Origin of the sequence: Thermosulfurimonas dismutans, from assembly GCF_001652585.1 — a bacterium.
GTDB classification, from domain to species: domain Bacteria; phylum Desulfobacterota; class Thermodesulfobacteria; order Thermodesulfobacteriales; family Thermodesulfobacteriaceae; genus Thermosulfurimonas; species Thermosulfurimonas dismutans.
On sequence record NZ_LWLG01000018.1, the window covers coordinates 1 to 43,477 of the forward strand.

The 43,477-nt window shown below is 51.4% G+C and carries 43 protein-coding genes and 1 tRNA gene; 25 read left to right on the plus strand and 19 right to left on the minus strand.

Annotated elements, in window-relative coordinates; translation table 11 throughout:
- Window positions 1–15: 15 nt before the first annotated feature.
- The 10 genes from rpmG to rpoC all read left to right on the plus strand — a co-directional run bounded on the left by rpmG (window position 16) and on the right by rpoC (window position 11,691).
- Window positions 16–189, plus strand: a complete 174-nt coding sequence (gene rpmG / locus TDIS_RS10905) for a 50S ribosomal protein L33 (protein WP_084271057.1) — start codon at window positions 16–18, stop codon at window positions 187–189.
- A 3-nt stretch (window positions 190–192) separates the two neighbouring features.
- Window positions 193–269: transfer RNA gene (locus TDIS_RS09380), tRNA-Trp, on the plus strand.
- A gap of 28 nt (window positions 270–297) precedes the next feature.
- On the plus strand, window positions 298–564 hold the full coding sequence (secE, locus tag TDIS_RS09385) for a preprotein translocase subunit SecE (protein WP_084271058.1): 267 nt from the start codon (window positions 298–300) through the stop codon (window positions 562–564).
- A 1-nt stretch (window position 565) separates the two neighbouring features.
- Complete coding sequence (gene nusG, locus TDIS_RS09390; RefSeq protein WP_068671633.1) at window positions 566–1,090, plus strand: transcription termination/antitermination protein NusG; 525 nt, start codon at window positions 566–568, stop codon at window positions 1,088–1,090.
- Window positions 1,091–1,107: 17 nt separating this feature from the next.
- Complete coding sequence (gene rplK / locus TDIS_RS09395; protein ID WP_068671634.1) at window positions 1,108–1,533, plus strand: 50S ribosomal protein L11; 426 nt, start codon at window positions 1,108–1,110, stop codon at window positions 1,531–1,533.
- 11 nt (window positions 1,534–1,544) lie between these two features.
- Window positions 1,545–2,264: a 50S ribosomal protein L1 gene (rplA, locus tag TDIS_RS09400; protein WP_068671635.1), complete on the plus strand. Its 720-nt coding sequence runs from the start codon at window positions 1,545–1,547 to the stop codon at window positions 2,262–2,264.
- A 160-nt stretch (window positions 2,265–2,424) separates the two neighbouring features.
- Window positions 2,425–2,958, plus strand: coding sequence for a 50S ribosomal protein L10 (gene rplJ / locus TDIS_RS09405; RefSeq protein ID WP_068671636.1), 534 nt, complete (start codon window positions 2,425–2,427; stop codon window positions 2,956–2,958).
- 23 nt (window positions 2,959–2,981) lie between these two features.
- A complete protein-coding gene (gene rplL / locus TDIS_RS09410) occupies window positions 2,982–3,371 on the plus strand; it encodes a 50S ribosomal protein L7/L12 (protein ID WP_068671637.1) in 390 nt (129 codons plus the stop codon).
- A 106-nt stretch (window positions 3,372–3,477) separates the two neighbouring features.
- Entirely contained in the window at window positions 3,478–7,560 is a 4,083-nt protein-coding gene (gene rpoB, locus TDIS_RS09415) for a DNA-directed RNA polymerase subunit beta (protein WP_068671671.1), read from the plus strand.
- Between the two features lie 24 nt (window positions 7,561–7,584).
- A complete protein-coding gene (gene rpoC / locus TDIS_RS09420) occupies window positions 7,585–11,691 on the plus strand; it encodes a DNA-directed RNA polymerase subunit beta' (protein WP_068671638.1) in 4,107 nt (1,368 codons plus the stop codon).
- Between the two features lie 67 nt (window positions 11,692–11,758).
- Here the strand turns inward: rpoC and TDIS_RS09425 are convergent, their stop codons facing one another.
- The 4 genes from TDIS_RS09425 to amrS all read right to left on the minus strand — a co-directional run bounded on the left by TDIS_RS09425 (window position 11,759) and on the right by amrS (window position 16,000).
- The gene (locus TDIS_RS09425; protein WP_068671639.1) at window positions 11,759–12,694 is read right to left on the minus strand and encodes a tRNA dihydrouridine synthase; all 936 of its coding nucleotides are present in this window, start codon (window positions 12,692–12,694) and stop codon (window positions 11,759–11,761) included.
- On the minus strand, window positions 12,694–13,908 hold the full coding sequence (gene tyrS, locus TDIS_RS09430) for a tyrosine--tRNA ligase (RefSeq protein WP_068671640.1): 1,215 nt from the start codon (window positions 13,906–13,908) through the stop codon (window positions 12,694–12,696). Before tyrS ends, TDIS_RS09425 begins: the two co-directional genes overlap by 1 nt.
- A gap of 72 nt (window positions 13,909–13,980) precedes the next feature.
- Entirely contained in the window at window positions 13,981–15,000 is a 1,020-nt protein-coding gene (gene hypE, locus TDIS_RS09435; protein ID WP_068671641.1) for a hydrogenase expression/formation protein HypE, read from the minus strand.
- Complete coding sequence (amrS, locus tag TDIS_RS09440; RefSeq protein WP_068671642.1) at window positions 14,984–16,000, minus strand: AmmeMemoRadiSam system radical SAM enzyme; 1,017 nt, start codon at window positions 15,998–16,000, stop codon at window positions 14,984–14,986. Before amrS ends, hypE begins: the two co-directional genes overlap by 17 nt.
- Before the next feature lie 109 nt (window positions 16,001–16,109).
- On the opposite strand from amrS, the gene TDIS_RS09445 reads away from it, so the two are divergent.
- Window positions 16,110–16,475, plus strand: coding sequence for a histidine triad nucleotide-binding protein (locus TDIS_RS09445; protein ID WP_084271059.1), 366 nt, complete (start codon window positions 16,110–16,112; stop codon window positions 16,473–16,475).
- On the opposite strand, the gene TDIS_RS09450 is transcribed toward TDIS_RS09445, so the two are convergent.
- Genes TDIS_RS09450 through TDIS_RS09465 form a run of 4 tightly spaced genes read right to left on the minus strand, consistent with a single transcriptional unit; the run spans window position 16,387 to window position 19,447 of the window.
- The gene (locus TDIS_RS09450) at window positions 16,387–17,343 is read right to left on the minus strand and encodes a cation diffusion facilitator family transporter (protein ID WP_068671644.1); all 957 of its coding nucleotides are present in this window, start codon (window positions 17,341–17,343) and stop codon (window positions 16,387–16,389) included. The two genes, TDIS_RS09445 and TDIS_RS09450, sit on opposite strands and share 89 nt — an antisense overlap.
- Window positions 17,340–18,086, minus strand: a complete 747-nt coding sequence (locus TDIS_RS09455; protein ID WP_068671645.1) for a UPF0280 family protein — start codon at window positions 18,084–18,086, stop codon at window positions 17,340–17,342. Before TDIS_RS09455 ends, TDIS_RS09450 begins: the two co-directional genes overlap by 4 nt.
- Window positions 18,067–18,624: a FumA C-terminus/TtdB family hydratase beta subunit gene (locus tag TDIS_RS09460; protein WP_244147510.1), complete on the minus strand. Its 558-nt coding sequence runs from the start codon at window positions 18,622–18,624 to the stop codon at window positions 18,067–18,069. Before TDIS_RS09460 ends, TDIS_RS09455 begins: the two co-directional genes overlap by 20 nt.
- A 19-nt stretch (window positions 18,625–18,643) precedes the next feature.
- A complete protein-coding gene (locus tag TDIS_RS09465; protein WP_068671647.1) occupies window positions 18,644–19,447 on the minus strand; it encodes an AIM24 family protein in 804 nt (267 codons plus the stop codon).
- A 102-nt stretch (window positions 19,448–19,549) separates the two neighbouring features.
- On the opposite strand from TDIS_RS09465, the gene TDIS_RS09470 reads away from it, so the two are divergent.
- The 9 genes from TDIS_RS09470 to TDIS_RS09510 all read left to right on the plus strand — a co-directional run bounded on the left by TDIS_RS09470 (window position 19,550) and on the right by TDIS_RS09510 (window position 28,769).
- A complete protein-coding gene (locus tag TDIS_RS09470; RefSeq protein WP_068671648.1) occupies window positions 19,550–21,127 on the plus strand; it encodes a methyl-accepting chemotaxis protein in 1,578 nt (525 codons plus the stop codon).
- Window positions 21,128–21,153: 26 nt separating this feature from the next.
- Window positions 21,154–22,542, plus strand: coding sequence for a threonine synthase (gene thrC / locus TDIS_RS09475; protein WP_068671672.1), 1,389 nt, complete (start codon window positions 21,154–21,156; stop codon window positions 22,540–22,542).
- A gap of 59 nt (window positions 22,543–22,601) precedes the next feature.
- The gene (locus TDIS_RS09480; protein WP_068671649.1) at window positions 22,602–23,048 is read left to right on the plus strand and encodes an RrF2 family transcriptional regulator; all 447 of its coding nucleotides are present in this window, start codon (window positions 22,602–22,604) and stop codon (window positions 23,046–23,048) included.
- A gap of 97 nt (window positions 23,049–23,145) precedes the next feature.
- Window positions 23,146–24,447: a cytochrome ubiquinol oxidase subunit I gene (locus TDIS_RS09485; RefSeq protein ID WP_068671650.1), complete on the plus strand. Its 1,302-nt coding sequence runs from the start codon at window positions 23,146–23,148 to the stop codon at window positions 24,445–24,447.
- Between the two features lie 31 nt (window positions 24,448–24,478).
- Window positions 24,479–25,519 carry a cytochrome d ubiquinol oxidase subunit II gene (gene cydB / locus TDIS_RS09490; RefSeq protein ID WP_068671651.1) on the plus strand — a complete coding sequence of 347 codons (1,041 nt, stop codon included), beginning with the start codon at window positions 24,479–24,481 and terminating at the stop codon, window positions 25,517–25,519.
- A gap of 213 nt (window positions 25,520–25,732) precedes the next feature.
- Window positions 25,733–27,046 (plus strand): transcription termination factor Rho, encoded by a 1,314-nt coding sequence (rho, locus tag TDIS_RS09495; RefSeq protein ID WP_084271060.1) that lies wholly within the window; start codon window positions 25,733–25,735, stop codon window positions 27,044–27,046.
- A 47-nt stretch (window positions 27,047–27,093) separates the two neighbouring features.
- A complete protein-coding gene (gene rpmE / locus TDIS_RS09500; protein WP_068671652.1) occupies window positions 27,094–27,321 on the plus strand; it encodes a 50S ribosomal protein L31 in 228 nt (75 codons plus the stop codon).
- Window positions 27,322–27,324: 3 nt separating this feature from the next.
- Entirely contained in the window at window positions 27,325–28,431 is a 1,107-nt protein-coding gene (prfA, locus tag TDIS_RS09505) for a peptide chain release factor 1 (protein WP_068671653.1), read from the plus strand.
- Complete coding sequence (locus TDIS_RS09510) at window positions 28,428–28,769, plus strand: Mth938-like domain-containing protein (RefSeq protein ID WP_068671654.1); 342 nt, start codon at window positions 28,428–28,430, stop codon at window positions 28,767–28,769. The genes prfA and TDIS_RS09510 overlap by 4 nt, the downstream gene beginning before the upstream one ends.
- Here TDIS_RS09510 and TDIS_RS09515 read toward each other — a convergent pair.
- Both TDIS_RS09515 and TDIS_RS09520 read right to left on the minus strand, forming a co-directional pair.
- Window positions 28,759–28,986, minus strand: coding sequence for an HU family DNA-binding protein (locus TDIS_RS09515; protein ID WP_068671655.1), 228 nt, complete (start codon window positions 28,984–28,986; stop codon window positions 28,759–28,761). The two genes, TDIS_RS09510 and TDIS_RS09515, sit on opposite strands and share 11 nt — an antisense overlap.
- On the minus strand, window positions 28,973–29,350 hold the full coding sequence (locus tag TDIS_RS09520; protein ID WP_084271062.1) for a response regulator: 378 nt from the start codon (window positions 29,348–29,350) through the stop codon (window positions 28,973–28,975). The genes TDIS_RS09515 and TDIS_RS09520 overlap by 14 nt, the downstream gene beginning before the upstream one ends.
- A 50-nt stretch (window positions 29,351–29,400) precedes the next feature.
- Between TDIS_RS09520 and TDIS_RS09525 the strand changes: the two genes are divergently transcribed.
- The 4 genes from TDIS_RS09525 to TDIS_RS09540 all read left to right on the plus strand — a co-directional run bounded on the left by TDIS_RS09525 (window position 29,401) and on the right by TDIS_RS09540 (window position 32,350).
- Complete coding sequence (locus tag TDIS_RS09525) at window positions 29,401–29,604, plus strand: Trm112 family protein (RefSeq protein WP_068671657.1); 204 nt, start codon at window positions 29,401–29,403, stop codon at window positions 29,602–29,604.
- The gene (locus tag TDIS_RS09530) at window positions 29,588–30,109 is read left to right on the plus strand and encodes a DUF4416 family protein (RefSeq protein WP_068671658.1); all 522 of its coding nucleotides are present in this window, start codon (window positions 29,588–29,590) and stop codon (window positions 30,107–30,109) included. The genes TDIS_RS09525 and TDIS_RS09530 overlap by 17 nt, the downstream gene beginning before the upstream one ends.
- Window positions 30,103–31,062, plus strand: coding sequence for a GTP 3',8-cyclase MoaA (moaA, locus tag TDIS_RS09535; RefSeq protein ID WP_068671659.1), 960 nt, complete (start codon window positions 30,103–30,105; stop codon window positions 31,060–31,062). Before TDIS_RS09530 ends, moaA begins: the two co-directional genes overlap by 7 nt.
- Window positions 31,063–31,126: 64 nt before the next feature.
- On the plus strand, window positions 31,127–32,350 hold the full coding sequence (locus tag TDIS_RS09540) for an aminotransferase class I/II-fold pyridoxal phosphate-dependent enzyme (RefSeq protein ID WP_068671660.1): 1,224 nt from the start codon (window positions 31,127–31,129) through the stop codon (window positions 32,348–32,350).
- On the opposite strand, the gene TDIS_RS09545 is transcribed toward TDIS_RS09540, so the two are convergent.
- Genes TDIS_RS09545 through mqnC form a run of 4 tightly spaced genes read right to left on the minus strand, consistent with a single transcriptional unit; the run spans window position 32,337 to window position 36,114 of the window.
- Window positions 32,337–33,038, minus strand: coding sequence for a ubiquinone/menaquinone biosynthesis methyltransferase (locus TDIS_RS09545; RefSeq protein ID WP_068671661.1), 702 nt, complete (start codon window positions 33,036–33,038; stop codon window positions 32,337–32,339). The two genes, TDIS_RS09540 and TDIS_RS09545, sit on opposite strands and share 14 nt — an antisense overlap.
- Window positions 33,035–33,841: a menaquinone biosynthetic enzyme MqnA/MqnD family protein gene (locus TDIS_RS09550; protein WP_068671662.1), complete on the minus strand. Its 807-nt coding sequence runs from the start codon at window positions 33,839–33,841 to the stop codon at window positions 33,035–33,037. Before TDIS_RS09550 ends, TDIS_RS09545 begins: the two co-directional genes overlap by 4 nt.
- A complete protein-coding gene (locus TDIS_RS09555) occupies window positions 33,828–35,045 on the minus strand; it encodes an amidohydrolase family protein (protein WP_068671663.1) in 1,218 nt (405 codons plus the stop codon). The genes TDIS_RS09550 and TDIS_RS09555 overlap by 14 nt, the downstream gene beginning before the upstream one ends.
- A 1-nt stretch (window position 35,046) precedes the next feature.
- The gene (mqnC, locus tag TDIS_RS09560) at window positions 35,047–36,114 is read right to left on the minus strand and encodes a cyclic dehypoxanthinyl futalosine synthase (protein WP_068671664.1); all 1,068 of its coding nucleotides are present in this window, start codon (window positions 36,112–36,114) and stop codon (window positions 35,047–35,049) included.
- Window positions 36,115–36,163: 49 nt separating this feature from the next.
- On the opposite strand from mqnC, the gene TDIS_RS09565 reads away from it, so the two are divergent.
- Window positions 36,164–37,462: an endonuclease Q family protein gene (locus TDIS_RS09565; protein ID WP_068671665.1), complete on the plus strand. Its 1,299-nt coding sequence runs from the start codon at window positions 36,164–36,166 to the stop codon at window positions 37,460–37,462.
- Here the strand turns inward: TDIS_RS09565 and TDIS_RS09570 are convergent.
- The 5 genes from TDIS_RS09570 to recG form a co-directional block, all read right to left on the minus strand.
- Complete coding sequence (locus TDIS_RS09570; protein ID WP_068671666.1) at window positions 37,440–38,660, minus strand: mechanosensitive ion channel family protein; 1,221 nt, start codon at window positions 38,658–38,660, stop codon at window positions 37,440–37,442. The two genes, TDIS_RS09565 and TDIS_RS09570, sit on opposite strands and share 23 nt — an antisense overlap.
- Window positions 38,657–39,520, minus strand: coding sequence for an HDOD domain-containing protein (locus TDIS_RS09575; RefSeq protein WP_068671667.1), 864 nt, complete (start codon window positions 39,518–39,520; stop codon window positions 38,657–38,659). Before TDIS_RS09575 ends, TDIS_RS09570 begins: the two co-directional genes overlap by 4 nt.
- On the minus strand, window positions 39,517–39,987 hold the full coding sequence (locus TDIS_RS09580; RefSeq protein WP_068671668.1) for a chemotaxis protein CheD: 471 nt from the start codon (window positions 39,985–39,987) through the stop codon (window positions 39,517–39,519). The genes TDIS_RS09575 and TDIS_RS09580 overlap by 4 nt, the downstream gene beginning before the upstream one ends.
- Window positions 39,988–40,002: 15 nt before the next feature.
- Window positions 40,003–41,292 (minus strand): homoserine dehydrogenase, encoded by a 1,290-nt coding sequence (locus tag TDIS_RS09585; protein WP_068671669.1) that lies wholly within the window; start codon window positions 41,290–41,292, stop codon window positions 40,003–40,005.
- Window positions 41,292–43,477 (minus strand): ATP-dependent DNA helicase RecG (gene recG / locus TDIS_RS09590; protein WP_208595699.1); only part of this gene is annotated, 2,186 nt, incomplete at its 5' end. The genes recG and TDIS_RS09585, both read right to left, overlap by 1 nt.

The following is a 43,477-nucleotide window of genomic DNA, read 5'->3' on the forward strand; positions in this document are numbered from 1 at the left end:
AGTGGGGGCTGAGTAATGGCAAAAAAGGGAGAGGCTAGGGTTATTATTCATCTTCAATGTACGGAGTGCAAGCGCCGGAACTATACTACTACTAAAAATCGTCGTAACACTCCTGATAGGCTGGAATTGAAAAAATATTGTCCTTGGGATAGGAAGCACACCCTCCATAGGGAGGTTAAAGTAAAATAAGGCAGGCCAGTAGCTCGAACTGGTAGAGCACCGGACTCCAAATCCGGGGGTTGGGGGTTCGAATCCTCCCTGGCCTGCCATTTTTTTGATGCTCGTAAAGAGGGGGTTATGCCTAAGGTTTCGAGGGCTAAAAAGCGCAAAGTTTCTGGTGAGAGAGTCACCTATCTTAAAGATATTAAGCGTCAAGGTCTTGTATCTAACAGTTTGCAATTTTTGAAAGAGGTCAAGGTTGAGTTTAAAAAGATTACCTGGCCTTCTCGGAAACAGACTATGGCCACTACCGCGGCGGTGCTTTCATTTACGCTTTTTATCGCCTTTTATCTTGGTTTAGTGGATCTTATTCTTTCTAAAATAGTCCAATGGTTGGTGTATTAAGATGTCGAATTGGTATGTAGTTTACGTTTGGGCAGGAAAGGAAAGGGAGGTCAAGGAAACCCTTCCCAGGCTTTTTGCGGAAGCCGGACTTATGGACGCCCTAGAGGAAGTAGTTGTACCGCCGGAAAAAATAATTGAGGTGGTTTTTAGCCCTGAAAAACACGTTTCTAGGAGATTTTATCCCGGGTATATCCTGGTGAAGCTTGCTGCAGGTGACGAGGCTTTTGCCATCTTGCGAAAAGCCGAAGGTGTGGTAGGGATAATGGGCGACGGCAAGCCGGTGCCTCTCTCGGAAGAGGAGGCTCGGAAGTTCCTTGAACAGATTTCGGTTGAGGAGATAAAGCCTAAACCACGGTATCAATTTATGCCTGGGGATCGGGTGCGGATTACCGAAGGGCCTTTTGCTAACTTTCATGGAGTAGTGGACGAAGTTAAACCGGATAAAGGAAAAGTTAAGGTGTTGGTGAGTATTTTTGGGCGTGAGACGCCGGTTGAGATTGAGTTTGCCCATGTGCAGAAGATATAAGGAAGGGGTGAGAGAGAATGGCTAAGAAGGTGATAGGGGTAGTCAAGCTCCAACTTCCTGCCGGACAGGCCAACCCGGCGCCGCCGGTAGGTCCGGCTCTTGGTCAGTATGGTGTGAATATCATGGAATTCTGTAAGGCCTTTAATGCCAAGACTAAGGGCCAGGAAGGCATGATCATTCCGGCGGTGATTACTATTTATGCTGATCGTTCCTTTACCTTTGAGCTCAAGACTCCGCCGGCTTCGGTGCTTTTGAAAAAGGCGGCTGGGGTGGAGAAGGGGGCTCATAACCCCAAGAAAGAGGTTGTGGGGCAGGTTACGCGTAAACAGGTGGAAGAGATTGCTAAAATGAAGATGAAGGATCTTAATGCGGCCAGTCTTGAGGCCGCTATGCGGATGATAGAAGGTACGGCCAAAAGCATGGGTATAGAGATTGTGGATTGAGGTGAGGGATCATGGCGAAGAGGGGAAAGAAGTATCGTGAGGCCCTGGCTAAGGTTGATCGGACAAAGAGATATACTTTTGAAGAGGCTGTAAAACTGGCCCTTGAGAATGCGTATGCCAACTTTGATGAAACCGTGGATGTGGCCGTGGTCTTGGGGGTGGATCCTCGGCACGCGGATCAGATGGTGAGAGGGTCGGTAGTTCTCCCGCATGGTACTGGCAAAAGTGCTCGAGTGGTGGTTTTTGCCAAGGGGGACAAGGCTAAAGAGGCGGAGGCTGCGGGTGCGGATTATGTAGGGGCTGAGGATTTGATCAAGAAAATTCAGGATGGATGGTTGGATTTTGATAAAGCGGTGGCTACTCCGGATATGATGCCGCTTGTGGGGCGGATTGGAAAGATTCTTGGTCCGCGGGGGCTCATGCCCAGTGCTAAGACCGGGACGGTTACCTTTGACGTGGCTAGGGCGGTTAAGGAGATTAAGGCTGGTAAGGTGGATTTTAAGGTGGATCGTGCGGGTGTAGTGCATGTTCCTTTGGGGAAGGTTTCTTTTGGAGAAAAGAAAATCCTTGAAAATATGGCGGCCTTTTTCGACGCCCTTTTGAGGGCCAAGCCTTCGGCTGCCAAAGGACAATATATTAAGAACATAACTGTTTCTACTACTATGGGGCCGGGTATTAAGGTTGACCCGGCGGATGTAAGGAATCTGGTTAGCAAGTATCAGGCTGAATAGGTCTCAGGGTATCCCTCCCTCGGTTTTCTTCTCAGGGAGGTTACCCTGAGTCGAAGAAGGCAGGTATGCCGGAAGGCATTTAAACGGCATAAGCCGGCCTGCTGAGGCGAAAGGGTGACCTTCGTCTTGAACACGTAAAAAGTTTATAAGGAGGCTTACGGTGCTTACCCGAGCCCAAAAGGAAGAGCTGGTCAAAAATTTAAGAGAAAAGTTTGAGAAGGCGCAGGCGGTTTTTGTGACTTCTTTTCATGGTTTAACGGTAGCTGAGAGTAATGAACTCCGAAAGAGTTTGCGGGAATCTGGGGCGGAGTATCGGGTGGTCAAGAATACCCTTTTGAAGATTGCTTCTGCAGAGACCCCGGCTGAGCCTATCAAGGATTTTATTGAAGGACCTACAGGGGTCGCTATTGCCTACGAGGATCCGGTGGCGGTGGCAAAAATCCTCAGCGAGTTTGTTGAGGATCATGAAGCCTTGGTGTTAAGGGGAGCGGTTCTTCAGGGGAAGCCGATTACGGTAGAAGGTATAAAGGCCCTGGCCAAGCTTCCGCCGAAGGAGATCCTTATGGCCCAGCTCCTGGGGCTTCTCCAGGCCCCGCCGGCCAAGCTGGTACAGCTCTTGGCCAATGTCTTGCGGTCGTTCCTTTATGTGCTCAAGGCTATTGAGGAGAAAAAGGCCCAATCTGGCCAGAATTAATCAAATAAGAAGGAGGAGAAACAATGGCGGTAACCAAGGAAGAGGTGATCGAGTTTATTGCCAACATGAGTGTGCTTGAACTTTCAGAATTCATTAAAGAGCTCGAGGAGAAATTTGGAGTGAGCGCGGCCGCTCCGGTGGCGGCGGTAGCAGCGGCTCCTGGGGTGGCTGCCGGCGCCGAAGCTGCTCCGGCTGAAGAGAAGACCGAATTTGATGTTATCCTGGCGGATGTAGGGGGTAATAAGATCCAGGTCATTAAAGAGGTTCGGGCTATTACAGGTTTGGGCCTTAAAGAGGCCAAGGATCTGGTGGAAAGTGCTCCCAAGCCCATTAAAGAGGGTGTCTCCAAGGAAGAGGCCGAGGAGATCAAAAAGAAGCTTGAAGCAGTTGGCGCTAAGGTAGAAATTAAGTAAAATAAAATTATTAGGGATATTTGTGGTATAAAAAGAGGGCTTTTCCCCAAAATGGGGGAAGCCCTTCTTGTGTTTTGAAAACCAAAAGAGGGAGGCGAGTCACGCCATGGAAACTCCGCTTATTGTTCCCGGAAGAATAAGAAGGAATTTCGGGAAAGTCAAACCACCAATAGATGTCCCTTATCTTATTGCTCTGCCCAAGCAATCCTATGCCGAATTCCTGCAGATGGACGTGGGGGCAGGGGCCCGGAAAGATAAAGGAATTCAAGCGGCCTTGAAGGAAGTCTTTCCTATTAAAGATTTTACCGGCTCGGCGGAATTGGAGTTCGTGGACTATGAAATTCTTCCGCCGGAATACAGCCCCGAGGAGTGCCGGGAAAAGGGGCTGACCTATGAAGCCCTGATGAAGTTGAGGGTAAGGCTTATTACTTATGATGTGGATCCCGAAAGCGAGACTCGAAACATTAGGGATATCAAAGAACAAGAGATCTTTTTTGGGACCGTACCGCTGATGACCGATGACGGTCGATTTATCGTAAACGGCACCGAGAGGGTGGTGGTCAATCAGCTTCAGCGTTCCGCGGGCGTCTTTTTTGCCCATGACAAAGGCAAGGCCCATGCTGGAAAGATTGTCTATACCGCTAGGATCATTCCGGTGAGAGGATCTTGGTTGGATTTCGAATATGATCACCGGGGAAGATTGCTCGCCCGCATCGACCGCCGTAAGAACTTTACGGCTACCACTTTCCTCAAGGCTATGGGCCTCACGGAAGAAGAAATTCTGAATTACTTCTATCCCCGAGAGAAGTTTTTGATTTATCCGGATCGCATTGAAAAAGAAATCAATCCCGAGGTATTTCTGACCCAGAAGGTTTCGTTGGATATCGTACATCCGGAGACAGGCGAGGTCATTCTTAAAAAAGGGCGTAAGGTTACCAAAGCGGCCCTACGAAAACTTCAAGAAGCTGGTTTGAGGTCCGTTCCGGTCCTTGAAGAGGATTTTATTGGACGGATTGCAGCTCGTGACGTGGTGGATCCAGAGACCGGCGAGGTGATTGTGGCCTGTAATGAGGAGATTACTCGAGAGAAGCTCGAAAAGCTCAGGAAACTTGAGATTCGAGAGGTGGAATGTCTTTATATAGACATTCATCGTTATACCCGGGCTCTGAGGGATACTTTAAAACAGGACAAGGTCAAGACCCGCGAGGAGGCCCTCATTGAGATCTATAAGAAGATGAGGCCTTCTAGTCCGGCGACCATCGAGGTAGCTGAACCCTATTTCCGCTCCCTGTTCTTTGATCCCGAGACTTACGATCTTTCGGAGGTGGGCCGCTATAAAATTAACCTTCGTTTGGGGCTCGATATTCCCATCACCCAAAGGGTCCTTACCAAAGAGGATGTGCTGGCCATTTTGAAAGAGCTTATTCGGCTTAAAGAGACTCAGGGTGAAGGTGACGATATCGATCATCTTGGAAATCGAAGGGTGAGGGCGGTCGGAGAGTTGGTGGAGAACCAGTACCGGGTGGGTTTGGTACGGATGGAACGGGCTGTCAAGGAGCGCATGACCCTTCAAGACGTGGAAGCCCTGATGCCAAACGACCTCATTAATCCCAAACCCGTTTCCGCAGCCTTAAAGGAATTTTTCGCGCAAGGTCAGCTCTCCCAGTTTATGGATCAGACCAATCCCCTCTCCATGATTACCCACAAACGCCGGCTTTCGGCCTTAGGGCCTGGGGGGCTTACTCGGGAACGGGCCGGCTTCGAGGTCCGTGACGTGCATCCTTCCCATTATGGCCGAATCTGTCCTATTGAGACTCCGGAAGGTCCCAACATCGGTTTGATCGTTTCTATGGCCACCTATGCCCGGGCCAATCCTTACGGTTTTCTGGAGACTCCATATCGTTTGGTTAAGAAAGGAAAAGTTACCGATCAGGTCATCTATCTCAACGCCGCCGAGGAGAAGGATTTGGTTATCGCTCAGTCCACTATTCGAATCGATAAAGACGGCCAGATCCTAGATGAAGTGGTTCCGGCCAGGCAGGGTAGCGAGTTTGTGATGGCTCGGCGCGAGGAGGTGGATCTGGTGGATCTGGTTCCGGCTCAGGTGGTAAGCGTTTCTTCCTCCCTTATCCCCTTCCTTGAGCATGACGACGCCAACCGAGCGCTTATGGGGTCTAACATGCAGCGCCAGGCGGTACCTCTTATTAAGACGGAGGCTCCGCTGGTAGGCTCTGGCATGGAAAAGATCGCCGCTCGGGATTCTGGAATGGTCATTCTTGCCGAAAGGGACGGGGTGGTAGAGGATGTGGATGCTACCAGGATTGTAGTGCGTTATGAAGGGCAGAACGGGGAGTTCCCGGAGGTCAAGATCTACTCTCTTATGAAATGGCGGCGTTCCAATCAGAATACGACCTTTAACCAGAAGCCCAGAGTTCGACCCGGTCAGAGGGTAAGGAAGGGTGAGGTGCTGGCCGATGGTCCATCTACGGACAGGGGAGAGTTGGCTCTAGGAAGGAACGTGCTGGTGGCCTTTATGCCCTGGCGAGGTTACAACTTTGAGGACTCTATTGTCATTTCGGAGCGTCTGGTAAGGGATGACGTTTACACTTCCATTCATATTGAAGAGTTTGAGTGTGTAGCTCGGGAGACCAAGCTTGGTCGGGAGGAGATTACGCGAGATATTCCGAACGTCAGCGAGGAGGCCCTAGCTAACCTGGATGAGAGCGGGATCGTCAAGATTGGGGCTTATGTGAGGCCGGGAGACATCTTGGTAGGCAAGGTTACCCCGAAAGGTGAGGTCCAGCTTACTCCGGAGGAAAAGCTTCTCCGGGCCATCTTTGGTGAGAAGGCCAGCGATGTGAAGGACACCTCCCTCCGGGTGCCGGCCGGGATCGAGGGGATAGTGATAGACACCAAGGTGTTTACCCGTCGCGGGGTGGAAAAGGATGCTCGAGCCTTGCAAAAGGAGGCTGAGAAGAAGGCCAGACTAGACAAAGATGAGGCCGATTATATTGAGATTTTGAGGCGTTCTACCCTCAAGATCCTCGAAGAAATCCTGGTAGGCGAAAAGGCGGCGGCTACCTTGAAGAACGAGGATGGCGAGGAGGTTATCGCACGCGGAGCTACCATTACCAAAGAAGTTTTGGAGCAGATCTCTCTCAATCGTCTGCGCGAGATCGCTCCCAAAAAGGTGAAGGCTACGGTGGACGATATCCTTAAGAATTTTGAGGTTCGCGTGGCCCAGATTAAGCATGAATTCGAGCGACGTAGGGCCAGGCTGACCAAAGGGGACGAACTTCCGCCTGGGGTGCTCAAGGTGGTTAAGGTGTACGTGGCCATGAAACGCAAGCTCCAGCCCGGGGATAAGATGGCCGGCCGTCACGGAAATAAGGGTGTTATATCTAAAGTGGTACCTATTGAAGATATGCCTTATATGCCGGATGGCACACCGGTGGATATGATCCTTTCTCCTCTCGGTGTGCCCTCTCGTATGAACATTGGACAGATCCTTGAGACCCATATGGGGTGGGCCTGTAAGGAGATAGGACGAAAGCTTGCTCGTTTGGCCGAAAGGCATCAGGTGGAGGCCGTAAAAGACCTCCTGAAGAAACTCTTTAGTCCTGAGGAATATGAAGAGCTGATCCAGGGTAAGAGCGACGAGGAGATCTTGGATATGGCCATGGCCTTTGCGGAAGGTCTTCCGATTGCTACTCCGGTCTTCGATGGCGCTAAGGAACCTCAGATCAAAGAGTGGTTGCGGGAGGCTGGACTTTCTGAAACCGGACAGACCGTACTTTACAACGGGCTTACCGGTGAACCCTTTAGAGAGCCGGTGACCGTGGGTTACATGTACATGTTAAAGCTCCACCACTTGGTGGATGACAAGATCCACGCCCGGGCTACTGGACCTTATTCTCTTATCACCCAGCAGCCCTTGGGCGGTAAGGCCCAGTTCGGTGGTCAGCGTTTGGGTGAGATGGAAGTCTGGGCCATGGAGGCCTACGGTGCGGCTTATGCCCTCCAGGAATTCCTTACGGTCAAGAGCGACGACGTTACCGGAAGGACCCGGATGTACGAAAAGATCGTGAAAGGGGATAATTTCCTTGAGCCTGGGCTTCCGGAAAGCTTCAAGGTCCTGGTCAAGGAACTGCAGGGGCTTTGCTTGGATGTAGAAACCATTGAGGAATAAAGCCCTTTAGGGAGGTGTTAGCTTATGGAGGAACTCTTTTCCTATTTCACTAAACCCAAAGACCCTATGAATATAAAGGCCATCCGGTTGGGGCTGGCCTCCCCGGAAAAGATCCGGGAATGGAGCCACGGAGAGGTCAAGAAACCGGAGACCATAAATTACCGTACCCTCAAGCCTGAAAGGGACGGTCTTTTCTGTGCCAAAATCTTTGGTCCGGTCAAGGACTATGAGTGTCTGTGCGGAAAATACAAACGCATGAAACACCGGGGCGTGATCTGTGAAAAGTGCGGAGTAGAGGTCATCCAGAGCAAGGTCCGTCGTGAGCGTATGGGCCATATCGAACTGGCGGCCCCGGTGGCCCATATCTGGTTTCTGCGCAGTGTGCCCAGCAAAATCGGCTCCCTTCTCGATCTTACTCTGAAGGAGCTGGAATCCGTCCTCTACTTTGAGAGATATATCGTGATAGAGAGCGAGGTTCCGGAAATCCCGCCTAGGAAAGTGCTTACCGAGGAACAGGTCCAGGCCCTTCGCCAGAAATACGGGGACAAATTCCGGGTAGGCATGGGGGCCGAGGCCATCCGCGAGATCCTGCGGAATCTAAATCTAGAGGAGTTGTCCCAGGAAATTCGGGAGGAGATGCAAAAGACGAAGAGCGAGGCCCGGCGCAAGAAATTGGGCAAGCGCCTCCGGATCGTAGAGGCTCTTCGGACCTCCGGCAACAAGCCTGAGTGGATGATCCTGGAGGTCCTGCCGGTCATTCCTCCGGAGTTAAGGCCTCTGGTACCCCTTGAGGGCGGACGCTTCGCGACTTCGGACCTCAACGACCTCTATCGGCGGGTCATCAACCGTAACAACCGTCTCAAGCGTCTCATGGATTTGGATGCCCCTGAGGTCATCATCCGTAACGAGATGCGGATGCTTCAGGAGGCTGTGGACACCCTTTTTGACAATGGTCGTCGGGGACGCCCGGTGACCGGTCCCAACCGCAGGCCCTTGAAGAGTCTTTCGGACATGCTTAAAGGCAAGCAAGGTCGTTTCCGTCAGAACCTTCTCGGAAAACGGGTGGATTTTTCCGGGCGTTCGGTGATCGTGGCCGGACCGGAACTTCGTATGCACCAATGCGGGCTCCCCAAAAAGATGGCCATCGAGCTCTTCAAGCCCTTTATTTATCACTGGCTTGAGAAAAACGGTTACGCCACCACCATTAAGACCGCTAAGCGCCTGGTGGAACAAGAGGATCCCTTGGTCTGGGACGCCCTGGAGGAGATCGTCAAAGAGTTCCCTATCATGTTGAACCGGGCACCCACCCTGCACCGGTTGGGCATTCAGGCCTTTGAGCCTGTGCTCATCGACAGTAAGGCCATCCAGCTTCATCCCCTAGTCTGCGTGGCCTACAACGCCGACTTCGACGGGGACCAGATGGCGGTTCACGTGCCGCTTTCGGTGGAGGCCCAGACCGAATGTCGGGTGCTCATGCTCTCTACCAACAATATCCTCCTTCCGGCCAGTGGTATCCCGGTGGTCTATCCTACGCAGGACATGGTTCTGGGGATCTTCTACATGACCCTTGAACGTCCCTTTGCCAAAGGAGAAGGCAAGGTTTTTCGGGATCGAGAGGAGGCCATCTTGGCCTATCAGGAAGGGGCCATTGATCTTCAAGCCAAGATCAAGGTCAGGATGGATGGCAAGCTGGTGGAGACCACGGTGGGAAGGATCATCTTCTCGACCATTGTGCCGGAAGAGATTCCCTTTGAGGAATACAATAAACCCCTTCGAAAGAAGGAACTCCAAAAGCTGATCGATCTTTCCTATCGCCAAGCCGGGCCTAAAAAGACCGTGATTTTTGCGGACCGGATGAAGGATATGGGGTATCAGTTGGCTACCGAGGCCGGTCTTTCCATCTGTGTGGATTATCTCACCATTCCGAAAAAGAAGGCCGAGATCTTGGCCGAGGCCGAGAAGAAGGTTCAGGAGATCTTGAAACAGTATCAGGAAGGACTCATTACCGACGGCGAACGTTACAACAAGACGGTGGATATCTGGGCCACGGCTACGGAGCGGGTTACTCAAGAGATGATCAAGGAGATGGAGACCGGGGAGTATGTAGGACCGGATGGTAAGAAGGTCATCGGTCCTAGCATGAACCCGGTGTACATCATGGCCTACTCCGGAGCCCGAGGCTCCATCGACCAGATCCGACAGCTTGCGGGTATGCGGGGTCTCATGGCCAAGCCTTCGGGTGAGATCATTGAGACCCCCATTAAGAGCAACTTCCGGGAAGGTCTTTCGGTTCTGGAATACTTCGTATCTACCCACGGAGCCCGTAAGGGACTTGCGGATACGGCCCTTAAGACCGCTAACGCCGGATACCTTACCCGGCGTCTGGTGGACGTGGCCCAGGACTGCACTATTGTGGAAGAAGATTGCGGTACCATTGACGGCATCGAGGTTGGACACTTGATCGAGGCCGGAGAGATCATGGAGCCGGTCTGGGATCGAGTGTTCGGAAGGGTAGCCCTTGAAGACATAGTGGATCCGGTAACCGGAGAGGTCTTGGTGCGGGCCAACGAGGAAATCGACGAGGAGGCAGTTAAAAAGCTCCGGGAGGCCGGAATCGAAAAGGTGGCCATCCGCTCGGTGCTTACCTGTCAGAGCCGTTACGGGGTGTGTGCAAAGTGCTATGGTCGAGATCTGGCCACCGGACGTATGGTGGAGATCGGAGAGGCCGTAGGAGTCATCGCGGCCCAGTCCATCGGAGAACCTGGAACCCAGCTCACCATGCGTACCTTCCATATCGGAGGAACGGCCAGCCGGGCCGTGGAACAGAGCGAGCACCGGGCCCAGACCCAGGGGCAAATAAAGTTCATCAATCTACGCACCGTGCGGGGACGGGACGGGGCCCTGGTAGCCCTCAACCGTCAGGGCGAGATCGCGGTGGTGGCCCCGGATGGCCGCGAAAAAGAAAGATATCCCGTGGTTTACGGGGCCAAGATCCGGGTGGATGAAGGTCAAGAGGTCAAACCTGGAGATCTTCTAGTGGAATGGGATCCTTTCACCAACCCCATCGTCACCGAGGTCTCCGGTAAGGTCAAGTTCGGAGACATAATTGACGGGGTAACGGTGGATGAGCGTACCGATCCCATCACCGGTAAAGTGAGCATCATCGTACGGGAATACAAGCTTACGGATTACCGGCCGAGGATCTCCATTAAGGACGAACGTGGGCGTACTAAGAAGCTACCTTCGGGCCGTGGTCAGGCTCGGTATCTCCTTCCGGTGGGGGCCATTCTTACGGTCCAGGAGGGCGATTATGTAGAGGCTGGTGACGTAATCGCCAAGATTCCGAGGGAAACCGTAAAGACCAAGGACATTACTGGTGGTCTTCCCCGGGTAGCAGAACTCTTTGAGGCCCGCAAACCCAAAGACTACGCCATCATCAGTGAAATCGAAGGAGAGGTGATTTTTGAAAAGGAGATGAAGGGTAAGCGGAAGATCGTGGTGAAGCCGGAGGTCGGAGAAGCCAAAGAATACCTAGTTCCCAAGGGTAAGTACCTTGCGGTTCAGGAAGGTGATTATATTCGAGCCGGTGATCCCCTGATTGAAGGTTCGCCCAATCCCCATGATATCCTCCGGGTAAAGGGTATCAAGGAACTGGCCAAATTTCTGGTGGAGGAAATCCAGGAGGTCTATCGTCTTCAAGGAGTTCGCATCAACGACAAACATTTTGAGGTCATCGTGCGGCAGATGCTCAAAAAGGTCAAGATCAAGGAGACCGGGGATACCCATTTCATGATCGGTGAGCTGGTAGATCGAGCCGTATTTGAGGAGGAAAACGAGAAGGTCCTGGCCCAGGGCGGAAGACCGGCGGTGGCGGAACCGGTGGTCCTGGGTATCACCAAGGCCTCGCTTTCGACCGAAAGCTGGTTGTCCGCGGCCTCCTTCCAGGAGACCACCCGGGTGCTTACCGATGCCGCCCTGGCCGGCAAGGTGGATTACCTGCGAGGTCTAAAAGAGAACGTGATCATCGGGCGACTGATTCCTGCCGGAACCGGAAGGGTCTATTATGACCTGCGGGCCGAGGAGAAGCAGAAAGCGCTTGAAGCTAAACCTTCGGCGGAGTTGCCTTTCTAAAGGGAAAGAGCGGCCCATATCGGGCCGCTCTTTCCTTATTCTTTGAAGACCGAAGGCCAAAAGTTAATTATTCCGCTGCCTCCTTAAGCTTTTCGAGCCTTTTTATGAGGGTATGACAATCTGGGGCGGTAAGTAAAGGGGGAAGGAAACGTTTCCTGTTAGGCAGGCCTTTGAAGAGCTGGGCGAGCAGGGCCTTTATCTTCTTACAGGCCGTTTCCTTCCGAAAGACTTCAAACATGAGAGTGAGAAGCTCCAGGGCAAAATTAACCCTTTCGATGAGTCCGATGGCGAGCGCTTTCCTCGCCCGGTACTCCTGGAAGATCCAGGGGTTTTTGAGGGCCGCCCGGCCCACCATGACGGCCCGTACTCCGGTTTCGCAAAACATGCGTTCAATGTCCCGCCAATTTCCGATGTCTCCGTTTCCGATCACGAAGATATTCTCACCGACAAGCCTTGCTAAGTCTCGGATGCGTTCCCAGCGGGCTTGGCCGGAAAAGCCTTCCACCGCAAGCCTGGGGTGAAGGACGAGGGTCGAAACTCCGGCCCGCACCAGTCTTTCGGTAATCTCTTCCAGACGGTCTCGACCCCAGCCCAGACGAAACTTGGCCGAGACCGGTATTCCGTAGGCCTTTCCAGCAGCGACCAAGGCCTCGGCACAGGCCTCCATGCGCGAGAGATCTTTAAGCAACCCGGCTCCGGCTCCCCGCGAGGCCACCTTCTTTACGGAACAGCCCAGATTGAGGTCGAGTCCGTCGGGTTTCAGGGTCCGGGCTACGATCAAGCCTGCCTGATAGATCTTTTCGGGATCGTTTCCGAAAAGCTGGATTGTGATCGGTCTTTCCTCGGCAGTGAAGAAGAGTAGGGGCTCTCCAAGCCCCTTTTTCAGGATCATGTCGGCACTTATAAGCTCGGTCCAGGTACGGTCGGCCCCTAACCTTCTTGCAAGGCGTCTGAAAGGTGAGTGGGTAAAGCCCGCCAGAGGAGCTAAGATGACCTCGCCCACTACTTCACTTTTACTTTGAAAAACCGCTTTTTCCCGATGCGGAAGTAGTATTCTCCAGGACGAAATTCGAAATTTTCGTCTCTAAGGGCCTCTCCGTCCATCAATTTAACGGCTCCTTGGGTGATGAGGCGTTTGGCCTCCGAGGTGCTTTTGGTAAAGCCCTTTTCTTTGAGGAGTTGTGGAAGCCAGATTACCCCCGGTGAGACCTCTACCTCCGGAATATCTTTTGGGATCTCCTTTCGGGCAAAGACTCGTTCAAACTCCTCGGCGGCCTCGCGGGCTGCGGCCTCGGAATGGAATTGGGCCACGATGAGCATGGCCAGGCGCTTTTTGACTTCCTTGGGATGTTCCCGTCCTTCCGCTACGGCCTGCTTTAGTCTTTCCACTTCGTCAAGGGGAATGTCGGTCAAAAGCTCGTAGTATCGCCACATGAGATCATCCGAAATGGACATGAGTTTTCCGAACATCTCCTGTGGGGGTTCCATGATGCCCACGTAGTTTCCGAGACTCTTGCTCATCTTCTGGACACCGTCTAGGCCCTCCAGGATGGGCACGGTGATGATGACCTGCGGCTCCTGTCCGTATTCGCGCTGAATCTCACGGCCCACCAGGAGATTGAAGAGCTGGTCTGTTCCTCCGAGCTCCACGTCGGCTTTCAAGGCCACAGAATCGTAAGCCTGGATGAGGGGATAGATCAATTCATGAATGGCGATGGGGCGGTGGGTCTCGAAGCGTTTTTTGAAGTCGTCCCTCTCAAGCATGCGGGCTACGGTGTATTTGGCACAGAGACGGATGAAGTCCTCGGCGGTCAATTTGCTCATCCATTCGCTGTTGAAGACCACCTTGGTCCTTTCGGGATCAAGGATCTTGAAGACCTGTTCGGCATAGGTTTTGGCGTTTTCCTCCACCTGTTCCCGGGTGAGCGGCGGCCGAGTTTCAGATCGGCCAGAGGGGTCTCCGATCCTGGCTGTGAAATCGCCGATCAGGAAATAGACCTCGTGGCCCAGATCCTGAAAGTGTCGCATCTTCCTCAAAAGGACGGTGTGTCCCAAATGAAGATCCGGAGCCGTGGGATCGAAACCGGCCTTGATCCTTAAAGGAGTTCCGGTTTCCTGAGCTCGTTTGAGCTTTCCAAGAAGCTCCTTTTCCTCTACCATATCTACCGTGCCGCGTCTTAGATATTCCAGGGCCTCCTCAGGGCTCAGCTTTTTCATGAGGTAAAGCCTCCTGACCCGAGATATTGCCGATTTCTTTAACTCCGTCTGAAGAAGTATTCAAGATGAGAATTAACAGATTCGTGGTAATGGTTCTCCAGTAAGTACAGGAAGGATCCGTTCGCCTCCAATGGCAGTTTTGAGAATCACGAGCGGCCGGTCGGTTTGATTCCGTACCTGGCCTATAAGGCGGGCTTCATGGCCTCCCGGAAGCTCTTTGAGGACTTGCAAGGCTTCTTCTCCCTTTCCGCGGGCCACCATCGCCACGAATCTTCCCTCGCAGGCGAGATATAAAGGGTCAAGTCCCAGGATTTCGCAACCTCCGCGTACTTCCGCCCTCACCGGAATCTCGGATTCGAGAAGCTCTATCTCTACCTTGGCCTCTTGGGCGAGCTCGTTTACCGTGGTAGCGAGTCCTCCCCGGGTGGGGTCCCTCAGGGCGTGAACCGCTGGGCCGAGGGCTTTGAGTAGAGCCTCCACCAGGGGCCATACCGGGGCGGAATCGCTTCGGAGGCCTTTTAAAGGAAGACTCTCCCTTGCGGAAAGTACTGCCAGACCGTGCTCTCCGATGGGACCGGAGACCAAGATTTCGTCTCCAGGTTCGATCCTTCGCGGATGAGGATAAGGATCGGCAAGGATTTCTCCCATTCCGGTGGTGGTGATGAATATGCGATCACCTTTGCCTTTGGGCACAACTTTGGTGTCTCCACAGACAATCTTCACTCCGATTTCCTCGGCGGCCCGGGCCATAGAGAGGACAATCCTTTTGAGATCAGCCAGTGGCAGGCCCTCTTCCAAAATGAAACCACAGGCGAGATAGAGGGGCCTGGCTCCCACCATGGCTAAATCGTTTACGGTGCCGTGGACCGCAAGGGATCCGAGGTCTCCTCCAGGAAAAAAAATGGGATCCACTACGAAGCTGTCGGTGGTAAAGGCCAGAGGCCCGGAGTGGGTTCCCAGAATCGCGGAGTCTAGAAAACCTTCTCCGGAAGCCTCAAAGGCGGAGTAAAAGATCTCCCTTATAAGCCTGTGGGTGGCCCGACCTCCGCTTCCGTGATCAAGGAGGATGTAATCCCTATCGCCAGACGCCATCTATCTTCGCCCCACAGTCCGGACAGGTGCCTTCAGGCGTGATCTCGTTTTTGAGAATCCTGAAACCGTACCTCTCGATGAGGAGTTTTTCACAGGACCAGCAGTAGGTATTTTCGCCCTTATCTCCGGGAACGTTTCCGGTGTATACATACTTTAGTCCCTCTTCCCGGCCGATGTAATAGGCCTTCTGAAGGATTTCCACCGGGGTGGGCGGCCTGGTTAGAAGCTTGTAAGTGGGATAGAAGCGGGTTACGTGCCAGGGGGTCCCAGGTCCGAGCTCTTCCCGGATGAAACGAGCCATCTCCCGTAGCTCCTCGGGATCATCATTTTCTCCAGGTATGATGAGGGTAGTGACCTCAAGCCAGACCCCCTGCCTTTTTAGATATTTCAAGGTCTCAAGCACGGGCTTCAGACGAGCCTTGCAGTGTCTATGGTAAAAGTCTTCGGTAAAGGCCTTAAGATCTATATTGGCTCCGTGGAGATGGGGATAGATAGTCTCTAAGGTCTCCGGTGTCATATAACCGTTTGAAACGAAGACGTTCTTTAATCCCCTTTCGCTCGCCAGCCGGGCGCAATCATAGGCGAACTCAAAATAGATGGTAGGTTCGGTGTAGGTGTAAGAGATGGATTTGGAGCCGGAACTTAAGGCGGCCTCAACTACCTGCTCGGCAGAGAGGTCCTCTCCTGTGACATATCCGTAGTGGCGCGGAAATTGGGAGATTTCAAAATTCTGACAGAAGTCACACTGGAGATTGCAGCCTACAGTGGCTATGGAATAACTCAAAGTTCCAGGAAGAAAATGAAAAAGAGGCTTCTTCTCAATAGGATCTACATGGTGGGCGATAACTTTGCCGTACGCTAGGCTATAAAGCACCCCCTCCTCGTTTTTCCTGACTCCGCAGATCCCCGTCTTCCCAGGAGGTATGCGGCAACGGTGTGAACAAAGATTACATTTAACATCCCGATTGTCTAGCTTTTCGTAAAGAAGGGCTTCTCGCATTTTTGAGACCTCTTTTTCTTTTAAAATAGGCCCTATCAGGCCTTGAGGCAAGCAGTAAAATTTGGAATTATAATAAGACCAAATGGTTGGTCTGAGAGGGAAAGGAGGTGTGCGAATGGCGGATTGTATCTTCTGCAAGATCATTAAAGGCGAGATACCTTCCCAAAAGGTATATGAGGACGACAAAGTTTACGCCTTTCACGACATCAACCCGGTTGCTCCTACCCATATCTTGATTGTTCCTAAAAAACACCTGGCCGGAGTCTATGAGTTGGAGGAAGGGGACCGGGAGTTGATGGGCCACATCTTCTACGTAGCCCGGAAAATTGCCGAAGATCTAGGGTTCTCTCCGGCTCAAGATCCTACCCGCGGTTATCGTCTAGTGGTCAACTCCGGTTCTCAGGCCGGCCAGACGGTCTTTCATCTGCACGTACATCTTCTTGGTGGCCGGGAGATGACTTGGCCTCCGGGCTAGATTTGTGTTCATAGGGTTCAAGGTGAACAACTACATCTACCACCCTTTCATACCGGGTGAGTAGGTAGTCCTTTACTCTTTCTGAGATATGGTGCCCTTCTCTTACGGTGAGTTCGGGCTCAACTTGAATATGTAAGTCCACCAACGTATGCCCTCCGTGCTTTCTAGTCCGAACCCGATGGACGTCCTTAACGCCTTTGACTTTTAAGACTTCTCTCTTTATTTGACGTGCTTCTTCGATATCCATCCCATCGCAGAGTTCTTCTATTCCAGGACGAACAATTTGCCAGGAAGATTTGAGTATCAGAAAGGATACGATTAGTGATCCTAGGGGATCACAAAAGGCCAGATGTGGAGATATAGAAGAAAGTCCAGCTCCTATGAGGGCGGGAAAAGAACTCAGGACGTCTGAACGGTGATGATAGGCGTTGGCTACCACCGCTGGAGAATGGGCTTTCACGCCTACTTTGAGGGTGATGCGGTATAAAAGTTCCTTTGAGACGATGGAAAGGATCGGGGCAACGAGGACGAAGGGTTTCAAAGGCGTTAAAACCTTCAGATGTTTAAAGGTTACGAAGGCCTTTCCGATAAGGCCCAAGGCTGTAACTGTCAGGACCAAACCTATAGTTACTGAGATTAGAGTTTCAATGCGACGGTGCCCGTAAGGATGATCTTCATCTGGAGGATAACTGGCATATTTGAGCCCCAGAAGAGTTAAGAGGTCGGTAGCGAGATCTGATAGACTGTGGATGCCGTCCGCCAGAACGGCTTGACTTCGGCCCCAAAAACCTAAAAAGATCTTAAAGAGAGAAAGAAAGAGATTTACCGCGAGACTAAGGAGTGTGATGCGGTAGAGTTCTTTTGTCATAGTAATGTTAGTTCCAGTTCAGGGCCATAGAGACCGATTTCATCTTCTATGATACAAATAACCCCTAAAATGTTAGGCCATTTTTGAGCCTCTGAAAGGACCTTTTTGAGAGAACGTTTGCCTTTTACCAGGTTCCCTAGAGCGGTGGCGGCCGCGTCGGCCAAGGCCGCCTCTCGAGCTACTACGCAAACGGCCTCCGCTTTTCCCAAGCTAAGACTGTGGCCTAGCTTTCCCGAGGAGGTACAAACCCCACAAGGCATAAGTTCCTCCCGGAGGCGAAGTCCGATCTTCCCAGAAAGAGGAGAGTCTCCGGCATAAATGGCTACGGTGGCCGGACGCTTCAGGGCCAAAAAGATGTCCCCACCGTTTTCTACCGCCACTTGAGAGGAAAGGCCTTCCTCAAGGATTCGCCGGCCTACGGCCTCGGCGATGGCCCCGGCCACGGAGGCCATGGGACCCACTCCACAGGCCTTACCGGCCCAAAGCATACGTTTGGCTATTTCTGGAGCCTTAGGATCTTCTGGTAAAGGTTTGAGGCTTTTGAAGAACTCCGGGTGCTCAATAATGTAGGTCTCAAGCGGCTCTCTGATCTCCCGAACGAAGGTTAAGGTCTCCATAGTAAGATCCTTTTCGGCAAGCACGGCGATATCGGTTTCCTTGTAAACCACCCGGAAGGAAATCAGATCTTCACCGGGTTTGATCCAAGAGCGATAATGCCTTATCTCAGAGGTTTCGGCCGGCACGTTTGCGGACTTCCTCGTAATAGTCTCCCCCGGAGGGGGGGTTAATGACCACCGCCGGGAAGTCTTCCACTTCAAGCTCAAAGAGGGCCTCGGGGCCGAGTTCTGGAAAGGCGATTACCCTGGCCGCTTGGATTCTTTCCGAGAGGTAGGCTCCGGCTCCACCGAAAGTGGCCAGATAAACGGCTCCGTATTTCATAATAGCTTCCTTGACTTCAGGCCCCCGAGGCCCCTTGCCCATGGTGGCCGCCAGACCGAGTTCAAGGAGGCGTGGGGTGTAGGCGTCCATGCGATAGGCTGTAGTGGGCCCGGCTGAACCGATCACCCTCCCCGGAGGGGCTGGAGTAGGGCCTACATAGTAGATGCACTGGTTTCGGAGGGAAACAGGCAAAGGTTCGTTATGCTCCAACATTTGAAGGAGCCTTCGATGAGTGGCGTCTCGAGCGGCCAGCACCCGTCCATAAATGGAAACTAAATCTCCGGGTTTCAAGCTTCTTAAAATTTTACGGTCTTTTAAGGGAAAAACTAATTTGGTTGACACTGTCAAATCCTCCTAAGCCTCAATCTTCATCCTCCAAAATGCTGCCTAAAATGCCGCCCACTCCGGCACCAATTGCTCCTACCCCTGCAACCTTGCGTAGCGGAGATTCGCTGGCCTCCCGTTCTCCTCCGGCCTGGAGTTGGCGGCGAAGTTTGGAAAGGGTCATGGTCTGGACGACCACCGTGCCCGGGCCGGTAAGGGTGGTGAGAAACAACCCTTCGCCACCGAAAAGGGCGGTTTTTATGCCACTCACAAACTGGACATCGTAGCTTACGGATTCGTCCCAGGCCACCACGCAACCGGTGTCTACCTTTATAGTTTCCCCGGGTGCCAGTTCGAAGGTTACGAGATCGCCTCCGGCATGAATAAAAACTACTCCATCACCGTAAAGTTTCTCTACGATGAAACCCTCGCCACCAAAAAGAGCCCCACCGATCCGCTTCTGCAAAGCAATTGAGAGTTCGATGTTACCAATGGCCGCCAGGAAGGCGTCCTTTTGGGCCAGGATGGCTTCGCCGGAAAGACCGATAGGGAGTATCCTTCCCGGGAAATCTCCGGCAAAGCCTACCTCCCCCATCCCTTCAAAGTAAGTGAGAAAGAGACTCTCTCCGGCAAGTATCCTCTTTCCGGCTTCCATAAGTTTTCCCAGAAAGCCTTTGTCTTTCTTACCACTTATACGGGTCTCCATCCGCACTGTTCCCCGCAGGTAAATCATTTTCCCCGCTTCGGAAAATACAGGGTGTTCTCCGGTTTTGACCTTTAACATTTCCAGATTGTCGCCCACGATTTCATAAACCTTGGTTTGCCGCTCAAGGATCTTCATAGAGCCCTCCATGTAAATTTACAGTTTGATTATACCTTTGAATCCTGGTAATAATAACTAAATAACCTCTAACAGCCAATAAAATCTGTAGAGGGAGGTTATATGGGAATAATTCGTAAACTAGAAAATTCTCTAAAACTATGGCAAAAAGTAGCTATAGGCTTTCTGATTTTAATTGTTCTTAGTCTAGTTAATCTGGGAGTGTTATTAGTCTTTCAAAACAAAGCCGAGAGACTTAATGAGAAAGCCCAGGAAGTTACTGAAATAATGGAGGCCCTAGATGGTCTTACAGCGTATCATATCCGTTGGAAGGTAAATCTCCTTACCGGACTTTTAAATGAGAGTACACCTCAAATTTTAACGAATCCAGAAAAGTGTCCGTTAAAGGAACTTTTTTCCAGGCTTGAACCTTCCTCTCCCAAAGAGGCTGAATTGATAAAGAAAGGACTCGAACTTGACCGAGCCTTGCATCTTTCGGCTGCAGAAATTGCGAGACTCTTTGAGGAAGAAGCCGATTATGAGGATATAGTTAAGGTGTATAACGAAAGAACCAATCCACTTTCTAAGAAACTTTTCAAGCTTCTTGATGAGATGAATGAAATCTATAAAGAAAAAGTTAAAAGAAGTGAACAAGAAGCCAAGAGGGGTATGTTGTTGGTTCGCCGGGTGGCCATAGGCGCCAATCTTTTTTTAATATTAATGGCGATTTTGACGGTCTTTTTTATTTCGAGAAGGCTTAAGATTGCTACAGATAGAGTTCTTGCGGTCGTAGATCGTATGGCCCAAGGAGATTTCTCTCAGGATATTAAGGTCGAAGGTCGGGACGAGCTGGCCATGCTTCTTTTGCATCTGGGACAGATGTTGCAGTCTTTGCGTCCCCTTATAAGGGAGGTTACCGAAGGCACGAGAGAGGTGGAAAGCCTTGCTGGGGAGATGAGTCATCTGGCTGAAGTGGCGTATCAGGAAGGACAGGCCGCTGGTGAGCGGGCCACCCGTATGCGAAAAGAGGCCCAGGCCGTCCTTGAAAGTGTGGAGGCCGAGGCCCAGTCTATAAATGAAATTTCGTCTGCCATTCAAGAAATTAGTCAGAATACGAACCGAGCTAGTATGATTACCAAAGAAGCCGTAGAGAAGGCTCAGAGAGCTCAAGACACCATACATCGACTGGGAGGAGCCTCTCAAGAGATCGAAGATGTCATCAAGATCATAAGTGGCATAGCGGAGCAAACCAAGTTCTTGGCCCTGAACGCCACTATCGAGGCCGCTCGAGCCGGAGAAGCTGGCAAGGGCTTTGCGGTGGTGGCCAACGAAGTCAAAGAGCTTGCTCGTCAGACGGCGGAGGCCACGGGGCAAATTACGGAAAAGATACGGACTATGCAAGCCGAAAGTGAAGAAGCAGTCAAAGTAGCCGATGAGATTGCCCAAACCATTAAAGAAATAGATGATATCGCTTCCGCCATCGCGGCCGCAGTCGAGGAACAGACGGCTGTGATTACCGATATTGCAAGAAGTGTAGAGGAGCAAAAGGGAGGGGCCCAAAGGTTTGCGGCCGAGGCGGAGGAGGCCTACGAAGCTGCTCAAAAGACCCTTGAGGGGATCGATCAGAGCCTAGAACACATAAGGAAAGTTGCGGCTCTAGTCAAAAAATTGGCTGAGGCGGTTTCAAGATTTAAGGTGTAATATCATCATGAAAGGTAATGAGAGAGATGCGGTATATTAGCACTCGTGGGGGCATTGCCCCTCTTTCTTTTAAGGAGACGGTTCTTACCGGCCTAGCCGAGGACGGAGGGCTTATCCTTCCGGAAAGGATACCTGTGCTTTCCGCAGAGGAGAAAAAAGCCCTTCGTGATCTCCCCTATCAAGATTTGGCCTTTAAGGTCTTTCAGTACTTTGTTACCGATATTCCGGAAGAAGATCTCCAGCGTCTAGTTAACAAGGCCTATGCGACTTTTACCCATCCCGACATTACCCCGGTAGTGAAAAAAGGACCGGTTTGGATTTTGGAGCTCTTTCACGGGCCTACGTTGGCTTTTAAGGACGTGGCCCTCCAATTTTTGGGACACCTCTTCGAATACCTCCTTTCCGAACGTGGTGAAAAGATGAATATTTTGGGGGCCACCTCGGGGGATACGGGGTCGGCCGCCATCTATGGGGTAAGGGGGAAGAAGAACCTAGCTATCTTTATCCTTCATCCCCACGGGCGGGTTTCTCCGGTTCAGGCCCTTCAGATGACTACTGTTACCGATCCTAACGTTTTCAATTTGGCCATTAAAGGCACCTTTGACGACTGTCAGGCTATTGTGAAGCTTCTTTTCTCGGATCTTGAGTTTAAGCATCGTTATCGCTTGGGGGCCGTAAATTCCATAAACTGGGCCCGAGTATTGGCTCAGGTGGTATATTACCTCTTTGCATACTTCAGGGTTACCGAAGTTGAGGGTATAGAGGAGGTGCGGTTTTCGGTTCCCACCGGAAACTTCGGTGATATTTTTGCGGGCTATGTAGCTCGTCGTATGCTTTCCGGGGGGATAGAACGTCTGGTGCTCGCTACCAATGAAAATGATATCCTTACTCGTTTTGTTAACCATGGGGACTACTCTTTGAGAGAGGTGGTGCCCACTATAAGTCCCTCGATGGACATTCAGGTGGCTTCGAACTTCGAACGTTACCTATATTATCTCTACGGTGAGAACCCTATTCGGGTGCGAGAAGCCATGAGTCGTTTCGCTGAAGAAAAGCGCTTAGTCTTTTCGGAGGAAGAACTTTCCAGGGTAAGGGCAGATTTCCTTTCGCTTTCGGTTAGTCAGGAGGAAACTCTTCGGACTATCCGAGAGTTTTATGAGGAGACAAGCTATATTCTTGATCCTCACACTGCGGTGGGGGTGAGGGCTGGGCTTGCGTTTCGGGATGAACGGCCTATGATTTGTCTGGCCACGGCTCATCCGGCCAAGTTTCCAGAGGCCGTGTCTCGGGCTTTGGGATTCGAACCTCCCATTCCCGAGCCTCTTCAGGGGCTTTCCGAAAAACCTCGCAAAGTAGTTCTCTTACCTGCTGATCCTCAAGTTGTTCGTCGTTTTATCGAGGAGAATGCTATTTAGACCTTGACAAAGTTTTTTAGTAGATTAATATTATCTTCAAAAGTTTACGGGGTTAGATCATGAAAATCACGCAGGCTGAGGATTACGGGATAAGGTGTATACTTTATCTATCGCGCTATCCGAAAAAGGTAGTCCCTCGTTGGCGGATTGCCCGTTCAATGGATATCCCGGAGCCCTTTCTAGCTAAAATTGCTCAGGATTTGGCCCGTGCTGGAATTATAGAGATCATTAGAGGCCGCAAGGGGGGATACCGTCTCAGAATTCCTCCGGAGGAGCTTTCCGTGCTCCAAGTCATGGAGGCTATGAGTGGTGAGATGTTTCTTAGTCCGTGTGTGCTTGACCCTGAAAATTGTCGCCGCAGTCCCCTATGTCCGGTGCACGAAACCTGGAAAGAGCTTAGGAAGCTGATTCGTGATAAACTTGAGAATGCGAAGTTTTCAGATCTGGTCAAGAGAGAGTCTTGTCTAATCGACCAACGGCGTAAGAGATCTAAAAATCCTTCTTAAAGGGGGGTGATATTTATGAAAGTATAACGTTTTTATGCCTAATTAGTTTAAAATTAGATCTAATTTTAAACTAATTTTATTAAGGAGGTGAATAAAGATGGATGTCCTTTGGGCTTCAAGGTTACAGTTTGCGGCTGCGGCTTTTTTTCATTTTCTCTTTGTGCCTTTGACCCTAGGTCTTTCTATTCTTACAGCTATTTACGAAACTCTCTATCTTAAAAAGGGTGATGAGGACTATAAGCGGGCGGCCAAGTTTTGGGGAAGGCTTTTTCTGATCAATTTTGCCCTGGGAGTGGTTACCGGAATTACTTTGGAGTTTCAGTTCGGGACCAACTGGCGTTACTATTCGGAGTATGTAGGAGATATTTTTGGGTCGCTTTTGGCCATCGAGGCCACCCTGGCCTTTTTCCTGGAGTCCACCTTTATTGCGGTCTGGGCCTTTGGCTGGAATCGAGTCTCGCCTAAAGTACACTGCCTGGCCATTTGGCTCACCGCTATCGCTTCTAATATTTCGGCCCTCTGGATCCTCATTGCCAACGGTTGGATGCAGCATCCGGTGGGTTTTGTGATTCGGAACGGTCGGGCGGAGCTCAAGAGCTTTGCGGAAGTGGTCTTTAATAAGTTCGCCTGGCTAGAGTTCCTGCATACTGTGCCGGCGGCTTACGTCCTTTCGGGATTTTTTGTGCTTGGGGTTTCGGCCTGGCATCTCCTAAGGAAAAACGAAGTGGAATTCTTCAAAAAGAGCTTTCGAGTGGCCGCCGTCTGGACGGCCATTTTTGCCCTTTTTGTCTTTATAGAAGGCCACTTGCATGGCTCGGAGGTGGCCCACACTCAGCCTACCAAGCTTGCGGCCATGGAGGCCCTTTGGGAGACGGAAAAGGGTGCTCCTTTTGCCCTATTTGCCATTCCGGATGAGGAAAACGAGCGGAATCTTTTGGAGATAAAGATACCAAAAGTTCTGAGTCTGCTAGCTTTTCACTCCCCGGAGGCCGAGGTCAAAGGGCTTAAAGCCTTTCCTAAAGAGGAGCGCCCGCCGGTGGAGTTGACCTACTGGTCTTTTCGAATCATGGTGGGATTGGGTATCTGGTTTGTAATTCTTGCCTTTTGGGCCTTTAAGAACCGAGAAAATCCACTCCTCGCCCCGAAGATGTTAAAGGCCCTGATCTTTACCATACCTCTTCCTTATATAGCTATCGAGGCTGGCTGGACGGTGGCCGAGGTTGGGCGTCAGCCTTGGATCGTCTATGGTATGATGAAGACTGCGGAGGCGGTCTCTCCGATTTCTTCAGCGCAGGTAACCATTACGCTTCTGGCTTTTCTGGTCTTCTATACCGTTTTAGGGGTTATCGATTTCTGGCTCCTTGCGCACTATGCCAGAAAAGGTCCTGAGCCTAGGTAAGCTCAAATTTGGACGAAAGGAGGGATGAGTCATGGAACATAACGTTTTTCAAATAATCTGGTTTGTGCTTTGGGGGGTATTGTGGGCTGTTTACTTTGTGCTGGACGGTTTTGATCTCGGGGCCGGGATCCTTCTGCCTTGTGTAGCTAAAAATGAAACCGAACGCCGGTCTATTTATCAGGCTATCGGTCCTTTTTGGGATGGAAACGAGGTCTGGTTGATTACCGCTGGAGGGGCCACCTTTGCGGCTTTTCCCAAAACCTATGCGGTAATGTTTAGTGGTCTTTACACCGCCCTGTATCTTCTGCTTTTTGCCCTGATCATTAGAGGTGTGGCCATAGAATTCCGGGGCAAGGTGGAGAGCCTGAGTTGGCGCAAATTTTGGGATTTCCTTTTCTGGATTGGTTCTCTGGTTCCGGCTTTGATTTTGGGGGTAGCTTTTGCCAATATCTTTAAGGGGATTCCCATTGATGAGAACGGTCTCTTTAAGGGATCGCTCCTAACCCTCCTTAATCCTTATGGACTTTTAGGAGGTGTGGTTTTTATTTTGGCCTTTGCGGTTCATGGAGCCACCTGGCTGGCCTTTAGAACGAATGGCGATTTGCGAGTTCGGCTTCTCAGGGATGCCAAGATCCTCTGGGTGTTCGAGCTGATCGTGGCGGTGGCCTTCATGCTCCTTTCCTTAAAACTTACCAACCTCTGGGGCAATTACCTCAAGGCTCCAGTGCTTTTCGTATTCCCACTTTTGGCTGTAGTGGGCTTGATGCTGATTCCGATCTTTCTTAATCGGGAGGCCATGCTCCAGGCCTTCCTGGCTTCTGGCCTTGCTATCCTCGGTTTTACGGCCTGGGGAGTGGGAGGACTCTTTCCCAACCTCTTTCCCTCTAGCCTTAACCCCGAATGGTCACTTACCATCTTCAATAGCTCTTCGAGTCCCCTTACCCTCAAAATTATGACGGTGGTAGCTCTCATCTTTGTACCTATTGTGCTGGCCTATACTTTCTGGACTTACCGCACCTTCTCCTACCGGCTCACGGAGAAGGAAGTCGCTTACGAAGAGCCCCACTATTAATCCGACATTCAGCAACCCTGAGGAAATATTTAAAAGGGGTGAGGGCGGGAAGCCCTCTCCCCCCTTTTTGTGTTTTAATCGGTCGACATTCTAGCTTGACAATTCGCTGGTCTTTCTTATAGTTAAAAGTACCATTCGGGTCTTCCCCGAATTCTTTGGCCCACCCAAAAGGGGTTCAGAGTTTAAAACTTCAATTTTACCAAGGAGAATTTTATGGCTGAGGAGACTCTTTTAAACGAAGAAGTGATCGAAGAATCCAAAGAAGAAGTGGAAATCATTGACATTTCAGATCTGAGGCGCAAGTCCCTTTCGGAATTGGTAACCGTAGCTGAAAGTTATGGCCTAGAGAACGCCTCTTCCATGCGAAAACAGGAGATCATTTCCTCTATTGTAAAGACTCATCTTGAGAAAGGCGGTGAGGTGAAAGGCGAAGGGGTGCTCGAGGTCCTTCCAGAGGGTTTTGGCTTTTTGAGGTTCCCGGATTACAGCTATTTACCAGGCCCGGAGGATATTTACGTTTCCCCTTCTCAGATTCGTCGTTTCGGGCTCAAGACTGGGGATACTATTACGGGTTACATTCGTCCTCCTAAGGAGGGCGAGAAATATTTTGCCCTTCTTAAAGTGGAAAAAATCAATTTTCAGTCTCCGGAGCGGGCCAGAACAAGGATTCCTTTTGATAATTTGACTCCCATTTATCCTGACGAGTGGCTTAGGCTAGAGACTGTCCCGGACAACTTTTCAACCCGCATCATAGATCTCTTTACACCTATTGGAAAAGGCCAACGTGGGCTAATTGTGGCCCCTCCGCGGACCGGAAAGACGATGTTGCTTCAGAATATTGCCAATGGCATTGCCAAAAACTATCCAGATATCTACCTCATTATCCTACTTATTGACGAGCGACCGGAAGAAGTTACAGACATGGAAAGGAATGTGCCGGCGGCAGAAGTCATTAGTTCCACCTTTGATGAACCTCCGCAGAGACATACTCAGGTAGCCGAAATCGTGGTCGAACGGGCCAAGCGCCTGGTGGAACATGGCTACGACGTGGTTATTTTGCTTGATAGTCTTACCCGCCTGGCACGGGCATATAACACCGTAGTTCCACCGAGCGGTAAACTCCTTTCAGGCGGTATCGACGCCAATGCCCTTCACAAGCCCAAGAGGTTTTTTGGGGCTGCCCGTAATATCGAGGAAGGTGGAAGTCTTACCATTATCGCCACCTGTCTCATCGATACCGGAAGTCGAATGGATGAGGTTATTTTTGAGGAGTTCAAGGGGACCGGCAACCTAGAGATCCATCTGGATCGCCGACTTGCGGACCGTCGGATCTGGCCGGCTATTGATATCCATCATAGCGGAACCCGGAAGGAGGAGTTACTTCTACCTCCGGAAATTCTTCATAGGGTCTGGTTACTGCGGAAGGTTCTCTCGCCACTCAATCCTGTGGACTGTATGGAGTTCTTGCTGGATAAGATGAAGGATACCAAAAATAACGCCGAGTTCCTGGCTTCCATGAATCAATAAATGGGTTATAGTATCAATTTGGTGAATATTGGTAAGGGAGGGAGATTATGAAGAAGGGTATCCATCCGGAGTATTATCCGGAGGCGGTAGTAAGGTGCGCCTGCGGGAACGAGCTCAAGGTGGGAGCTACTCGGCCGGAGATTCGGGTTGAGGTTTGTTCCAAGTGTCATCCTTTCTTTACCGGGGAGCAGAGGTTTGTGGATACCGAAGGGCGTGTAGAAAAATTCATGAAAAAGTATGCCGAATACTACGAAAAGCAGGAGAAGCAATCCTAAGATATGGCCCTTTCGGAATTATATCTTACTAAACTAGCGGAAGTAGAAAGGCGGTTTGCGGAGCTTTCTGAGAAACTTTCGGATCCGGAGTTGGTCTCCGATAGGGAGAAGTATGCGCGGCTGGCGCGAGAACACGCCGAGCTCGAAAGGATCGTAGAGGCCTACCAGGAATACAAAAAGGCTTTGAAGGAGATTGCCGAAAACAAGGAACTTCTTGAAGACGGGGATGAGGAGATCCGCGAGCTCGCTAAAGAGGAAATAAAGCGTCTCTCAGAACGGGTGGAGGCCCTTGAGAAGGAGTTGCCCCTTCTCCTTCTACCCAAGGATCCCAACGACGAAAAGAGTGTTATCCTCGAGATCAGGGCTGGTGCCGGTGGAGAAGAAGCTGCTCTTTTTGCTGCTGATCTCCTACGAATGTATGCCCGCTATGCGGAAAGACAGGGCTGGAAAATAGAGGTGCTTTCAGCCAATGAGACGGGGTTGGGAGGTTTTAAAGAAGTTATTGCCCGGATTGATGGCCTTGGGGCTTATAGTCGTCTAAAGTATGAAAGTGGGGTTCATCGGGTTCAGCGTATCCCGGTCACGGAAAGTGGGGGCCGTATCCATACCTCTACGGTGACGGTGGCGGTTCTGCCCGAAGCCGACGAGGTAGAGATAGATATAAAACCCGATGAACTCAAGATTGAAACCATGCGGGCCTCAGGGCACGGTGGCCAACACGTAAACCGTACGGAGAGTGCCGTACGCATCACACATCTTCCCACTGGAATTACAGTTTACTGTGCCAACGAGCGCAGTCAGCATCAGAATCGGGCTACGGCCATGAAGATCCTACGGGCCCGGCTTTACGAAAAAGCCCTACGGGAGCAACAAGAAAAGATCCAGGCCGAGCGCCGGAGCCAGGTGGGCACTGGCGACCGGAGCGAACGTATACGGACTTACAATTTTCCACAGAACCGCGTCACGGATCATCGCATAGGCCTTACCCTTTATCGTTTAGAAGAAATCTTGGACGGCGATTTGGACGAGATTATTGACGCCCTAATTACCCATTTCCGCACCGAAGCCTTGAAACAGGAAGAAGAGGCTCTTCTCAAAAAGGCGGCATGATCGAAAGTTATCGCTTCGGAGAAATAGTGGTTCTTGGTAAGACTTACCGGCGAGATCTTAAGATCATCAAGGGAAGGGTGTATCCAGACTGGTGGCGTAAGGAGGGACATCTTCTTCAACCGGAAGATTTAGAAGATATCTGGGTTGCAAGGCCTGAGATCTTAGTAGTGGGCACCGGGGCTTCGGGAGTGATGCGGGTGGACCCTCGGACGGTTGAGAAGGCTGAGGAGCTGGGTATAGCCTTTGAGGCCTATCCTACAAATAAGGCTGTACACCGATTCAATAAACTTTTCGAAGAAGGTCGAGACGTAGCCGCGGCTTTTCATCTTACTTGTTGAGCTTTTCAAGAATTCTTTGCGAAGCTCGGAAGATGATACGCCATCCCTGAGAGGTCTTTCGGATTTCAAGGCTTCCGAAATTCCGCAGGGTAAGACGTCTTTTTTCCCTTAGACCAGCGATTAGTTCTTTCAACAGGATCTTGAGAAAGATATGACTTTGGCGTCTAGAAAGATTAGTTTTTTGGGCAAGTCTTCGGCTGAGCTCAAGGAGTTTCACGAGTAATATATGGAAGAAGAATTCTGGCAAGTTTTTCTAAAGAAACGGGTTTCCTCAAAATGTATAGGGGCCCTTTTATCAAGTGAGCCGCTTTTTCTAATTTGTCTTTATCCACGATCCCGGTAATGATGATGATCGGTCCTTTGAAGTCTATTTCTTCCAAAAAATCACAAGCCAATCCATCTGGAAGGATACAATCCGAGATGATGATATCAAATTGATTTTGAGACCATAGCTTACGTGCCTCTGTTAACGTTTCGGCAGCGTAGACTTTAACCTCAGGGAAGGAAAGACGTAAAAACTCTATCAGGGCAATCTTTATAAATTCTTCGTCCTCTATCAATAGAATCTTGGCAGCTTCCATGTTCAGAGTAATCTAATAGGTAAAAACAAAAGTAGCAAGGAGAAAAATTCATGGACTTTCCCATAGCGCAGGAATGGTTGGAACTTCTGGCCTGTCCCCGGTGCAAAGGGGAGATCAAACCGGTAAAGAACCCTCTGGGGCTTGCCTGTGAACGCTGCGATCTTTTTTATGAAATTCGAGATGGGATTCCGGTAATGCTTATCGAAGAGGCTAAGAAGTATTCGGAGGTAGCCCGGGATGAGCCGTCCGACTGAACCCATCCCGGCCCTTTTTTTTGTGAGCGCCTTTGGGCGGAAAAAGGAAATCATCCTCTCAGCCGTTGAAAAGCTTGCAAAATTTCTCGGGCCAGTGCAGTGGACTTCCCCATGGTTAGCCTTTGATTTTACCGATTATTATACCCCGGAATTTGGTAAACCCCTTGTTAGGGCCTTTTTTTTCTTCGGCCTGAGACCTCAGGAGGATTTAATAGAGGTTAAACACTGGGCCTATGAAGTGGAAAGGTCCTTCATGGAGAATGAAAGACGACTTGTGAATCTTGATCCCGGGTATTTGCTCCTTTCTCGGCTCGTGCTTTCCACTTTTAAGGACTTTGCCCATCGTATCTATCTCGGCCGTGGAGTCTTTGCGGAGGTGACCCTTATCTTTCGAGGGGGATCCTTTAAACCTCTCCCCTGGACCTATCCCGACTATGCGGCTCCTGAAACTATTGCCCTTTTCAACAAGGCCCGAGAGGATTATAAAAAGCTCTTAAGATGCTGAAGGATGCTTACGGTCGGCAGATCAGATACCTTCGGGTTTCGGTAACGGATCGTTGTAACCTCCGGTGTCTTTATTGCAGTCAAAAAGCCTTTGAGTGGCTTCCTCCAGAGGACATTCTTTCCTATGAAGAGATCTATGAGGTGGTCTCGGCGGCTGTAGAGTTGGGGGTAGAAAGAGTACGACTTACCGGTGGAGAGCCCCTTATAAGGAAGGGACTCCCCGAACTGATAAGGAGGCTTGCCGCTATACCCGGTCTAAAGGACTTAAGTCTTACCACTAACGGCCTGAGGCTTAAGGAGCTGGCCTCAGAGCTCAAAGCCGCGGGTTTGAAACGGGTAAATGTGAGCCTTGATACCCTGCGTCCAGAGCGTTTTAGGGAGCTTACGGGTTTGGACGGCCTTTCGAAAGTCCTTGCCGGTATTGACGCTGCTCTGTCAGTTGGCCTCTCTCCGGTAAAAATAAACATGGTAGTTCTCAGAGGATTCAATGAAGACGAAATTGAGGAGATGGCCAAGCTTACTTTTGAAAAACCCGTACATGTAAGATTCATAGAATTTATGCCGGTGGGAGAGGGTGCGGGTTGGAACGAAGAGCGGTGGATGCCTCTTTTTGAGATTCGTAAGAGAGTTGAAAGTGTAGGGTCTCTTTATCCCACAGTGTCGGAGGGCGGAGGTCCGGCCAAGAGTTTCCGTTTCGCCGGGGCTAAAGGGGCGGTAGGGTTTATTGCGGCTATGAGTGAACATTTCTGTGCTCGCTGCAATCGCCTGCGTCTTACTCCGGAAGGGAAGCTTCGATTTTGTCTTTTTTCCGATCGAGAATTTGATCTAAAGCCTTATCTCTCTCAAGGACGCGAAGTTTTGAAGAAGATTCTAGTTGAAAGCGTAAAGGAGAAACCGGCTTCTCGTCTTGAAGGCCACCTGCCGAGAAGACTTATGCGAAGCATAGGGGGCTAATTGACAAACGGCTTCAAAAGAGGCAATATCAAGGCCTAATATTTCGGGGTTCGGTCTTGTAAAAATGGCGGGATTTCCTTCGGTAAAACCGGCTCGAAGAACGGAAAAGATAGAATATGCGGTAAGAGATATTGTCCTTACCGCGCAGGAGGCGGCCAGACGCGGACGGGAGCTCTTGTTTTTAAATATTGGTGACCCCATTCAGTACGATTTTGAGACTCCGCGTCCCCTTATCGAGGCTACTTATCGGGCCATGTGCGAAAACCTTACGGGTTATTCTGCTTCGTCCGGGGTTGACGAGGCCATTGAGGCCATCCGTAACGAGGCTCGACGTCACGGGTTTGAGCCGGTAGATATTTTTGTTACCACCGGGGCCAGCGAGGCTATAGATTTTGCCCTTACCGCTTTGGTAAACGCCGGCGAGAACGTCTTAGTACCTTATCCTGGTTATCCTCTTTATACCGCTATTTTGGCCAAGCTCGAGGCTCAACCCAATCCTTACTATCTCAAGGAAGAAGACGGTTGGCAGCCGGACCCTGAGGAGATAGAGGCCAAGATAAACGAGAATACTAGGGCCATCGTGCTCATAAATCCCAACAATCCCACCGGGGCTGTCTTTTCACGGGAGATTCTCGAGGCCATTGTGGAGATCGCCCGGCGCCACCATTTGGTGATCCTTTCGGATGAGATCTATGACAAATTGGTTTTCGATGGCCAGAAACACTATTCCATTGCGGCCTTGGCTCCGGATGTCCCGGTGGTGACTTTTAACGGTCTTTCCAAGTGTTATCTGGCCCCGGGTTTTCGCATCGGCTGGGGCATTGTTTCGGGACCGAAGGAGGTCGTAGAAGACTACATCGAGGCCATTCACAAGCTCGCTCGAGCCAGGCTTTCCACTAGTCATCCCAAACAATACGCTATTCCGGTAGCCTTGGACGGGGATCACGACCACCTTCCTCAGGTCTTGGAAAAACTTCGCCGTCGCCGGGACCTTACCTACAAGATGTTGAATGAGATTCCCGGCATCTCCTGTGTCAGACCGGAAGGGGCCTTTTACGCCTTTCCTCGCATAGAAGTTCCGGGAGTATCTGACCGGGAGTTCGTGCGTGAGTTGATTCTTGAGACCGGAGTGGTGGTGGTTCACGGAAGTGGTTTCGGCCAGGTTCCGGGTACGGCCCATTTTAGGGTGGTCTTCTTGCCGCCAGAAGAGGTCCTTTTCAAGGCCTATACGCGCCTAGCGGAGTTCGCGGAGAAGTTCTTCCGAAAATACGGTTTCAACGGGGCTTAAGGCCTGTGTAGATAGTAACTACTCCCAAGGTCAGGGGATAAGCCCTAATTCCAGTGAAACCGGCCTCTTCCATCCAGGCCATGACTATCTTGGGTTCTGGGAACTGATAAATGGACCGGGCCAGATAGAGATAAGCTTCCCGATCTCCGGTAACAAGTCCTCCTAATAGGGGCATACCGTAGCGGAGATAAAGGCGATAAAGGGGAGCAAAAAAAGGATTCCTCGGCCGTGAGAATTCTAGAATCACGGCCTTCCCTCCGGGCTTAAGGACTCTATACATCTCAAAGAGGCCCTTTTTCGGGCGGGCGAGATTGCGTAGTCCGAAGGCGATGGTAAGTCCGTAGAAAGTATTTTTGGAGAAGGGCAGTTCTTCGGCATCCCCACAGACCGCTTTGATAAGAGAAAGATTGGGGTTTTTGCGGAAGCGATAAAGACCATAGTGCAGCATTTCAGAGGTAATATCCAAGGCTACTACCGGCCTGGGATTTTGTCGTACAAGCTCTAACGAGAGAGCTAGGGTGCCGGCACAGAGATCAAGAAGGGGCCCCGGGAAATCAGCCAGTTCGCTGGCGGAGCGTTTGCGCCAGAAGGCATCTTGTCCGAAACTCCCTAAGCGGTTGACCAGATCATAGCCCCTAGTGACCCTAGAAAACTTTTCCTTTACGAAGCGTTTTTTATCTTCCATCATAGTTCCACAAAGGAAAGTCTTCGAATCTTAGAAATTTCTCCCCGTCTAGCAAGGTGCCTGAAGAAGACCTGAAGAGCCTCCTGTTTTAGACCTGAAAGATCGTACTCTAATCCCGAAAGGTAAGTTAAGGCTTCGGGATAACTCAGTTCTTCCGGTCGCTCTTTTTCAATGAGTTTATCCAAATGTGAGAGCCCTTTGGCCCGAGAGAGATATAGATTTCGGGCTAGAAGCCTCACAGTGTCCCCAAAAGCTTGAAGGGATTCTTTTCTTATAGCCAAGACCGCAAACACGAAAGGCAGTCCGGTTTTCTCGGTCCATATGCCACCCAGATCGAGGACGTTGGGAAAAGGGGGAGTTTTTCTCAGGATCAAGGCTTCATCTCCAATGGCCAAATATCCGAAATCAGTCTCCTCAGGCCGGCCCACGCGATAGAGGGGTCTTACGCCATAAAAGTCTTCCAGGAGGAGTTTCAGGAGGGCCACCGAGGTCTCACTTTCTGGCGTGAAGGCCACCGGTTTCCCCGACAATTCTGAAAGCCTCCCCCGAAAGAAAAAAAGCACGCTTCCCACCCGTCCAGTAGCACTTATGGAAAGATCCGGCAGAAGAAGCAATTCTTCGTGATACTTAGCATAGGCCAGGGAGGAGATGAGTCCGGCTTCGATTTGCCCTTGGGCTATCAATCGGTTGAGTTCGGCCGGGGGGGCGTAAGAGATTTCTATCTCCGATGGGAGATTTTCCGCAAGCCCATAGCGTAAGGGAGCGGTGTTAAAATAGGCTACCAATCCCAGTTTAAAGATCGACATAGAGGCGGACCTCGATCTTTTTAGGATTTTCAAGGAGACTACGGTATAGGTCTTTGCCCGTAGCAGGCGATCTTAAGGCCAACATTTCGGCACGCGCGCCGGGAAAAAGACCTCCCAGATCACTTCTCCCCAAGGCCTCAGCCCCCCAGAGAGTAGCCATGAGGAAGAAAATTTCGGGGGAAACTTCAGGATAAGCGTGGTAGAGAGCCTCCATTTCGGCAAAAATGGAGAGCCGATCGTTGCTAGCCAGACTGTCTGTGCCGAGACACGGTTTGAGACCCGCCCGAAGAAGTTTGGGAAGCGGGGGAAGCCCTACCCCGAGGAAGATATTGCTTCGGGGACAGAGACAGGGACGCACCCGGTGCCGGGAGAGGGTTTCGATGTCCTGGTCGCTTATCTGGACCACATGTACACAGATGGTCTTCTCATCCAAGACTCCCAGGCGTTCGAGATAGGCTACCGGAGAGAGCCCCGGGGCTCTGAAGCCCGCATGCCACTGCCCCCGTTCCTCAAGGAGAAACCGGATAGGACCGCTGCCATCCTTTAGAAAAAGTATTTCTTCCGGTGATTCGGCTACATGAATGGAGAGGGGCAGTCCGGCTCTACGGGTCCAACTCTTGATAGCCTGAATGAGAAGGGGAGAGACGGTGTAGGGAGTGTGGGGGGAAAGAGAATAAAGGAAGCGCCCGTTTGGGAAAGAGCCTTTAAGGAAGTTCTTGAGTTCATTTTTTCCCCGAAAGTCGATGATCTCCCTGAAATAGATCCCTATGAAAGGACTCTCTCGTAAAAGAGGGAGGGTAAGTCCGGTATTGCCAATATCTCCAACAATCCCTATTCCTTCTCTCCAAAGTTCTTTAAGGGCCTGAGTAGCGGCCTTCTGGGTTTCCTCTATCGAAAACTCGGCCCTTTTGCGAATAAGGGCCTTGACCCAGGAGATAAATGATCCTGAGGGTGTGAGCCGGAATCGGAGAACCGAGAGTTCAAGATGGGTGTGGAGATTGAATAGCACCGGAAGGAGAATCAAATCCGAAAGATCTACAGTCTTTCCAGAGAAGGTCTTTTTGAGGAGGCGATAGGGCCCTACTTCTACGATACGTCCTCCCCGAACCAGTACGGCCCCGTCTTCAATGGGCGAGGCCTTCATGGGAAGCACATACCGGGCCCGGAAAAGATGTGGTGTTAATGAGATAGGGAATGCTTCCATCTCATGCCACTAAGGAATAGTCCATTCGACGACGTCGAGGTTCGTAGCCAGCGTCCCGAATCAAACGCTGTATTTCATCTTCAGAAAGTCGGTGAGAAACGCCCGTAGCGGCCACCACGTTCTCTTCGATCATGGTGCTTCCGAAGTCGTTGGCCCCGAATTCCAGGGCTACTTGGGCCACCTTGGGCCCCTGGGTTACCCAGGAGGCCTGAATATTGGGTACATTGTCGAGCACGATCCGAGAGACGGCAAGGGTCTTGAGATACTCTACCGGGGTAGCCTTAGGGACGGATAGTTGGGTGTTGCCAGGCTGAAAGGGCCAAGGAATGAAGGCCGTAAAGCCCCCGGTTTCGTCCTGAAGCTCACGGATTTTTAGAAGATGCTCTACTCTTTCTTCTAAAGTTTCAATATGTCCGAACATCATGGTGGCCGTAGTTTTGAGACCGAGGTTATGCGCGATCCGCATGACCTTAAGCCATTCTTCGGCCGAACATTTATTGGGAGAGATCCTGTTCCTTACCCGATCTACCAGAATCTCAGCCCCCCCTCCCGGTATGGAGTCCAGCCCAGCAGCTATGAGCCGCTTTAAAGTCTCTTCAATTGAAAGCCCTGAAATCTTTGAAAAATAAACTATTTCAGGGGGCGAAAAGGCGTGGACGTGAATTTCCGGAAAGCGTTCTTTTATGAAAGAGAGCATTTCTTCGTAGAAGGAGAAAGGTAGCTCCGGGTTAAGCCCTCCCTGAAGGAGGATTTGGTAGCCCCCTAGGGCTAGGGTCTCCTCGATCTTGCGAGCCAATTCCTCAAAGGAGAGGACATATCCTCCCGCTTCTTCTGGACTTCGGTAGTAAGCGCAAAATTTGCACCCTGAAACACAGATGTTGGTATAATTAATGTTGCGGTCAACGATATAGGTCACGATAGGTTCGGGATGTAGACGCCTCCTAACCTCACGTGCTAGCTCTCCAAGAAGAAAGAAATCCGCGGAGAAAAGCTCCAGGGCTTCTTCTTTGTGGAGCCTTTCCCCGGAAAGGACTTTGTCTATCAGTTCTGGTTTTGGGGCCTGGCTCATGGTATTACAATTACCAGTCGGTCTCTGGCCCGTCAAATAGGAGGAAGATATGGTAGCCAAAACTAACGAGTGGCCGCCTGAGGAGTGGTTTGGAAAATTCTATCTTGCGGATCTCCATGTGCATAGCCGTTTCAGTCGGGCTACCAGCCGCGAGATGGGCATTCCGGCTCTCGCGCGGGTGGGTAAGGAGAAAGGTCTTTCCCTTATCGGTACCGGAGACTTTACCCATCCCGAATATTTCCGTGAACTCTGCGAGCTTCTTGAGCCTGCCCCCGAAGAGGGCCTCTATGTTTTTCGGGAGGACCCTGACGGACCTCGCTTCGTACTCTCGGCCGAGATTTCAAACATCTTTTCCGCCAACGGTAAAACCAACCGCCGCATCCATATTCTGATCCTGGCTCCTTCCTTGGAAGTGGTGCGGGAGATCAATCTGGCCCTTTCGCGCCTGGGGAATCTTTCCGCCGACGGCCGCCCCACATTCGGTTTTTCGGCCAAAAATCTGGTGAAACTCCTTCGGGAGATCTCGCCTGATATTCTCATCATCCCGGCTCATGCCTGGACGCCTTGGTACTCGGTCTTCGGAGCCTTTTCCGGATTCGATTCCGTGGAGGAGTGTTTCGAAGAAGAAGCCGAACATATCTACGCCCTGGAGACTGGACTTTCCTCGGATCCAGAAATGAACTGGCGGGTTTCGGCCTTGGATCGGTTTACTCTGATATCCAACTCCGACGCCCATTCTCCGTCCAAACTCGGCCGAGAGGCCAATGCCTTCTGGTTCCCCATGAGCTATCCGGCACTTGCGGAGGCCATTAAGACCGGAGATTTGGCTTTTACCGTGGAGTTCTATCCCGAGGAGGGCAAGTACCACTTTGACGGTCATCGGGCCTGCGGAGTGCTCTTTTCCCCTAAAGAGACCCGGGCCCACGGTGGCAAATGCCCGGTTTGCGGGCAGAGCCTTACCGTAGGGGTGATGCATCGGGTAGAGGCCCTGGCTGACCGTCCAGAAGGTTTCCGGCCTGAGGGGAAGCCCCTTTCGGTGCACCTGGTGCCCCTTGAGGAGATCATTGCCGAGGCCCTGGAGGTCGGTCCGCAGAGCAAACGGGTTAAGAAGACCTACCGCCAGCTTATCGAACTTGGAGGAAGCGAGTTTGCCATTCTGCTTGAGAAGGATCTCTCCGAACTTTCCGAATTTGTGCCTGAGAGGATTCTAGAGGGCATAAGGAGGGTGCGGGAGGGACGACTTTATATTCGGCCGGGCTACGACGGGGTCTATGGCGTCGTTTCCATCTTTGGGAAAGAGGAGCCTTCCGAGACCGAAACCGGACCTAAGCAACAGAGCCTGTTTTGAAATCGAGGGCTTCCTTGATGTCGAAGCCGGTTGGTTTCTGAAAGATCCGGAGCTCGAATTCCGGGGCCGCGGCGATGATATGGTCGAAAATATCGGCCTGGACTTTTTCGTAGGGCACCCACCGGGTATCGGCCACGAAGCAATAGATCTCAAGAGGTAACCCTTCGGCAGTGGGCTGGAGGTGTCGAACCATGAGGGTCATGTCCCTGCGAATCATAGGATGGGCCCGAAGATATTCCTCTATATAGATCCGAAAGGTTCCCAGGTTGGTGAGCCTTCGGCCATTTAAGGGAGAAGCCGCAGTATCAATGCCCATCTTGCGATTGTAGTCTTCTATCTCCTTTAGCTTGCGATCTAAGTAGCCCTTCAAGAGGTGGATTTTTTTGAATTTTTCAAGCATTCTTTCATCGCAAAATTTGACCGAACTCTGATCGATCAGGAGATGGCGTTTTATGCGTCGGCCGCCGGTTTTCTCCATGCCCCGCCAGTTCTTGAAGGATTCATCCATGAGACGGTAAGTGGGGATGCTCACGATGGTCTTGTCCCAGTTCTGGACTAGAACGTTATAAAGGGTCATTTCGATAACTTCGCCGTCGGCCCCGAACTGGGGGGCTTCGATCCAATCTCCGATGCGGATGAGATCTTGGGCGATGATCTGTAGGCTGGCCACAAAGGAGAGGATGGTGTTGCGGAAAACCAGGATGAGGATGGCACTCAGGGCTCCAAGACCGGAGAGTATGCCCCAAGGAGAGCGATCCAGGATGGTGCAGACGGCGATGACTCCGGCGGAAAACCAGATCAAAAACTTAAGGATTTGAATGTAGCCCCGGATGGGATGCCGTTTGGCAAAGGGTAAGCGATTATATATTTCCAGAAGCACGGATAGGCCACGATTTACGATGAGGGCTGCTACCGGAGCTAGTATGACTTCCGAGAGTTTGATCAGGAAACTGGAGATCTCTGGGACGAGCTGGCTTCCGTAATAAAGAACCGATAGCGGAACCAGGTAGGCCAGGGCCGAAAATACCCCGTGTTTCACCAGAAGGTCGTCTATGTCTGTGTGAGATCTCTCAGCGAATTGATGGATGATGGTCAACAGGAGTCGGCGGGTAAGCCAAAAGGTTATATAGGCTAGGAGGAAAAGAAGGAGGATTTTCCCAGAGATAATGGCTTCGTGAGGCAAATCTTTAAAGCTCATGAGAAGAGAGCGGCCTTCAGGGCTTCGGTCTTTTCAAAGGCCTCCACAATAGAAGGGAAGAGATCCGTTTCGGCCACACCGGCTGCCGAAAGCAAATTGTCCGGGATCTCGTAGGCAAAGACATCTGTTCCGGCTCCGAAACCCATAAGATTCGTAAGCGTGTTGGCGAGGGCCGTAAGGGCCGCCGTTCTGGTTTGAAGCATCAAGCTTTCATCGTGATGGGCTCGAACCGCGAAATAAACTTCTTTAGGAAACTCCCAACGGCGGAGAAGTTCCGCACCCACAATGGCATGATCTGCTCCCAGAACCATCCATTCCGCCTGCATAAAGGTGAGATCGGGATTTTTTTTGATGATGTCCCTAATATTTTCTAGCTCTCCTTCCACAAAAAGATCCAGGGCTATTTTGCCTATGTCGTGAAGGAGGGCCGCAGTAAAAAGATTTTCCGGTCGAGACAGGCCGGCTCTACGGGCCAGGGCTTCGGCCATGAGCCCACAAGAAAGTGAGTGGATCCAGACCTCGTGGGGGGTAAGCCCATACCCTTTAAGGGGCCGATTTAGGTATTTTCCGGTACAGGAGGCAATCAAAATGAACCTTATCTGGTTAATACCTAGGAGGGAAAAGGCCTGGATAAGGGTGTTTACCTTGCGAGGGAGACCGAAGGCTGCTGAGTTCACCAGTTTTAGGAAATTGGCCGTTATGGCAGCGTCGTGTCGTACGATCTTTTCCAGTTCCCGAAAATCTACGTCTTCTTGCTGGAGGAGACGTAAAGCCTTCTGGGCGGTCTCAGGGAAGTTGGGGATGTGATCCAACTTTTCAAAAATCTGATCTAGAATGGCTGAGGCCCCCTGACCGCTCACCAGGACTCCACCTTGTCAAAGGTGTAGACTTTAAGTCCTTCTTTTAAGGAGACTTCTATTCTTCTTGGAAAGGGATCGCCCACCTTTTCAGCTAAGGGAAAAATGCCTAAACGTTTGAAGAAATAACGGGCAGCCCCTACGTTTTTGGTTCCGATATCAAGCCATTTGGGAGTTTTTCTGAAACGTCCTCCTCCAGCCACCACAATTTTGGCTTTGTTAAGATCCCCGCCGCGATTTTTGAACTCCTTAAAAAACGCTGGAAGACCTTCCTCGGCAAAAAAAGCCGTAAAGCCTTCCGGGGTGGCCAGCCCACGGGCTTCGGGAAGAATATAATGTAGTAGACCCGCGAGTTTAGCTTCGGGATCGACAACCCCTATGGCTACGCAAGCTCCGAGATTTGGAGTGTAAAGGATCTCAGTAAGGGAATCCGTAAATTTGAAAGTGCCCTTTTCAACTAAAATCCTCATCAAGGTTATCTTGCCTTAATCTTCCAAAATTCGCAAGAGCTTAGTGGGAGCCGTTACTACATCCAGTTTGTCAATTTCTGACAGGGCCTTTCTTACTGCGGACTCTTCGGCCTCATGGGTGAGCATTACGATGGGAACCGACCCTCCAATCTGCCTTCCTTTCTGTATTACGGAAGCGATACTTATGCCATGTTTCCCCAGAATCCCGGAGATTTTGGAAAGCACTCCCGGACGATCCACCGCTGAAAATCGAAAGAAATAGCGTGAGACGATCCGTGGCATAGGTTTTATGTCCAGAGGCGTCTCCCGGTAGAGGATAGAGGTGGGCTTGGCTCCGGAGATGATGAGTCTTGCGGCGTCGAGGAGGTCGGCCACCACGGCGCTGGCCGTGGGCTCGGCTCCGGCTCCGAGACCATAAAGCATGATCTCTCCCACGAAATCGCCTTTAAGTAAGAAGGCGTTATAAGCCAGGCGTACTGAAGAAAGCATGTGTCCTTCTGGAACCAGGGTGGGATGCACCCGGACTTCGACTTCCCCTTCTTTTTCTCTGGCTATGGCGAGAAGCTTGGTCAAGAAACCAAACTCCTTGGCAAAGGCCAAGTCCAGAGGCTCAAGGCCTTCGATGCCTTCTACATAGACTTTTTCAGCGGGTACGAAGCTTCCGTAGGAAAGTGTAGCTAGGAGGGCTAGTTTGTGTGCGGAATCCATCCCGGAAATGTCCAAAGTGGGATCGGCCTCGGCGAATCCGAGCTTCTGGGCTTCGACTAAGGCCTCTTTGAAAGAGAGTCCGCTTTCCTGCATACGCGTAAGAATGTAGTTGCAGGTCCCGTTTACGATAGCGGTAATGGTTTGAATACGGTTGGCGGAAAGACTCTCCCTTAGGGTCTTTATGATGGGCACACCGCCACCTACAGCAGCTTCGAAAAATAACCCTCGGTCTGCGGCCTCCGCCGCTTGGAAGACCTCCGGGCCGAATTCGGCTAACACGGCCTTGTTGGCCGTAACCACGTGTTTCCCGGCCGAAAGGGCGGAAAGGATGTAACTTTTGGCGGGTTCAATACCTCCCATGAGTTCGCAGACGATCTCGATTTCCGGGTCCTCAAGGATTTCCTCCGCCCGGGTGGTAAGTGTTCCATCCGGAACGGAAACCGGACGCGGTTTTCCGAGATCCCTGACCAGGATTTTCTTGATCGTCAGTCGTGAACCCGTCTTCTGGGCCATGAAATCGCCATTTTCAGAAAGAAGACGATAGACCCCAGAGCCTACTACTCCCAATCCAAGAAGCCCTATTTTTATTTCCCGCATCAAGCCACCTCCGAGAGCCTGAGTCTCTCGGCCCAGCGTTCAGAAAGTACAAGTTTGAGCGGCTGGTGTTCGGGTTTAGCGAGAGCTGGGTCTTCTTCAAGGATCCGAAAGGCCTCCTCACGGGCAGCTAGTAACATGTCGTAGTCCCTTATCATATCCGCTCTCCGAAACTCCAGATATCCATGTTGTCTGGTGCCCAGGAATTCTCCGGGGCCTCTAATCTTGAGATCTTCCTCCGCAATGCGAAAACCATCGTTGGTTTCGGTAAGCACTTTGAGCCTCCGCCAGGCCTCACTTCCCGGTGATACCTCATGGGCGACCAAAAAGCAATAGGATTGGCGTTCGCTGCGTCCCACCCGCCCCCGTAATTGATGGAGCTGTGATAGTCCAAATCTTTCAGCATGTTCGATTACCATCACTGTAGCCTCCGGTACGTCCACCCCCACTTCGATCACGGTGGTGGAGACCAAGATTTGGATATCTCCCCGCTTGAAGGCTCGCATAACTCGCTCCTTCTCTACAGGGCTCATGCGCCCGTGAAGGAGACCTACCTCGTATTCTGGAAAGACTTCCTTCTGTAACTGTTCGGCCATCTCGGTGGCCGAAAGGAGGTCTAGTTTCTCAGACTCTTCGATCAGGGGCAGGACTACATAGGCCCGGTGTCCCTTGTAGATCTCTGTCCTTACCTTTTCATAGACCACACCCCGGGAATGGGCGGAAAAGAGCTCGGTCTTGACCGGTTTTCGGCCGGCCGGGAGTTCGTCGATGATGGATACGTCGAGATCGCCGTAAAGCGTGAGCGCCAGGGTGCGAGGGATGGGGGTGGCGGTCATGACCAGGGTGTCGGGTGAGACCCCCTTGGCCTTCTCCCTTAAGGCCGCCCGCTGGAGAACTCCGAAACGATGCTGTTCGTCGATTATGACTAGCCCTAGGCGTTGGAATTCCACGTCCCCCTGAAAGAGGGCGTGGGTCCCGATTACGAGTTGAATATGTCCCAGAGCCAGGGCCTGTTTGATCTCTCGCTTGCGGGAGGGCGGAAGACCTCCGGTGAGCAGCGTAGCCTCTACCCCGGCCAGCCCGCAGAGTTCCCGGAATCCGGTGTAGTGCTGCTCAGCCAGGATCTCGGTGGGGGCCATGAGGGCCACTTGATAACCGTTGTCAATAGCTATCAGGGCCGCCACGAAGGCTACCACAGTCTTTCCACAGCCCACGTCCCCCTGAAGTAGTCGGTTCATGGGTACCGGCCGGGACATGTCCCGTTTGATCTCTTGAAGGGCTCGTTCCTGGGCCCTGGTCAGCTTGAAAGGGAGTTTGGCGAGAAAGGCCTTGGCCAGGTCGGAATCGATGTTGAAAGCGATACCGCTGGCCTGCTTGACCTGTGAACGCCGAAGCCCTAGGGCCAGCTCCAGGAAGAAGAATTCGTCAAAGGCCAGGCTCTTGTGATAGAGACTGCGCTCGCCCGCCAGGGCCTGGAGGTCGGCGTTTTCCGGAGGAAAATGGAGGGCTTTTACAGCTTCGGATAGAGGAAGGAGGCTCCGACGTCTGAGGATCTCATGTGGAATGAAGCTTGTGAGTTTTTCGGCGTGTTCTTCTACGGCCCGTCTCACAATTTTTCGGATGACTTTGGGAGAAACACCTTCAATGGTGGGATAGAGGGGAAGGATGCGCCCTACGTGAAGCTCTAGGCTGGGATCCTCAGGATCTTCCACTTCAGGGTGGACCATTTCGAAACGTCCTCCGAAACGGGATACCGGTCCGGAGACAATGACCGTTTTTCCGGGGCGGAAAAGATCCCGCAGGAGGGTTTCCCGGAAGTGGAACCATTTGAGGGCCAGGATACCCGTGCCGTCACTTATCAGGGCCTCGAAGACCCGGCGGCGTTTGAACTGCACCGGGCCGGAGAGGATCACTTCTCCCTTGACCACGGCCGTTTCTCCAAGACGGAGATCGCGGATGGGGGTGAACCGTCGGCGATCTTCGTAACTTTTGGGAAGGAAGTATAGAAGATCTTCTATGGTGTGGATATCACGACTTGCGAGCCTGGCGGCAAGTTTCGGTCCCACACCTTTAAGATACTGGACCGGTGTGCGAAGTTCTTCTCTCCACTTTTTGTAGGTTTCGAGGTCGGGATAGGGAGGAAATTCGGGCTCCAGGTCCTGGTACTCTTCAAAATTTTCGGAAAGCT

Bases quoted from the DNA above. Each gene is read 5' to 3' on its own strand.
- rpmG (WP_084271057.1), top strand. From the start codon at position 16: ATGGCAAAAAAGGGAGAGGCTAGGGTTATTATTCATCTTCAATGTACG.
- secE (WP_084271058.1), top strand. From the start codon at position 298: ATGCCTAAGGTTTCGAGGGCTAAAAAGCGCAAAGTTTCTGGTGAGAGA.
- nusG (WP_068671633.1), top strand. From the start codon at position 566: ATGTCGAATTGGTATGTAGTTTACGTTTGGGCAGGAAAGGAAAGGGAG.
- rplK (WP_068671634.1), top strand. From the start codon at position 1,108: ATGGCTAAGAAGGTGATAGGGGTAGTCAAGCTCCAACTTCCTGCCGGA.
- rplA (WP_068671635.1), top strand. From the start codon at position 1,545: ATGGCGAAGAGGGGAAAGAAGTATCGTGAGGCCCTGGCTAAGGTTGAT.
- rplL (WP_068671637.1), top strand. From the start codon at position 2,982: ATGGCGGTAACCAAGGAAGAGGTGATCGAGTTTATTGCCAACATGAGT.
- rpoB (WP_068671671.1), top strand. From the start codon at position 3,478: ATGGAAACTCCGCTTATTGTTCCCGGAAGAATAAGAAGGAATTTCGGG.
- rpoC (WP_068671638.1), top strand. From the start codon at position 7,585: ATGGAGGAACTCTTTTCCTATTTCACTAAACCCAAAGACCCTATGAAT.
- tyrS (WP_068671640.1), bottom strand. From the start codon at position 13,908: ATGAAAAAGCTGAGCCCTGAGGAGGCCCTGGAATATCTAAGACGCGGC.
- hypE (WP_068671641.1), bottom strand. From the start codon at position 15,000: ATGGCGTCTGGCGATAGGGATTACATCCTCCTTGATCACGGAAGCGGA.
- amrS (WP_068671642.1), bottom strand. From the start codon at position 16,000: ATGCGAGAAGCCCTTCTTTACGAAAAGCTAGACAATCGGGATGTTAAA.
- TDIS_RS09450 (WP_068671644.1), bottom strand. From the start codon at position 17,343: ATGACAAAAGAACTCTACCGCATCACACTCCTTAGTCTCGCGGTAAAT.
- TDIS_RS09465 (WP_068671647.1), bottom strand. From the start codon at position 19,447: ATGAAGATCCTTGAGCGGCAAACCAAGGTTTATGAAATCGTGGGCGAC.
- TDIS_RS09470 (WP_068671648.1), top strand. From the start codon at position 19,550: ATGGGAATAATTCGTAAACTAGAAAATTCTCTAAAACTATGGCAAAAA.
- thrC (WP_068671672.1), top strand. From the start codon at position 21,154: ATGCGGTATATTAGCACTCGTGGGGGCATTGCCCCTCTTTCTTTTAAG.
- TDIS_RS09480 (WP_068671649.1), top strand. From the start codon at position 22,602: ATGAAAATCACGCAGGCTGAGGATTACGGGATAAGGTGTATACTTTAT.
- TDIS_RS09485 (WP_068671650.1), top strand. From the start codon at position 23,146: ATGGATGTCCTTTGGGCTTCAAGGTTACAGTTTGCGGCTGCGGCTTTT.
- cydB (WP_068671651.1), top strand. From the start codon at position 24,479: ATGGAACATAACGTTTTTCAAATAATCTGGTTTGTGCTTTGGGGGGTA.
- rho (WP_084271060.1), top strand. From the start codon at position 25,733: ATGGCTGAGGAGACTCTTTTAAACGAAGAAGTGATCGAAGAATCCAAA.
- rpmE (WP_068671652.1), top strand. From the start codon at position 27,094: ATGAAGAAGGGTATCCATCCGGAGTATTATCCGGAGGCGGTAGTAAGG.
- prfA (WP_068671653.1), top strand. From the start codon at position 27,325: ATGGCCCTTTCGGAATTATATCTTACTAAACTAGCGGAAGTAGAAAGG.
- TDIS_RS09510 (WP_068671654.1), top strand. From the start codon at position 28,428: ATGATCGAAAGTTATCGCTTCGGAGAAATAGTGGTTCTTGGTAAGACT.
- TDIS_RS09520 (WP_084271062.1), bottom strand. From the start codon at position 29,350: ATGGAAGCTGCCAAGATTCTATTGATAGAGGACGAAGAATTTATAAAG.
- TDIS_RS09525 (WP_068671657.1), top strand. From the start codon at position 29,401: ATGGACTTTCCCATAGCGCAGGAATGGTTGGAACTTCTGGCCTGTCCC.
- TDIS_RS09530 (WP_068671658.1), top strand. From the start codon at position 29,588: ATGAGCCGTCCGACTGAACCCATCCCGGCCCTTTTTTTTGTGAGCGCC.
- moaA (WP_068671659.1), top strand. From the start codon at position 30,103: ATGCTGAAGGATGCTTACGGTCGGCAGATCAGATACCTTCGGGTTTCG.
- TDIS_RS09540 (WP_068671660.1), top strand. From the start codon at position 31,127: ATGGCGGGATTTCCTTCGGTAAAACCGGCTCGAAGAACGGAAAAGATA.
- TDIS_RS09545 (WP_068671661.1), bottom strand. From the start codon at position 33,038: ATGATGGAAGATAAAAAACGCTTCGTAAAGGAAAAGTTTTCTAGGGTC.
- TDIS_RS09550 (WP_068671662.1), bottom strand. From the start codon at position 33,841: ATGTCGATCTTTAAACTGGGATTGGTAGCCTATTTTAACACCGCTCCC.
- TDIS_RS09555 (WP_068671663.1), bottom strand. From the start codon at position 35,045: ATGGAAGCATTCCCTATCTCATTAACACCACATCTTTTCCGGGCCCGG.
- mqnC (WP_068671664.1), bottom strand. From the start codon at position 36,114: ATGAGCCAGGCCCCAAAACCAGAACTGATAGACAAAGTCCTTTCCGGG.
- TDIS_RS09565 (WP_068671665.1), top strand. From the start codon at position 36,164: ATGGTAGCCAAAACTAACGAGTGGCCGCCTGAGGAGTGGTTTGGAAAA.
- TDIS_RS09570 (WP_068671666.1), bottom strand. From the start codon at position 38,660: ATGAGCTTTAAAGATTTGCCTCACGAAGCCATTATCTCTGGGAAAATC.
- TDIS_RS09580 (WP_068671668.1), bottom strand. From the start codon at position 39,987: ATGAGGATTTTAGTTGAAAAGGGCACTTTCAAATTTACGGATTCCCTT.
- TDIS_RS09585 (WP_068671669.1), bottom strand. From the start codon at position 41,292: ATGCGGGAAATAAAAATAGGGCTTCTTGGATTGGGAGTAGTAGGCTCT.